43 protein-coding genes are annotated in these 44159 nt (G+C 38.9%); 18 read left to right on the top strand and 25 right to left on the bottom strand.

The window, feature by feature from the left end; genetic code table 11:
• Both KO511_RS05340 and KO511_RS05335 read right to left on the bottom strand, forming a co-directional pair.
• On the bottom strand, positions 1 to 2411 hold a 2411-nt coding region (locus KO511_RS05340; protein WP_215986445.1), incomplete at its 3' end, for a hypothetical protein.
• 198 nt (positions 2412 to 2609) lie between these two features.
• Entirely contained in the window at positions 2610 to 3551 is a 942-nt protein-coding gene (locus tag KO511_RS05335; RefSeq protein WP_215986444.1) for a replication initiation protein, read from the bottom strand.
• Between the two features lie 237 nt (positions 3552 to 3788).
• On the opposite strand from KO511_RS05335, the gene KO511_RS05330 reads away from it, so the two are divergent.
• From KO511_RS05330 to KO511_RS05305, 6 genes are all read left to right on the top strand, one after another.
• Positions 3789 to 4088 (top strand): hypothetical protein, encoded by a 300-nt coding sequence (locus tag KO511_RS05330; RefSeq protein ID WP_215986443.1) that lies wholly within the window; start codon positions 3789 to 3791, stop codon positions 4086 to 4088.
• A gap of 113 nt (positions 4089 to 4201) precedes the next feature.
• Positions 4202 to 4396 carry a hypothetical protein gene (locus tag KO511_RS05325; protein WP_215986442.1) on the top strand — a complete coding sequence of 65 codons (195 nt, stop codon included), beginning with the start codon at positions 4202 to 4204 and terminating at the stop codon, positions 4394 to 4396.
• A 47-nt stretch (positions 4397 to 4443) separates the two neighbouring features.
• Complete coding sequence (locus tag KO511_RS05320) at positions 4444 to 4701, top strand: hypothetical protein (RefSeq protein WP_215986441.1); 258 nt, start codon at positions 4444 to 4446, stop codon at positions 4699 to 4701.
• Between the two features lie 570 nt (positions 4702 to 5271).
• On the top strand, positions 5272 to 5415 hold the full coding sequence (locus KO511_RS05315) for a hypothetical protein (protein WP_215986440.1): 144 nt from the start codon (positions 5272 to 5274) through the stop codon (positions 5413 to 5415).
• 727 nt (positions 5416 to 6142) lie between these two features.
• On the top strand, positions 6143 to 6577 hold the full coding sequence (locus KO511_RS05310) for a hypothetical protein (protein ID WP_215986439.1): 435 nt from the start codon (positions 6143 to 6145) through the stop codon (positions 6575 to 6577).
• Between the two features lie 30 nt (positions 6578 to 6607).
• Positions 6608 to 6865 carry a hypothetical protein gene (locus KO511_RS05305; protein ID WP_215986438.1) on the top strand — a complete coding sequence of 86 codons (258 nt, stop codon included), beginning with the start codon at positions 6608 to 6610 and terminating at the stop codon, positions 6863 to 6865.
• Positions 6866 to 7576: 711 nt separating this feature from the next.
• Here KO511_RS05305 and KO511_RS05300 read toward each other — a convergent pair.
• The 7 genes from KO511_RS05300 to KO511_RS05270 form a co-directional block, all read right to left on the bottom strand.
• The gene (locus KO511_RS05300) at positions 7577 to 8623 is read right to left on the bottom strand and encodes an AAA family ATPase (RefSeq protein WP_215986437.1); all 1047 of its coding nucleotides are present in this window, start codon (positions 8621 to 8623) and stop codon (positions 7577 to 7579) included.
• Positions 8624 to 9784 carry a hypothetical protein gene (locus KO511_RS05295; RefSeq protein ID WP_215986436.1) on the bottom strand — a complete coding sequence of 387 codons (1161 nt, stop codon included), beginning with the start codon at positions 9782 to 9784 and terminating at the stop codon, positions 8624 to 8626.
• A gap of 318 nt (positions 9785 to 10102) precedes the next feature.
• Positions 10103 to 10627, bottom strand: a complete 525-nt coding sequence (locus tag KO511_RS05290) for a DUF1601 domain-containing protein (protein WP_215986435.1) — start codon at positions 10625 to 10627, stop codon at positions 10103 to 10105.
• A 136-nt stretch (positions 10628 to 10763) separates the two neighbouring features.
• A complete protein-coding gene (locus KO511_RS05285) occupies positions 10764 to 12017 on the bottom strand; it encodes a type II toxin-antitoxin system HipA family toxin (protein WP_215986434.1) in 1254 nt (417 codons plus the stop codon).
• Positions 12018 to 12031: 14 nt separating this feature from the next.
• Positions 12032 to 12301, bottom strand: coding sequence for a helix-turn-helix domain-containing protein (locus tag KO511_RS05280; protein ID WP_215986433.1), 270 nt, complete (start codon positions 12299 to 12301; stop codon positions 12032 to 12034).
• 332 nt (positions 12302 to 12633) lie between these two features.
• Positions 12634 to 13161, bottom strand: coding sequence for a hypothetical protein (locus KO511_RS05275; RefSeq protein WP_215986432.1), 528 nt, complete (start codon positions 13159 to 13161; stop codon positions 12634 to 12636).
• A gap of 25 nt (positions 13162 to 13186) precedes the next feature.
• Positions 13187 to 13732 (bottom strand): hypothetical protein, encoded by a 546-nt coding sequence (locus KO511_RS05270; RefSeq protein WP_215986431.1) that lies wholly within the window; start codon positions 13730 to 13732, stop codon positions 13187 to 13189.
• A gap of 133 nt (positions 13733 to 13865) precedes the next feature.
• On the opposite strand from KO511_RS05270, the gene KO511_RS05265 reads away from it, so the two are divergent.
• The gene (locus KO511_RS05265) at positions 13866 to 14057 is read left to right on the top strand and encodes a hypothetical protein (RefSeq protein ID WP_215986430.1); all 192 of its coding nucleotides are present in this window, start codon (positions 13866 to 13868) and stop codon (positions 14055 to 14057) included.
• A 219-nt stretch (positions 14058 to 14276) separates the two neighbouring features.
• On the opposite strand, the gene KO511_RS05260 is transcribed toward KO511_RS05265, so the two are convergent.
• Complete coding sequence (locus KO511_RS05260) at positions 14277 to 14705, bottom strand: hypothetical protein (RefSeq protein WP_215986429.1); 429 nt, start codon at positions 14703 to 14705, stop codon at positions 14277 to 14279.
• A gap of 96 nt (positions 14706 to 14801) precedes the next feature.
• Between KO511_RS05260 and KO511_RS05255 the strand changes: the two genes are divergently transcribed.
• Positions 14802 to 15209, top strand: a complete 408-nt coding sequence (locus KO511_RS05255) for a hypothetical protein (RefSeq protein ID WP_215986428.1) — start codon at positions 14802 to 14804, stop codon at positions 15207 to 15209.
• Between the two features lie 70 nt (positions 15210 to 15279).
• Here the strand turns inward: KO511_RS05255 and KO511_RS05250 are convergent, their stop codons facing one another.
• The 3 genes from KO511_RS05250 to KO511_RS05240 all read right to left on the bottom strand — a co-directional run bounded on the left by KO511_RS05250 (position 15280) and on the right by KO511_RS05240 (position 17301).
• On the bottom strand, positions 15280 to 16512 hold the full coding sequence (locus KO511_RS05250) for a hypothetical protein (RefSeq protein ID WP_215986427.1): 1233 nt from the start codon (positions 16510 to 16512) through the stop codon (positions 15280 to 15282).
• 41 nt (positions 16513 to 16553) lie between these two features.
• Positions 16554 to 16787 (bottom strand): hypothetical protein, encoded by a 234-nt coding sequence (locus KO511_RS05245; RefSeq protein ID WP_215986426.1) that lies wholly within the window; start codon positions 16785 to 16787, stop codon positions 16554 to 16556.
• A 109-nt stretch (positions 16788 to 16896) separates the two neighbouring features.
• Positions 16897 to 17301, bottom strand: a complete 405-nt coding sequence (locus tag KO511_RS05240) for a hypothetical protein (protein WP_215986425.1) — start codon at positions 17299 to 17301, stop codon at positions 16897 to 16899.
• Positions 17302 to 17349: 48 nt separating this feature from the next.
• Here KO511_RS05240 and KO511_RS05235 point away from each other — a divergent pair, with 48 nt between their 5' ends.
• From KO511_RS05235 to ftsZ, 3 genes are all read left to right on the top strand, one after another.
• Entirely contained in the window at positions 17350 to 17901 is a 552-nt protein-coding gene (locus tag KO511_RS05235) for a hypothetical protein (protein ID WP_215986424.1), read from the top strand.
• Positions 17902 to 18006: 105 nt separating this feature from the next.
• Positions 18007 to 18567, top strand: coding sequence for a transglycosylase SLT domain-containing protein (locus KO511_RS05230; protein ID WP_215986423.1), 561 nt, complete (start codon positions 18007 to 18009; stop codon positions 18565 to 18567).
• A 17-nt stretch (positions 18568 to 18584) separates the two neighbouring features.
• A complete protein-coding gene (gene ftsZ, locus KO511_RS05225; RefSeq protein WP_215986422.1) occupies positions 18585 to 19694 on the top strand; it encodes a cell division protein FtsZ in 1110 nt (369 codons plus the stop codon).
• A gap of 369 nt (positions 19695 to 20063) precedes the next feature.
• Here ftsZ and KO511_RS05220 read toward each other — a convergent pair whose 3' ends face one another.
• A complete protein-coding gene (locus KO511_RS05220) occupies positions 20064 to 20753 on the bottom strand; it encodes a hypothetical protein (protein ID WP_215986421.1) in 690 nt (229 codons plus the stop codon).
• Positions 20754 to 20803: 50 nt separating this feature from the next.
• On the opposite strand from KO511_RS05220, the gene KO511_RS05215 reads away from it, so the two are divergent.
• Genes KO511_RS05215 through KO511_RS05205 form a run of 3 tightly spaced genes read left to right on the top strand, consistent with a single transcriptional unit; the run spans position 20804 to position 23109 of the window.
• The gene (locus tag KO511_RS05215; protein ID WP_215986420.1) at positions 20804 to 21511 is read left to right on the top strand and encodes a hypothetical protein; all 708 of its coding nucleotides are present in this window, start codon (positions 20804 to 20806) and stop codon (positions 21509 to 21511) included.
• Positions 21483 to 22163: a DsbA family protein gene (locus KO511_RS05210; protein WP_215986419.1), complete on the top strand. Its 681-nt coding sequence runs from the start codon at positions 21483 to 21485 to the stop codon at positions 22161 to 22163. The genes KO511_RS05215 and KO511_RS05210 overlap by 29 nt, the downstream gene beginning before the upstream one ends.
• A 1-nt stretch (position 22164) precedes the next feature.
• Positions 22165 to 23109 (top strand): S41 family peptidase, encoded by a 945-nt coding sequence (locus tag KO511_RS05205; RefSeq protein WP_215986418.1) that lies wholly within the window; start codon positions 22165 to 22167, stop codon positions 23107 to 23109.
• A gap of 29 nt (positions 23110 to 23138) precedes the next feature.
• Here KO511_RS05205 and KO511_RS05200 read toward each other — a convergent pair whose 3' ends face one another.
• From KO511_RS05200 to KO511_RS05185, 4 genes are all read right to left on the bottom strand, one after another.
• Positions 23139 to 24044, bottom strand: a complete 906-nt coding sequence (locus tag KO511_RS05200; protein WP_215986417.1) for a secretion/conjugation apparatus DotM-related subunit — start codon at positions 24042 to 24044, stop codon at positions 23139 to 23141.
• Positions 24045 to 24627: 583 nt separating this feature from the next.
• Positions 24628 to 25770: a hypothetical protein gene (locus KO511_RS05195; protein ID WP_215986416.1), complete on the bottom strand. Its 1143-nt coding sequence runs from the start codon at positions 25768 to 25770 to the stop codon at positions 24628 to 24630.
• Between the two features lie 70 nt (positions 25771 to 25840).
• A complete protein-coding gene (locus tag KO511_RS05190) occupies positions 25841 to 27397 on the bottom strand; it encodes a hypothetical protein (RefSeq protein WP_215986415.1) in 1557 nt (518 codons plus the stop codon).
• Positions 27398 to 27424: 27 nt separating this feature from the next.
• Positions 27425 to 28114 (bottom strand): hypothetical protein, encoded by a 690-nt coding sequence (locus KO511_RS05185; RefSeq protein WP_215986414.1) that lies wholly within the window; start codon positions 28112 to 28114, stop codon positions 27425 to 27427.
• A gap of 67 nt (positions 28115 to 28181) precedes the next feature.
• Here KO511_RS05185 and KO511_RS05180 point away from each other — a divergent pair, with 67 nt between their 5' ends.
• Genes KO511_RS05180 through KO511_RS05170 form a run of 3 tightly spaced genes read left to right on the top strand, consistent with a single transcriptional unit; the run spans position 28182 to position 30153 of the window.
• Positions 28182 to 28769 (top strand): hypothetical protein, encoded by a 588-nt coding sequence (locus tag KO511_RS05180; RefSeq protein WP_215986413.1) that lies wholly within the window; start codon positions 28182 to 28184, stop codon positions 28767 to 28769.
• 5 nt (positions 28770 to 28774) lie between these two features.
• Positions 28775 to 29113, top strand: coding sequence for a hypothetical protein (locus KO511_RS05175; RefSeq protein WP_215986412.1), 339 nt, complete (start codon positions 28775 to 28777; stop codon positions 29111 to 29113).
• The gene (locus KO511_RS05170) at positions 29113 to 30153 is read left to right on the top strand and encodes a hypothetical protein (RefSeq protein ID WP_215986411.1); all 1041 of its coding nucleotides are present in this window, start codon (positions 29113 to 29115) and stop codon (positions 30151 to 30153) included. The genes KO511_RS05175 and KO511_RS05170 overlap by 1 nt, the downstream gene beginning before the upstream one ends.
• Before the next feature lie 88 nt (positions 30154 to 30241).
• Here the strand turns inward: KO511_RS05170 and KO511_RS05165 are convergent, their stop codons facing one another.
• The 7 genes from KO511_RS05165 to KO511_RS05135 form a co-directional block, all read right to left on the bottom strand.
• Positions 30242 to 33208 carry a hypothetical protein gene (locus KO511_RS05165; protein ID WP_215986410.1) on the bottom strand — a complete coding sequence of 989 codons (2967 nt, stop codon included), beginning with the start codon at positions 33206 to 33208 and terminating at the stop codon, positions 30242 to 30244.
• A 76-nt stretch (positions 33209 to 33284) separates the two neighbouring features.
• Positions 33285 to 33875 carry a hypothetical protein gene (locus KO511_RS05160; RefSeq protein WP_215986409.1) on the bottom strand — a complete coding sequence of 197 codons (591 nt, stop codon included), beginning with the start codon at positions 33873 to 33875 and terminating at the stop codon, positions 33285 to 33287.
• Between the two features lie 72 nt (positions 33876 to 33947).
• Positions 33948 to 34649, bottom strand: coding sequence for a hypothetical protein (locus KO511_RS05155; RefSeq protein WP_215986408.1), 702 nt, complete (start codon positions 34647 to 34649; stop codon positions 33948 to 33950).
• 147 nt (positions 34650 to 34796) lie between these two features.
• Complete coding sequence (locus tag KO511_RS05150) at positions 34797 to 36863, bottom strand: hypothetical protein (protein WP_215986407.1); 2067 nt, start codon at positions 36861 to 36863, stop codon at positions 34797 to 34799.
• 87 nt (positions 36864 to 36950) lie between these two features.
• The gene (locus KO511_RS05145) at positions 36951 to 40601 is read right to left on the bottom strand and encodes a DotG/IcmE/VirB10 family protein (RefSeq protein ID WP_215986406.1); all 3651 of its coding nucleotides are present in this window, start codon (positions 40599 to 40601) and stop codon (positions 36951 to 36953) included.
• A gap of 13 nt (positions 40602 to 40614) precedes the next feature.
• Positions 40615 to 41595: a DotH/IcmK family type IV secretion protein gene (locus tag KO511_RS05140; RefSeq protein WP_215986405.1), complete on the bottom strand. Its 981-nt coding sequence runs from the start codon at positions 41593 to 41595 to the stop codon at positions 40615 to 40617.
• Positions 41592 to 42200, bottom strand: coding sequence for a hypothetical protein (locus KO511_RS05135; RefSeq protein ID WP_215986404.1), 609 nt, complete (start codon positions 42198 to 42200; stop codon positions 41592 to 41594). Before KO511_RS05135 ends, KO511_RS05140 begins: the two co-directional genes overlap by 4 nt.
• Before the next feature lie 89 nt (positions 42201 to 42289).
• On the opposite strand from KO511_RS05135, the gene KO511_RS05130 reads away from it, so the two are divergent.
• Positions 42290 to 43717 (top strand): hypothetical protein, encoded by a 1428-nt coding sequence (locus tag KO511_RS05130; RefSeq protein WP_215986403.1) that lies wholly within the window; start codon positions 42290 to 42292, stop codon positions 43715 to 43717.
• Positions 43718 to 44159 lie beyond the last annotated feature (442 nt).

The following is a 44159-nucleotide window of genomic DNA, read 5'->3' as shown; positions in this document are numbered from 1 at the left end:
ATCAGCGAAAAATAGTATCCGACTGTAAAAAACGCGAGATACAAAATTGACGAAACCAACTCAGCGACCGTTTTTTTGATCATCTGGAGCATTTCCCTCTCGTTTCGTGACAGCGCAGAAACTAGATAGAGACCAAATTTCCCCATGTTAAAAACAAAAGAGCAAAGCCCAATCAAAAACCCTAGAACACCTAGTATGATCCAACCGTAAAGTAAGCCGAACTCCAGCGTAGCTCCTAGAAATATAAAATACACAGCAGGCGAGGTTAACCACGAACCACCATCATTCATAACGTAACCGAAGATGAATGCAGACGAACTAGCTAACGAACTGACCCAAGAGCTTCCAGTATCTATGCTGTAGGGCGACTCTTCTACATCAACACTCTCATTTCCAAGGCTATCAATAAACGCAACAATCCCCGCGCCAAAAATACCAACGCCGTATTTCTTAATCTTGTCTATAAATCCGGTAGACTTGGATTTTTCTTGAGATTTATTATCGGAGTCGATACCACCATCGTTTTCAGACGCCAATTTATCCCCAGTCATTTTACTCGCTGCAATATCTGTCGCTCGGCCTAGATAGTAGTACGTACCGAATGAACGTATACGTGAACCAAAACTGCTTAACTCTGAGATTACTGAACCACAACGGAACTGAAGATCACCTGCATCGTCAAGAACGATAGTGTTCGGCTGACTTAAACAGCGAGTTAATGGCGTTATCCCAAAAATATCCTTGTCATCAACTGATTCAGCTCCCGATCTTTTAGGCAGATACTCGGCGAGGCCACTATATGATGCGTCAGCAGCCGCTAGATAGTTTTGATTTATCTCTCTGTAGTAAACATCATGCTCGCCTTTTGATGTGAGGTTTGAGTGCGCTTCAACTTTGATCGCAGACAGAACTTTTTGAGGAGCCAATGGAGCAGATTTTGCTTCTGAGTGTTTCATTAACACGGTAGGCATAGCCAAAAAACCTAGGTCTGTATATTGGGACAACTTCAATGATTCGATTTTTGAGTCGATAGCAGCCGCACACTCAAACAACCCAGTTCTTTTAGCTGTAGCATCAACCGAACATACCCTAGCGAGACAAGTATCAAGATCTTCAGTGCCACAGGTTTTATGCAACCTAAATCGCCCTACTTCATCGCTAAAACCTTCAGGATATGAAAGCTTTTGAGCCACAACATCAGCCATGCATAGCTCAGCCTGCCTTTGAGTTTCTATGATTTGGCCTGCCGACCAACGTGATGGCTTTTCAATATCGAATAGCTTCGATAAATCACCGTCAGAGGGACACGCAGACCTCCATTCTGCGCTTGGCTCGATTCTCCAACCTGTGAACAGGAAATTGTTTCTGTTGCTAGCGATTACAGCATCATAAAAACCATACTGATAACTCAGAGCCATCCTTAACAACTCGCGAGTCAATGTTTCTACAATATCTTTCTGTGAGTTCTTATATGCTGATGCATATTCAAGTAATTTTGCAGATCCATTGCCTAGGTTTTCCCTCTCTTCTTTAACAGACTCCGCTGGAGAGTTATCGTATGGAGTAGAAAACCGCAGATGACAACCTCCGCCAATGGAACCAACCTCAGCAACCACCTGATCACCCACGACATTAACACGAAGGTCGGAAATCGTTATCTCAATTGCCTGCCTACCATTTTTCTCTGTAGTGCAACGAGCAAACTCAATAAATGAGGACATGATGTTGTAGTTGTAGCCATTGAGAGTATACCCCGTGTCACGCGCAACATATTGAGCATCAGGCACTCGATACTGAGATGTTGAGATGCCCTCAACATTTACAATGTCATTAGTGATGTTTTGAACAGCATTTAAAGTCCCCCCAAAACCTTCAATAGCGGCTGTCTGAGCAGGAGATAAAATATCATCAAGATCTATTGCACTATTACCTCCTTTTCCCTCAATTAGGTAGCTGAGGGCTGACGAGAGAGGTAGAACTAATGATGAGCCTACAGTAAACAGAGCGATACGACTTACCGCAGATCCCCACTTATCTCGATTAAAAAGACCTGTGAAAATCGATCTACCTGTGTTGCTGAAAAGGAACATAGAGAACATCGCAGTCGTGATAATCGCTACAACAGCTAGAATGCTGTATATAACTGAGTCAGACAGGTTGGGAAATGGTTTAACACACCCTGTCAAAACTCCAATAGATGCAGTAGCCAAAGAAGCCTTTTCTGCCTCTGATGCGACTGAGGTAGCGCCTGTGTTGCCAAAAAGTGCAACCGCCACACGCGCATGGAGAGGCTTCAGAGACTCAAACTGACACTCGTTACTTGTGCTAAAACCAAATATCGACGATGCAAAGGAAGGTGTTATTAATGTCAAAGATAAGAACGATATTAATAACAGCTTAAATAATTTCATGCCTTTATTTTAATTTTAATGCATAAAATCAATGTGTACAAAAAATAATTATACCTTAAGGATGTACATCCTTATCATTTGCAAGTTTCAGAAAATAAAATTACTATATTTATATCGTTTTATTTAACGTATTTTATTATTAAATTGTTTGTTTTTTGGTAAAATTAAAGCCTCCCAATGTGGAGGCTTTAATATTTTTTAAAACAGGCTATTGTCATCAAAACCAGCCACTAAATCTGAATCCCGCTTAGGTTTTGGTTCCTCAGTTGTCGAGGCAACCTTATCGTCTACAGTCGGTTCAGCAACTTCTTCAGGCTTAGATTTGATACCACCAGGTTTTGAGTCTACTGGAGGTTTTGTTGTTGTTTTTTTACTAGCTCCTTTTAGGCTCATTAACATAGCCAGATTTTCTTCTTCTTCGAACTCAGATTGTACATAATCATATAAATCATGACGATGCTTACCACGCTTCTTGCCTTTCTTAAACTTACTTAATTCTTTATTAGCTTTTATCTGTTCTTTAATTTCAACATATTTTGATGGATCAAAGGTAATAGAAATTCCAACAATACTCCTTCCTTTAATCTTTACTTTATAAAGACTCCCGTCTGCTTGAGGTACAATCATTGGTGGTTTAAGAGATTCTTCTTCGCCCTTAGAGGTGTCTGGTTTTTGAATAATGGAATTAATGTCTTTTAGAGCTATATCTATAACATGTTTACAAAAGTCATTACCTCTTTTGTGCTTATTAACAACCCCAAGTTCTTCTCTTAGATCTTTAATAGATATATCAATACTTCTAACTGATGTTCCTGTGGAATCAGGATATCGTCGCAAAATAGCCAAACACATTCTTAATGTAAATTCAGATTTAGCTCCTTTAACTAGATTAAGAGGGAGAGCGGTATAACCTAACTTCAAGAGATCACGGCAGAAAAACACTAGAAATGGCATAAATCTAGAGTTTAACTCAACATCAACCACCTCGTTTTCATCAACTAACTGAATTTGACTGAAAATTGGAACAATATCTCTGCATTTTTGATTATTGTGTTCGTACTTGAACTCGAAGGTCAATTTAGCAGATGTTGCCGCTGCTTTGGCTATACCCTCAGCGAATTTACTGGGAAATACATCCAATTTAGTTCCGGGCGACCAATAACCCATAAAGTTTTTTATATTGAATTTAAACCTTAGCCATTTCTGCCGCCGTGAGCGGACTGTAATGGATAATAGAGGTCGTCATCAAGACTTAAAGGCGAGCAGAAATGTTCGCCTTTTTTTCGTTCCTATAGATATATAGTACTTGAATACAAACTAGTGCTATGTATAATAAAAATCATGACAACGACATCATCAAACAAGAAGGATACGAGCATGGAAACCGCCAAGCAGCAGGTTAAATCGTATATAAAGTACAAGAATATCAATGCTGTTAAAGTAGCAATCTATACCGCGATCATCATTTTTATTTTTACAGTAAGCTACGATCACAGCCTAGACTACATCGAGCTGATAAAGGACTCGAATTTCTATAAAAACAATGTAGGTGGTTGGCTATTTCCATACGAATGGTCACTGAATGCGCTTAGTCCCATTATCATGTATTGCCACTTTTGGGGACTTAGGCTGTTTGCTGCAACGGTATTCACTAAATACATGCTCACCAATATGTAGAATTCTTATTCTCTAGAAAGCGACCATAAGGTCGCTTTTTATGCTTCAGTCTAAAAAACGCCCAAACATTGTGGTAACATAGTGACAGCAGACAACACAACAGATAATAACTAATGAGAAAATTCACTTACACGAACTGGGCTTGGGTGTTTGCGGCAATAGTTGCTGCAATTTTTGCAGTTTACATTATCGGCGCAGCTATCAGCTTATTTCTTTGGGTAGCCGTTGCTTTTATCGTGGCTAAAATAACGACATACGTAAGAAAAAAGAAAAAGAATAATGAAACCAGAAAAAATTTAGCCACTTAGGTAAATTAATATGGATGGATAACCAGTGTCATGGGAATATCCAGACGATGAAGACGAAAGACCACCTTACCTTAACCACACAAGCTAAATTGGCACTAAATGAGCAGCAAAATGCTGCACTGAATACCTACGCTGAGCTATTCTGTCGAAGCAAAAGACGGATGACCTCTCTGTTGCAGAAAGGTAAGTTAGAAGGTCTTAAGCGAAAAGAAATTCGTGAATTAGTGTGTGGTTCGGACTTGGCTTATCGCCAGTTTAAAGGTGTAGAGTCTGCCGTTTCTGGCATGATTGATTCCAGAAAATGAAACAACAAGAACTATATAACTAACGCAGAATCCAAGCTAAAGTCTCTGAATCGCCTAAAATCCCCAAGACCAACAGATGATATTGATAAGCTTGCTGCAAGTTATTATCAGCAACAGCGAGGGATCAACCTCCTTGAAGACCGACTAGCCAAACTCAAACAAGGCAATATCTCATTTTGCTTTTTCTACGTTTTTGAGGAACTCGTGGTTTTAACTCTTTGGGTGGGAGGTAAATAGCCCGTTCCATTTCATTAATTTCACACCCTAAATTCTTAAGGTGGTAGAACCTTGATCGTGAGTTAATACCGAAATAATCAATAAAATCATCAATACTCATCTTGGATTTAGAAAAAAATCAGGAAAGGATATACAACATTAATTCATAGACTTAGAGAATCTGATGTCAGAAAATAAATCTGATTTTGCCCGTTTTCTTGTTCTAAAAAAGTTTAATTTTATTCATTATTAGTACTTTCATTTATGTTAGCGCTAGGTATAATGTACATATACATTGAGAGAGCGGAAAGGGATTACCCTCCTGCTAAGAGAAAAAAATGAACGGAGATACCCATGTCAGACGATTACGAGTACATATCAATAAAAGACCGAATGAAAAGCTTTGCGGTTGGTCTAGGCGTCATGATGGTCATTGCCTTCTTACTTCTGAAGGGTGGTGATTTGATCGGATACCTCGCAGAGTACTACGACTTGTAGGAAAAAGAAAAATAACGAGCCTCCATTAATATGGGGGTTTTTTATGGGTGTAAAATTTATAACATTCATAACTTCTTCCTTAACTTGCAAAAAATAAGACAAATCGCCCCAGAAAAGTTCGAATTAATACATTTTCAATACCCATTTATGACACCTCATGTATCATGTATAATGCCCCCCAAGTTTATATAGGAATATCCCCACCTAAGTTCTACAACAGTGACAGACCAAAGTTTTTAGCAATGTTCTACTTTCCTAAAATGGAAGACGTAACAGTTGTTTTACCTAAAGAGTCGATCTCTCTGTTACCGGAGCACCTATGGCAGCCGCGAGCTAACCTAATACTAGCAAATACGATGATCGTGAAAATGTAACAACAAAAGACGGAACCCCAATCATTTATCTATCAACAAAAGTTGAGCTAGAGGAAAAAGTCTACTATCTCCGTGCACCGTTTGGTAATTGAATCCACGGGAAAGTATCAAAATTCATTAAAACATCTGAACTCAAACAATGGCTATCCACCAAAGAAGGAAAAGCTTTTCAGAAAGATCAGTTTATGAAGGTTTTGAAGCGCAATTGTCCTAAATTTCATGCCACCATTTCTCAAGGGCTTACCAGCAAAGAGATTATCACCGAGTCAGCTCAGTAATACAAAGATGCCCACCAGCAATTTGGTGGGCAGTATCTAAAAATAATTATCAAAATATTGTATTATTAAAATAAAATGACTGTTTTCAGCGAAGACTACACCCTACTAGAAGGTGTATCACTTATTTCTGATTCGCGCCGTTACGATTTTGCCCACATGGGTAATTCCAATGATGTGGAATCAACACGTATCATCGATCCTGTTCGCATACCAAATGCTCAAATGAGATTTGATCGATTCTGTGAAAAGCAATCAACTTTACTTCGCCGCGCCGAACCAAATGTATTTAGACGGCCCGATGAAGTTGAAAAGATTGAGAATCAAACAATTAAATGCTTTAGTAATGCAGTCTCTAAAGACTTCCCTGAAGCAATCACACTTGATGAAGCAAAAGAGATTGCCTCAAAGCATGGTGTTAGCAATTACCTTAACGACATTACTTCAGAGCCACTACTCAAGCGTGACTCTCCTGCCGAGAAGTATAGCGGCGGATTTAAAATTAAGTTGTAACAACGGAGCAAGGCGAAAAATGAAGAATCAGTGGCTATTCACACAAACGATCACCCTACTGTCGATCACCGCATCGAAGAGTGGTTCAACTCTGTGAAGAATCAAGAAATTATTCACTCTTCAAACAATACGCAGTTCATTAAGCTTCGCCTTGAGCACGTAAAGGTCAACATCAATATCGATCATTTTCAAATTGATGGTGAGCAATGCAAAATTTTGGAAAGTGGCGATATGGATTACGTTCCTGATGGCTTCTTTTTTTCCAATAAAGCCACCAGCCCCCTATAGCTAGCCTGCTTCTTGTTATCTGATGATTCCCCTATCCCATTTGATGTAAGCGCTTAAGTAGCAAGAGAGACGTTCCTTACTTACGCTTGTCTAATAGTGAATCAGGTTCTATCACTATTAGCTTTTTTGCTAAACATCGATTCTTACGGATCTTCACCCCAACACTTAAAGCATTAGTCACAAAGAACAAATTTAACTACAACGGCGGCATTTCAAAGGAATATGAGGAACCAAGTAACCATAGCTATAATGACAGTTGCCGTTGCGATAAATGCGGAGAACCTGACTCTCTAGAACCAATTTTAGACGGCTCTGTCCACTGCCTAGAGTGCAATGCTGTTTAATTCCCTTGAGGTTAGATTTATAGCGACAGACTAAACAGTAAATTCCATTCAAAAAAAAATAAGCATCCTTATTTTTATTTGAATGGAATTGAAACTCTGAACATCAGTGAAGAGTTTAAAGAGTAAAAGCTATTATATTTATAAACCGTTATTAAAACGGTTATAAACCGTTATTAGAAGGTAGGAAAATAAATGCTAATCTTGATCAATTAATGCAAATACTGATCTGATAAATACTAAACTTGATCTGATTTATACTAATTACGATCCTTTAAATGCCAATCCTGATCTTACTAGGTGAAATCAAGATGCAAATCCCGATCTCACCCCTTAAAAATGATGCAAATCCCGATCTAAACTTCCGGATTCACTTAATCTTCTCAGCCTTAGCTCTTAACCCTCTTACTCGACTATTAACATTGGATTGATTAGTCTTTGCTGGCATGATCTTGTGTACTATTTGTTTAGGTATATCAACTTCAAGTTTCGAGTTTTGGTTCTTCTTAATTTTTGGAGATTTATCCTCCATTTCATTTGGTTCTATTTTATCTTCTGCTGATGGCGGTAAATTACCTGATGTTATAAGCTCGATTATCTCATCCTTTTTCTCTTCCATCACATACAAACTATGCTCACCAAGCTCGAACCAACCTAAATTAATTGGATTCCTTTTGTCTTTTGGTATGTTATTAGCTTTAACCCCAAAAGATAGGCTGACACCATCTCCCTGTCTGGTTAAAGAGTAATGCACTCTGGCTTTAGCATTTGTCTTGGATAAGCCGCTCCCTGATACAGTTGATAACTGCCTAGCTGAAGCCCCTACGTCAGACTTCCTTGGGTGATGCAAATAAATAATTGCGCAACTTGAATCCCTCACAATCTTGGATAAAAGAACTTTCACCTTATTATCTTGCTCGACTTCATCCGCGATTCCCATTGCGTCTCTAAGTGTATCAATAATCAGAACATCAACATCTTTTAGCTGCTCAACAAGATTATCCACAAATGACCTATTTACTTTCAACTCGTCATCAAAAAGGTACTCTTTGTCATTTTCTGGGTTTATATCATCTATTAAGGACACCCGACTCTTGATTACATCCACAACAGAAGGGGAAAAAGCATTCATATGAGCCAAGACCTTTCTTGAAGCCCAATTCAAACTCTCTTCAGAAGCCCATATAGCAACGTTGCGCGGCCTCCTATCACGTTCATTACAAGGAAGTAAACCTACAAAGTCGATATTCGTTGCCAGACTGTAAGCAATAGAAAACATCAGCTTACTTTTTCCGATATCCTGATCACCCATAATCATAGCCCAAGATGATTCTGGCAAAGCCTTAAGAACATACCCATTCTGTTCAGCAGCCAAATCCTCAAGCCGCTTAGTGTCATTTAAGCCTATGAACTTCAATTACTTTTCTCCCAACTCTTGACTTCCATCGACGATATTACCCTCGTACAATATCTGAAAATCAATACCCTTATACCTAGGAAGAAGATTGTCTCTCTCAACCTTAACTAGCCTTAAATTAAAGTGTCTAGTCAACAATCCAGCCTCATTAACAACGTTATTAAATAACTCAAAACTGATATGTACTTGGTTTTGCGAAGTTGCATTTTCTGGGTGGTGATCTAAGTATCTTTTGATCGCCCATGTTAAATATTTCTGGTGGTAGAATTTTCGCTTATTAGAGTCCAACCATTTCAAGAATGGCATTATCTTAGATCGATTTAATGTTGGATAAACTTTATGGAGTCGGTCTCTAGAAAGAAAACCGTTATCCTCATTCTCTTTCCTATAAGAGCTTGTTATACCGACAATTATATCGGTATAAGTGGAGGCACTTCGGTTGCGCTTTGACTTTAATTTATCTTCGTCACACAGATAAATAACACCGTTATCTGCAACAATCCGAAACTGCCTAACATTCGAAAGCTCAACTCCAGATCTATAAAATCTCTGGAGAAAAACCATCTTTGATATCCGTTCCAGTCTACCCCTAATAGTCTGCTTGTTAGGAGTAGAGTTTTCTATCCCGATATGGCGGATTAACTTACTAACCTCCATATGATACCAACTAACCTCATGACTAAGTGTTTGAGTCGGCTCCAAAACATCTTCATCAAAGTTAACATTGAGACCCAATGATGAGGTTACGTCGAGCAATGAAACGCCTGCACCTATTTCTAGCATGCCTCCCATCCCTATAATGGCATCCAATACAGTTTGGTCATCTTCTATAGCAACAGAGCCATAGAGTTCTTGTTGATACTCATCATAAGGAAGTTTTTTATTTGTTTCCCACGAAACTTTTTGCCTCTTAACCAGTAAAGGCAGCTCCCCATGAAACAACTTTTCTATTTCTTCATCAGAAAATGAACGGATTCTATCTATATAACGTTTTGGAACACGCTTGGAAGGTAGGAAAAACGGACTGATTGTTCTAGGACTTACAGTTTCATCAGGAAGGTTTTCCAGCAACAACTTATCGTTATAGTAGTAGATTTCTCCATCTTTTATTCCAAGATCGATATCTAAATCTTGACCATCTATTATGTCGCCATTACTCATCTATCTTCACCACTGAAATGCTAACTTTAGATCAATCCTAATCTTGAATCACAACTTTATCAATTTTTAATGCAAATCCCAGTCTGCCAAAGAATGCAAATCCCAGATCTATCACAAAATTTGCATATAAAACCCGAATTTTATCGAAGATATATGCAAATCTTAAGTCCATCTAATGCAAATCCCAGTCAATGAGTTACATCAAATACAAATCCCAGTTTAAGTAAGCCCCCCTTTCTCCTTAAATGCACAACCTTTGAGCATGCTTAAGTTTAGAATGCACCTTCAGGCTCGGCGACTCTACAATTAACACTAAGTCTAAATACTAATTCCAACGTAGTTTATGCAAATCCCGATCTGCTCAATACTAATTCTGGCACCAAGACTCTTTAGGTAATACAAATCCCGATCTGTTAAGGTGTTTATATGCAAATCCTGACCTGTAGCATCTTTTCGTTTATGCAAATCCCGATCTGTTAAGGAACCTATATGCAAACCCTGATCTGTAGCACCTTTTTGTTTATACAAATCCCGATCTGTTAAGGAACCTATATGCAAACCCTGATCTGTAGCACCTTTTTGTTTATACAAATCCCGATCTGTTAAGGTGTTTTTATGCAAATCCTGATCTGTAGCACCTTTTCGTTTATGCAAATCCCGATTTATTAGGAAACTTATATGCAAACCCTGATCTGTAGCACCTTTTCGCTTATGCAAATTCCGATCTATTAGGAAACTTATATGCAACCCCTGATCTGTAGCACCTTTTCGCTTATGCAAATCCCGATCTTTTAAGGAACCTATATGCAAACCCTGATCTGTAGCACCTTTTCGTTTATGCAAATCCCGATCTTTTAAGGAACCTATATGCAAGTTCTGCTCTGATAATTCGCAATCAATCCACAGGATTAACCATAAAATACTCGCATAGATATTATCGCAAGTGTATAGTGAGCATCATCATAGAGAATCGGGAAACCTAAAAATCGAACTTTCTTTTCTTGTCGTGTCTGTAACTTTTACTTGAGTACTGGCTTCCATGAACCTTTGTTACATGGGAATCAATTGACTCTTTTAATCCTTTTAGCAAAGTAGCTTCTTGGGATCTAGATACAGACTCATGTATTCCTTCCGCAACTGAATCTATGATCTCTCTAGGGTCTTTAACAGAGTAATCCTTTCCTTCTGCCAACTTCATGAGAGTGTTCCTGTCAGGCCAAGACTTACTCTTGTCCATTTTTAATGCCATTTCGCTAGGTATCAGCGGATACACTTTAGTATGAGTAACATCAAATATAGGCGATACATGAACATCCTTTATATCGGGAGAATACTGAAGTGCAAAATTTTTTAAGTGGGCATCTCCGTTGCCGATCATTGCATTAAAAACTATGTACTTATAAACCTTATCGACTTGCTCTTGGGAGCCAGTATACATTTTGGTCGCTTTTAAAACATTTTCATAACTACCTATATACTTGGCGTCATCTGAATTTGGGAGCTTCATTAGTGTAACAAAGTCTTCCAGCCCATATCTAACATCACCTACCCTATCAAACCGCTCTACTACAAAGTTTTCTAAATTTTCGGACAAGTATGTCTTTGGGGTTGATATTCCGCAGTGTCTTGCCGCTTCCATGCAGACGAACTCATTTACCGTAAGCAAATCGTGTTCATCGAACGTTTTTACAATAAAGTCTTTTTGTTGGATAGTTCTTCCAAACATAAGATCTTGACCATCGTCGGCATCTTTATTCTTAACCTCGGAATTGATTAAGCTGATTTTTGGCTGCATTCCTGAAAGTGAATTTCTTAGGTAATAACGCTCAAGTAGCTCAGGGAATATCGGCTTAGAACCAGAATAACTAAGAATATCATCTAATGGTATGGACTCTACTTGTGGCAGATCTAGTTCCTTAGTTGAGTATCCTAACATACCTATACCGTTATCCCCCTGAAGAGCTAACAGGTACATGTCATTAACTTTCGCATATCTAGCTAATTTTTGTTGAATGAATCGCCTGTTTGAACCTTCAGGGAGATTTTGGGCAAAGACTGGGTGCAATGTCCCTAACGTAAACCCGTCTGGTTTATAATCCGTCATTGTTAGCGATACTGGGCGACTCGTCGCGAACTCAGGAAGATACAAGAAATGAGATCCGTGCCTTAAATCTCCATAGCGCACACCATTCACATGTATATTTAGCTGCTTAATAGATTGTGGTAGTTTCATATCATTAATTTTAATTAGTCGTCATCTTTAAATAGGTCATCTAGGTCATCCCAACTTGGAAACCTATGCTCTTTTACTGTCAGGGTGAATTCAAACCCTAAGAATTCAGCATATCTCTCTAAAATCCTGAATGATCCTGTAAATCTACCGTTCTCAATCTTAGATATTGTGGTTGCGACTATGCCTGTTTTTTCTGCCGCCTCAGCCTGAGTCATATTTTTTGTTTTTCGAGCTGCTGCTAGTTGCTCACCGATACGCTCTCTGCTCACTTCAATCTCAACCATTATGCTGTTTATATTTTAAACTATACACCTAAGTACTCAATTTGTCTAAATAGCTAAGTTTCTACTCTTAGACTCTGGTTATAGCTATATAGGAATCTTGAAAATAAATCATACTAAAATCTATTTCCTATATAGCTATATTTTATTGCATCTCGCATAAATTTAGCTATTTAGATAAGTTTTTAATAATTAAAACATAAAATACATGCATTAATGTTATCGATGGGTGTAATGGTTGTCATAGAGAGGTAAGGCATACCGCCCCACACCAAACAGAGAGAGCAGAAAAATGGAACTCTCATTGAGCGCCCTTTCCTGTATCAATAAATCCATTAATTGAATACACACCAATTAAGTACCATGTATGGCATTCTGTTCTCATGGTATCCCCCGCCTCCTTCACCGTCAGCCTGAACAACCTTCACGGGTTTTCTTGGGCCAGTCCTTACCGAGCCACTACCGCCAGTACCATCAGGTTCACTCTTTAATCCATGGTTATGCTTAGGAAACTCACTCAAAGTAAGCTGGTGGCGCTGATAGCCTCCTTTCTCACCCATTCTATAGGTATGATCTAGGGTGCCGTCATCCAACCTACCAGATCCTATAATTGTTCTCCCTGCCATATCTAAAGGAAGACTCCCAACAGGACAAGCCCCTTCAAAGGCAAATATGCTGCCAGAGGGCACACCGCCGAGTTTCACAAATGGCTGTTTAACCGAATCAACACTCATTTGAAAACCACCTCTAGCGAACATGGTTCCTAGATCGTGATCATTGACCCCTGACGCCCCTTGGTTGGCAACGGCTCCAGAAGCTAAAGCCACCACTAAACCAACCGTCATAATTTTAAATTTTTTCATTCTATCTATTTACGATTTTGATGGATTAGTCGAACTTGCACCAGTTCATTGCCATGTATGGCATTCTGTTCTCGTGGTATCCGTCACCACCAGCAGGCTCAGTCGGCCAATTTTTTACAGGCTTACGAGGCCCAGTAGCTACAGAGCCGCTTCCGCCGCTCCCGTCAGGCTCAGTTTGAACACCGTGACTATGTTTAGGCATTTCTTCAATTGTGAGCTTATGAAGCTGTGTGCCGCCATTTTCACCTAACTTATACCTATGCCTTAAAGTCCCGTCATCAAGCTCCCCAGCGCCAACAACGACCCTTCCTGCGAGTTCTTTAAACACACGACTCCCTTTGGGGCAGTTTCCTAAAAAAGGCACTATCGCACCAGAAGGGATTCCAGTTTGAATTTCAATTGTTTTTGTAGGGATTGACGCTCTGCTCCCTGAGTACTCTTGTGTCGTTGTCATCACTCCGTTGCCGTAATCCATACCGTCCATTGAGTAAAAATCAGCATTCGCAGCGGGACTTAATATTGCGGATAAGGCTAGCGCCAAGGTCGCTACCTTTCGAGATTTAAATACCATATACCTTATTAATTAGAGTTTTATCTAAGTGTAGTAAAAAAAAATTCATTGCTCACTTTCATATAAAAATCAGAAACTAAGTCGGTAAATGGTACACCTCGCACTTAAAGCCACCAGCACTGGATAAGAAAAGATGAGCTTAGACGTCAATCAACTTAAGTTACTCGTTAACCAAGTCCCTATTTTTGACTGCGAAGATATTCAGGACGGGCTTTCCGTTGTCTGGGTATCTCCTAACACACTGTTTATTTACTGGGAACAAGATAATTGGTATCAGCGTAGCAAAAACGTATCAAGCTACAATCACGAACTTCAGCTTAGTTGAAGCCATTAACAAGGGCACTGAGTTATCCTTAACAGCAGTAGCTCAAAACCCGTTTAACCCGCAAATTGATGCTACCCAAACCGATTTAAATTAGGTGATTAGGTTTGATCACCTAGTTTAAATCGGTTGGTGTCTCTCTTCGTCGCTATCAGCTAATCAGAGTTCTTGATGCAATTTGAGACAGAAGCAGAGCGGGATTTTCCCGCTCTTACAATTCTCCTAGTTGGATACCTTCATACAGATGGCGTAAACCGTTGCTCTTGCCATTTGCCCTTCTGGTGTGTCGCACGCAACAACCCACGAATTTCCTCTAGGTCGGTTAATCGGCATAAACATCCACCCCCTATAAGATGAGCAATGTCCACCACCACCCGTTAACACCTCATTTCCAGCACAACTTACAGAAACTGAAGGAAAACGATAAGCAGTTTTTGACTTTGTTCTTGTTGTGAACACTGACCTAGCTGATGCGGTAGATAGTCCTGAGTTCGTAATAATTTCGAAGCCACCCACCTTACTAGCTGTGCCGTTTTTAATGTTATTTACATCCAATGAGTAGAAAGAATCTTTGTTAATTGTGTAGTTTGCCGTTGCATAGAATGGCATTGACGCCGCAACTACCAGTGCAGCCAAAGTTAATTTATTCATATTTTTTAATGGTTTAATTAATTGTACAAAATATAAATAAAACAAACAAAGTATCATTCTTGAATAAATAAAGGTTAATTCTTTGGCGTTGTGGGCTTGGGTGAGGCCACTTGTCTTTATCTTACTATCTCTGGTGGTGATGTATGGGTTCCGATTAATTTCACCCATCCTACTATTTTTATTGAAAATACAGAAAAAGTTATTGCATTAGGGTTAGCGCAATGGCATGATAATGACATAAAGAAACGGCAGCACACTTACCGAATAGAGAGATATAAAATGACAACAAACACTAACAAGAAGCACCCAATTGCAAAACTTATTAATGTAGTTGTTATACTGATTGTTGTAGCTGGCATGACGTATGCGACTGTTGATTTTTTTGCAAGCGGCTGGTGCCAAGCAGCTTTCGGACTTAGTGTTGATGAAAATTCAAGCTGGGAAGTGAAATCTTGCGCTAAGTACTATTGGAATTTAGACGTAGAAAACCCAACTGGTTGGTAAAAAGATAAGGGCTAACAAATTAATGTTAGCCCTTAAAATTAAACAATCAGTAAATCGCTGGTGGCTGTTATTAATTTTGTAATGAAGGTTCTCCCAACACAACTACACCCTCCTCAAACTTACCCGCTACCTCATTGAATTCATAATCCCAATCAGGGTTAGTAAGCATAGATAAGTTTACAATAACTGAGTACCTAAACTTATCCGAAAGAACCTCATGAACCTGATGCGCAAAACGTATGTTTGAATTGTTGATGTGAACAATTAACCCATGAGATGGATTAAAAACCGCCTCGCAAGTGTCCTTTTCCATGGAACCACTTACAGGGTTCGGCAAAACAGTATTTAAACTAACTTGTCCACCATCACAATCCAAAAACTCATCATCACTTAAATAGATCATGCTAATTATAGGTGATCCGTCTGAGCAGTCGGCATGTAAATCCATATAATGACTCCTCGGAGCAAAAAACACAGAGAGATTATCCCCCTTTGGGTTCGGGTATGAGTCAAGTGTTTGCTTAAACGATTCCTTAAGGGTTCGCACTAACTTAATGTATGAGTCTTTTATTTTGGTCGGTCTATACATTGAATGTTTGCTAATAAACCTCTTGGAGTACCCTTTATAGGAATCAAGCTCAGATTGTTCAACACCCAAAAAGTGCTCACCCTTAACCAGTGACAACAAACTGTCGACAATCTCACTACTTACTCTCGACTCCGAATACCCCTTTAAGCAAAACTTTTCGAAGTCAAACTCACCCAACCCACTATTTTTGCTGGTGGATGAACAATATCTATTTGTGACCTTAAGCGGTCGATTGTTGTTTTCAAAAAATGACAAACCATCCAGCTCGGAGTGTATTACACCTTGAAGTAAACCATTTGAGTCATTATTGGTGAAATCTACATTTAATCCAATTAAACCAATATTCACAAACAGGACTTTACCACAAGGTACATAAATATCTTTGCCGACCAAAGATAGGGCATTAACCTCAATGGTGGATGTGTTAAATAGGAAGTAAATTGCGCCCACACTTACCTTATCACCTAGTGGTGACGTAATGGAGAAATCTGTTTTAGCAGGGTTATCTTCGTTGAAGTAGTACTTGGCGTATTCTGAGACTGGAGAATATTCTGGGATGAATGCCCCACTATAAATTTGTGAGGCAGTCTGGCTAGGTAAATCACCTACAGCGTCTATCAACTCACTTAGGCACAGCGAGTCAAAGCTAGTAATAGCAACCCCATCCTTGATTAAGTCGCTAGTTACGCTTGTGTTAGAGGAAAACTGAATCATTTTCCATTAAAAGTAACCAGTTCTAATCGGTTCATCAAGCATTAAGAAGAAAGCTTCATAATCTTCTCGTGACCAATCATCGTTGTAAAAATTGAAAGGAGAAAAAAAACTAGCGAGGAGATAACTGCAATCTCACCATTAAGGAATGAACGTGACCAGATTCCGTACTCGGGGTTAAAAACACCGTTAATCGAGATATCGAAAAGAATCATTAGAGGAGTAGCCAGAAATAGCGCAATAGTTCCAGCAAGGATATTTTTAAATACATTTTTCATACAAGAAATCTCTATCAAACTTATGGAGTAGTGATCCCTATCTCTCGAAGAAAAATCTACCACTACCCCACCTTTAAGTCAATGATTACTTTTACTTTTACTTTTACTTTTACTTTTCGTAATTAATTTCACTCACAACAATATTGTTAAAAATATTGCTTCTAACTTTTATCTTTAAACCCATGGAAAACCCTTCTCTTTCAACTTCAACCCAATCGCCACCACCCAAAGAGTACTCCCATTTTTTTGACTGAAGATCAACCTCTCTAAGGTTTAAACCAAGTGATGGGTTCTTCTCGCAGTTAGCTAAACCAACGCCTGACTCTGAAGAAATCTTACAAGTTATTCCTGACTCCAAATCAACATGGTTTAAAAGCAAAGAATCATCTATAAAAAACTGTTTAACAGATGAGGCTGATATACCCAAAACAACTAAAGCTACAACTACCCTTACGTGAACAGAATACTTCTTAGGCAATATTCTTTTTTTACTTATCTTTTTAAATAATCTCATGAATGTTATTAATGGTTTAATGTTCTATAATTTAATAAAAATACAAAAATGATTCCCAATAACAACTCTAATCAAAATCTCGGATTTACTCCAATCGACCATGAAGAGGTTTTTAACCTTAGCCCTAAACTAAAAGATCTATTTGAAAAATTAGGTGAGTTTGATGTCCAATTTAAGCAACCAGATCATGTGAAGGTATCAATTGAAAATAATCAAAGGTTAATTCAAGGTAGTATGACTATGCCTCACTCTCCTGAAATCGTCGATTTTGAACTTTCAACTGACTACCTTATGACTAATGCCAACCTCATCACCATGACAAGAATCGATGGTAGTGAAATTTGGGGTGACAATATATCCGTTTCAAATGAAATGAAGATCACCCACCCTAATGATCTTAAGGCAGAGTTAACTAATGCAATGTTATACTCTGCATCAGAAACTTCAATGAAAAACACAAAGTCTTTGGATGATGCAAGTAACTCATTAGATAAACAAATAAAAATGAAAAACCAACATTTACAAAAACACCAAAACAAACCAGAAAGCCTTGATCCCAAATACGCTGAACAAGTTAATCCCAGAAGATTAATGCACTAATTAAGCAACAAGCCCTCCTAGCGAGGGTTTTTTAAAACTTTTATCACCAAACCCCCTTCCATTGCAGGTTTTTTTTTACTACTTTTTTCGAAAAAGATTTGCTCAATGATTCGTAAAAAGCTAAAAGCAGCATCAGCTCTACTTTTATTGTCTCTTACAGGGTGCTCATCTTTAGAAAGTATTAACACTAATCATTCTGATGATGCATGCAAAATGTTAACTGAAAACAAAGACTGGATGAAGGCCAGCTATAGGGCTTGGAAAAAATGGGGAGTTCCCATTTCTGTACAGCTTTCTGTTATTAAACACGAATCATCTTTTAATGGAGATGCATCAGCCAAAACAAGTACAGCTTATGGCTATGCCCAAGCACTTACTGGAACCTTTAATGACTACAAAAAAGACACAAAAAACCACGGAGCAAATAGAGGTTCATTTTACGACTCAACAGACTTTATTGGTTGGTATTTCAGTAACTCCATCAAATCAATTGGTCACAATCCATACGACGCTGGAAGCTTTTACTTAGCTTACCATGACGGTATAGGCGGATATAAAAAGAAAACGTACTTGAAAAAAAAGTGGCTAATGGATAAATCAAAAGGTGTTCATAAATTGGCAAACAAGTACAGAGTCCAGATAAACAAATGCAGAATTAAAATTTAAAAAAATTGGAATAAAAAATGGAACATAACATTATAGAAAATCCAGTGATCAAAGTTTTCGGTGTAGGCGGCGGCGGAACCAACGCTATTGGTCATATAATTAAACGTGAGTTTGAAGATGCAGAGCTTTACTGCGTTAACACAGACGCTCAATCCTTAAGAAGCGTATCTGGTTGCTTACCAGATCACGTAATCCATATTGGTAAAGAATTAACCCAAGGCCTTGGCGCAGGCTCAAAACCTGAAGTAGGTCGTGAAGCTGCTGAAGAAAGTATTGTGGAGATTTCAGAGGTAGTAAAAGGAGCTGACATAATATTTGTAGCGGCTGGGCTTGGAGGAGGCACTGGCACTGGGGCTGCGCCTGTTATTGCACGCGCAGCAAAAGAACAAGGAATTCTTACAGTAGCTGTCGTTACTAAGCCATTTAGCTTCGAAGGAAATCAAAGGATGTCTTATGCACTTCAAGGCATCGATGAACTAAAACAATTCGTTGACTCAATCGTAGTAATTCCGAATCAAAAGCTTTTAGAAAAACTAGATAATTCGATAAGCCTTCTTCATGCATTCGATGCCGTAAATGAGGTTCTTTATACGGCAGTAAGTGGCATAAGTGATCTTATCTTAAAGGACGGAATGATTAACGTCGATTTTGCCGACGTAAAAACCGTTATGGGTTCTAAGGGACTTGCCATCATGGGTCAAGGTCAAGGTATAGGTGAGGCCGAAGATGACCGAGCTATACAAGCTGTTCTTCAGGCAACGACTTGCCCACTTCTTGACGATATCGATATAAGCAACGCTGAAGGATTGATAGTATCTATTGTTAGCGGAATGGATCTTCAGCTAGAAGAACTAAACATTATTGGCGCTGAACTTCGAAAAATCACATCAGAAAACGCAACCATCAAGGTTGGTAATTCATTTGATCTTGATATGCAGAAAAAGATTGAGGTAACAGTAATCGCAACTGGACTAAAAAGTAAATCTGATAAAGTGAAATCAAAACCTGAGTCACCATTTAGAGTTGAGTCACGTAAAGCGCAACAAAATGAGTTCACACCTAAGAACCAACCCAAGCAAGAAAACGCAAGTTCTGTTCCTGCATTTTTGACCAAGGAGAGTGCTTAAGTGGATAGTTATGGGGAGCGTTGCTCCCCATGTTACTGATCGGTCAAGTTAGGCACCCTAACAACAACAACCCTGTAACCTTAAGAAAAATTCATTCCCCCATAAAAGTCTCTGTAGCAAAATCATGAGAAAAAATTGAATCCAGCTTCGGACAAGGTCTTAAGCTTAGTACTATTTTGGGTTGAGAACTTTTAACAGGAAGTGGGGGTAGTGTTAATAGAAATTTTGGCGAATCATCTTTGATTAATCCTGCCTTAACCTTAGTTTTTGTTGGCTTTTTAGCTCCAGGTTTTTGTTCTTTTAAACCGCCTTTCTCTGAACTTATTCCAAGTTTTTTTTAAGTATTATTATTAAGCTTTATACTCAAAATCAATCTACCTCCACAACGGCTGGAACGCCATCAAACCCTAACTCTTTAACTAACCCATAGTACGGCTTTAAATCCAACCAATAGTAACACTTCGCAGCCTTAAGCTCTGACTTATTTACGGAAGCTTTTCCTTTACTCATCCAATCAAGAAACCTAGACACTTTAGCGTCTGGTGTACTATCACTACAAGTAAGTGCGCTATAGTTTAAAATACCTTCAGTTGTTGCATCTCTACTCATTGGCATTAACCAAACTTCTTTTCCACTATTTTTTAATTTTTCCAGCTCACCTCTATTGACGAATGCGCGGCTAAACTGACATGAGTAATCAAGGAAAACGTAAGCTGTACCGTTGTCTCCGTCTGAATATTTATGACCATACCTTTTTGCAAAATAGGGGACTACGTTTTCCTTAAACCCACCCTCTCTGTTGTCTATTTTTTTTACAAATTTTCCATCATTAAATATATACTTTGACTCTCCAATTTTAAGCGCATTTTCTTGAATTTTTAACGAGAAATACCCACCTATAGATTCTCCTTTTTCTACAGCGTAACCGAACACCTTTGCTGAATCCTCGTGATATATCCTGACACCATCAAAAGTGCCACTTAACGCATCTTTATAACCTGCGAATGCTGTGGTTGATGTAGCCAAAAGCACACCAATAATTAGTTTTTTTACCTTCATTGTAAAATTGTTTTGTTTTTAATATTATTTACATTAAAAAAGTATACAATATGACGCCACTTAGTCTACTAAGATTATCAAAAGTTGATATAGCTATACCGAGATTCTTCACAGAATCTGATAAAGAAATACCCGCAGACATTCTATCTGTAAACGAAAGTAAATCTGAAGTAATAATTCAATCAACCAAGTCCATCGAAAGTAATGTTTTATACGCCAAAATATACGCATTTAACAGAGCAAAATTACTAAGACTCAAGGTTATTAAAGAGCTAAGCTCGATTAACCAATACGTATTAAAAGTAGACAACGAGATGGAGTCCATTGATTCAGATGACGCAACAAACACCTATATGGGTATATCTATAGAAACACCAATACCTTCGCTGCACCTTTCAGTGGATGAAGGGTCTGAATCTGAGCCAACCATGAATTACTCATGCCATGTAATTTCTAGCGATTTTCTAATCGTTGAAGTAAGTGAGGATTGTTTGTTTAGCAATATAAAAGACTGCATAAAGTCAGACAAAGAAATAACCTTGCCAAAAAGTAGAGATGACGAAACTATAGAGGTAAAAATACTACCGACCAAGGCGATAAAATTGGGAGAAAACAAAGCGCTTATTAAGATTGCTGACAATGATGAATGCAAAAACATTGGCTCTATATTTGATAACGAAATTAAAGAGTCATTCGATAAAATAATTGCAAAAAACACAGTGTATATAAATGATACTTTCAACAAAGATAACCAATAAAATTCTAAAAGTTATCACTATTGTGATACTAGCATCATCATCAATGTTCTCAAATGCCAACGAGAGAGATGATAAATATTTTGAAGCCATACCTATGGGCTCTTCCGTTAGCAAAAATGAAGAAATTAGAGTGTATTACTTCTTTAACTCCAACTGCCCGAGCTGTAAAAAGTTTTCACCAGAACTTGAAAAATGGCAGAGCAAAATGAAGGGTAAGGTTGAAATGATTTCTGTACCATTTGCACCTTATGCTAACTGGGAATGGTCATCAAAAGCATACTTAGGTGGACTAGAACTTAAACCTGAGTTAACACGAAAAGAACTGGAAAAATCTCAGGATAAGCTAGGTATAGAGCAAGTAACAGATCTACTAAAAGCTGCTGATGTTCTTAGCGTTGCAATAGGTGAAAATCGTGGTAAGATAATGACGGCGCTTACTGTGGAAAAGATGAACCAGACCTTTAAAAAAACACAAGAAAGTGCGTCGTCTTTTGGTGTTTTAGGGACACCTAGCATCGTAGTAGTCGGTAGCAACGTGGCATATAGGGTAAGCCCTGAATTTGGGTTAACCCACAAAGGAATGCTGAACATAACTGAAGCACTTGTCGAATACCAAAACTCATTAAAAAAAGTCAACAAAACTAGAGAGTAAAATGGCAAACTCATTCAACAAAATAAAGAGCGCACTTGGGATAGTGTGCTTTTTTTTAACATCACAAACGCTAGCCGATTACGGTGACATATCACCGAGTTTTTCTGCTAATACAGATACCCAGGTAATGACTGGGAAACCGATTGAATTCGAAACATTCATAGTTAGATACGCTACACACTTCCCTACAGGAAGCTTTGAGCAAACTGCCAATATCGTCTCTTCATCTATAACGAGGTTCTGTAACGAGTTTAAGCTTGCTGGCAACTCATGCTTGACTGACTTACAACAGAACAGTATTGAGGGTCTAATTCAGCTCACAACACACCTTAAAGATGGCTTATCTGAAGAGTCTGGACTGACGCTTGAGAGTATTGATAAGGCTCTGCTGAAGGTTGCTATAGACAACGTTAATGACCCTTATACAATAATGCTTAAACCAGATCAGCCCCAACTAAAAACCAAAAAATCGCCAACACAAGGTGAGAGAATAAACTCTATATCGAAGGACGGCAAATTATTAACAATTGTCGACTTTGATAGCGACAAGGGGTGTCAGGCATCTGATTTAATCAGTAAACCTGAGAATGTAATGAAAATGGATCTCAGGGATAATATTGGAGGCGACTTAGAGTGCACCCTGAAGGTTCTTTCTGAGTTTTTACCTATAGGTAAGCATCACATTGCTACATTATTCACTATAAATGGCGAAGAAGAGATCTGGGTTGAAGGAACCCTTCCTCCTAACCAGAGAAAAATAAGTAAAAACCTTATCGTTAACAAAAACACAGCCAGTTCAGCAGAAATATTTGCAAAAAACCTTATCAGTAGCGGATGGGGGGTAAGTGGTTTACCAATGAGAGGAAAGAGAAGCATACAAGCTAAATTTGACAGCCCATATGGTAGCTACTTACTAACAATTGGAAGGTTTGAAATTAATGAATAAAAATGGAGGCTAAAAGCCTCCATAAACACTTAACCTCTCTCTTCTAAAGGCACATAGTTATAGAATGATGAATAAAGAGCGTCATCAACACCCTCTACTCCATTATCCACCTTAGGGTATGGAAATGGTGCTCCAACCTTTTTCTCATTGATGTAGTGTGACCAGAAACCAACAACTTCAATCCAAGAAACATGTCTACCCAAGTTATTGAAAACGTAGAATAAATTCCTGTCTTCCTTTTTAAGCCACAAACTACTACACGAAGGGAGAACCCCACCCAACCTAGCTGATTCTATCAATGCAGATATAACTGTGCTTTTGTAGGCGTGCTTTTTAAGTATTTCCTTCACTTTTGGGATATCTTCAAAATCTTTAATGTGACGTTCAATCATCTTATCTGATACCCTCCTGTACTTCCTCTGCCTAAAGGTTTCTTTCCAACCTATAATGATTCCATTCAAATCTGAGAAAAACTTTTTCCTAAGCTTTTTCCCCTTTGTTGTACCAAAAGCGTACAAATTTAAATTGAAAATACTGAACAAAAAGGTTTTTATCCCTTTCTTCAAGTATGGAATAAATGTTGGCTTAACGCTATATGCGTAACCTAAAGCCTCAATTAGAGTATAAGTAGCCTCTTTCCCTTTAGCAGGTGAGTTAACCATCGGTAATGCTATAGCAGCTATGGTTCTATAGTTTTTATCGAGTCCATCAAACCCATCCCACTTTTCACCTAACTGATCAACAAGAAGATTCGAAAGTGTTTCTTCGTTTAGTCTGAATAACTCTTTCCCATCATCTATAAACTCAGTTATACAATCATTATCCCTTAAGTATTTGTATATCTTTGGGGACATTCTCCAATGCCCCTCATCCAAGTCATACTTTAAAGGGTTGTCATACACCACAGGAAGTAACTCTGGGAACCCTTCAGCCATCGTCTGAGCGAACTCATCAAGAGTAAATACATTGTCGTAGTACTTAACGGTAAGGAGCTTGTAAGTTAACCTGATTGAGAAATAAAGATATAAAGGAAAATATGTTGCAATAGCAAACCGACTCACGCTTGTGAATTTTGAGGTGAAATCACCATCTGTTGTCGCAAACGTCTCTCGAATCGATATAAGGCTAGTAGTATCCGTGTCCAACAGAGTCTTATACGCATCATTTACTAGAGGATACAACCTCCCATCAGGTATCTGAGAGTCTAATAAAAACCAATCGACCCAAAAAAGTATAGAGTCCAAGTGTTCGCTAACAAAAGATAATGCAGTGATTTTATATAATACCCACATCTTTGCATAAACCAACCAATACCAAGCCCCAATATAGTATTTAATAAGGTACTGATTAATGAGCCAAGGGATAATTAAACACCCTGCAAAAATTGCAATCAAAAGGGCATTTGAGGTTTGCGATGAGTTATTGTTTTCGTTCATCCTTTTTATTTAAAGTTACTAACTTTTAGAGAAAAAGGAAGAAAAAAACCCACCGAAGTGGGTTTGTGCTGAGGCCGTGACCTTAACCTCTTTTGTTATTTAACTCTGCGACCAACTCTTGAGTGTTATTCTTTTCGGCAAGTAAGGCAGCCAACAAATCGTTATTCAATTTTTCAAGCTCTGCTATTTCCTGATCTAACATGTTCTCCAGCGCCATCTGGTTGAGAAGAAATATCATTTTACCCTTAGCGTTAGCATTCGTGACCGCATCAACATCTGTTGTCGATGCCTTAGTTAAAAGAACCCTCATCTGATCAAGTCTACTTAACCTAAGGTCTTTGGTTTCAACAACAGGTACTCTGTCATTGTACGCCTTAGTGTAGACATATCTTGACATATTGATCATGGATTGTAACTGCTTGTACCTTGCGGTATATCGAACCATGTTTGGCTCTAACTCTGAACCAATAGGAGGTTTCTTTATGTTTATACTTGGCACAGAATGCTCAATGTATGACTTAGCAGCACTCATCTCATAATCACTATATGTATACTCAGTTTTCATTACGATATCTTTAACCACCCCTTTTCCTTCTTCATTTACTGGGTTTAAGAAAACGAATGAAAGAAGATCAGCATTTGGTATTTTTGCAACCTCATCACATAAGCCCTGAGACTTATCTGCTTCAGTACAGAATTTTTCGTAATGCTTCTTGACTATATTACCTCCTGAGAATGTTAATAAAGCACCCCTTGCAGAAAACTCAAACTCTCCCACAGAGGTTCTAGCCATATTAAGCGAAGCATTCCTACCAGATGCACTAAATGCAGAATCCGAAGTCTTTTTCAAGGCACAAAGTTTAGCGAAGTACTCCTTATTAACAGACTTACCGACATCACCTCCACCAGTAGTAAGTAAGGCCGCAGCCTCTCGCTTACCTGTTTGCTCTAGATAAGCTTCATGGTTCATTTTAAGCTCCGATGTTAACCTCTGAACCTCAACTTGGTTTTTAGTAATTAGTTCTGCTGCCTGCATCGTTGTTTGTGCTAGTTGCATGTTTTGATCTACAACTGCGTTCTGGATGTTTGCAAATGCAATCTTTAACTGCATCGACATTGCAGAGTCATATGCATCGAACGCTTTACCCGGACTCTGAAGCACTAGTTTTAATGCAGGGTTAGCAAGCGTTTGAACTGTACCAATGGGAGGGCACGTAGCTGCCATTGCTCCTCCTGAAAAAAGGAGAGCAACAGCCATAGGTAATTTCTTTAATTTAAAATTAATCATTGTCATATTACTCACCTACTCTTTTCATGTACTCAATATTTTTGGGGTCGTTAGCTTGCGCAGCTAAAAGTGAAGCCAGAAGAAGCGATTGTCTTTCCAGACGCATTCTTCTATCAAATTGAGCCTCATTCTTTTTAACCAGAGTAGTGTACATTTCAAGCCAAATCTGGTTATCTGACATCGCCGTAAGCTTATCGATGTTCGCAGGAGAAACCTTATCCATATCCTCTTGTATTTGATGCCATTTCAAATCTAATGGCCCAGCACCATCCTCAACTTCCTTGATTAATGTTCCGGTTTTAATTGAAGACATAGGTATTCCTGATAACTTCTGACCTCTCCTTTCTGCAACAGACTGATTTAGGGTATTCTTTGCCAAATCTAGTCGTGCAGCTCTGCTCATAAACATTGATTGAAACGCAACCGAGGATTCCTTTTTCCTCTCTGATACTGGTTGGTTGCCTATAGCATCAAGGTTAACAATATTTTCCACAAATGACTCGGCAGCTTTTAATTGCGCTGAGTTTCTGTAGGTCTGAACAATTTTAGGCAAATCTTTCTTACCACCACCAGTCTTCTCCAAAGAATCGAACTCGACCAATTGAGCCATTTTCTTCAGTTCAGGTGATTCAAGATTAACGATCCCTGCTCCCCCAACAGCCGAAGGCGCATACAAGTTCGCAGCAGACTGTCCGCCGTTAGGTATTATCTCGTTCTTTAGTACTTTCTCGATGTAATCGCCCTTGGTCAGAGTACCACACAAACCTTTATCTACGGCATCAGGAGTACAAGTGTTATTTTGCTGTTCTTTGATGCGAGCTGATTGAGCTTCTCTGGAATTTGTTTTATTGAGTGTTTCTTGTGACTTTTTAGCTGAATCAATATTGGTTCTATTTTTTGCAGACGTTTCAGCGGACTTAATTGCTTTTTGTTTTTTTCCAACTGCACACATTTCTGCGTAAGTCTCTAAATGAGAACTAGGAGTGAACTTACGCTCAAATCCTACATTCTTCATTTTTTCTTTCTTTTCAAGGCAAGCCTTATCTACTGTATTACATGAAGGAGCCAAAGCAGGAGGCTCAACTACAACAGCTTTGGAGTCTAGCTGAGTTTTGGTGTAGTCAATTACCTCAGAAATATTTAGATGTTTTATATCATCTCTCCTCAAGAAAGATTCAATAAACTTCACAGAGGCATCTGTTTCATCTGAAATCAATTTTGCCCTATCTTTTTGCCTTTGTGCCTCTATTTGTGCCTTATAGTCCATTTCAAGCTTCATCTGGATTTGGGCAGCGGTTAGATTATCAGTTGAAGTCTTAGAGGCTGCCGATAGCGTAGCCTTTGATGCTTCAGTACCACTAGAGTGAACGGCAGCTATCACATTCTGAGTGGCTTGCATTATTGTTGTCGTCGTTGTTCCTGTAGCCGCAGTTATACGAGCAACATCCTCTGCGATAGGTTGCGTCACTGCTGGCCCAAACCCTGTAGCTATCAATGATTGACTTTGAGCACTATAGGGAATTGCTGCAAGAGCACATGCGACAAATATTTTATTAAGCTTCATTCTTAATATTTTTTGTGAATTATAGCATTATTTTGCAGCAACTTTAATTAGTGCATCAGATAAGTAAACAGCATTCTTTACTTTTTCAGCCACATGAGCCGATATTGGAACAAGCAATTGCCTTGGTTCCATTATAAAGTGTTGTCGAAGTTTAGAGTCTTTAGAAATACTCTCCAATACTGGTGTTATAGACGTATTGATAGCATCTTCTAATATAGAAGCAAACAAAACCTCAGAAACTGTTCCTCCTGCTATTTTTTCAAATATAGTTAAGCTGGAAGAGATAGCTTTTTTAATCTCCTCGTCACCAGCCTTAAGTAGATCATTATAGCTTTCATAACTGAGTGACTCTGTAAGCATAAGTAGAAATGCGAAATCTATATATTTATTTATAGCTCTTGCACAAAGAGTAAGAGCAACCTCTCTAGGAAATGTTTTATTATGACCTATTAAAACGTCATTAACCTTAAGGGAGTCTGTAATCTTACTAGAGAACTCCTCGGTTCTAAACTCTTCACTAGATATAAATAGTCGAGTGAGCATTGTTCTTAGAATTATGGATTGAGAATCACTAAAGCTATTTACATCCAAGGAGTCAAATACTTTCTCCATATAGAAATTAGACTCAGTTAAAATTTTAGCTGCGTCATCATGAGTTACGCCTTGTCGAATTAATTCGGTTAAGGCAAAGGTTAAGTTTAAGGTGATATTCGACATTTTTTATAAAGGATAGTTTTATTCAGCATGATTTTTAAAGTATCTTTCGATAATAAAAGACCTAAAAATGAATAATATTGAATTAAGAATAATGCCTAGCAAGGTTGTGTTCACTGTCTGGATACAACACCTCCTTCACTTGAAGAGAGCAAGCTTTTCCAAGAAATATGAGCATGTTATAGAACTTAACTCTGGTGTTTGTAGTATGTTTGGCTTTGGAAGGCATATTGAAACTAATCACCCAATCATTGCAGCTCCAAGACCTTTAATACCGTGGTTATTTATGGGTAAGATTAATAGAGTGATTATTGCTGGAATGAAATCTGTATATATAGAGTTCGGAGAACCCGAGACTCCATTTTACATGTGCATTAAGTGCTCCAGAAAGCGCATAGCTTGCCTACTCCCAAAGTATGAAGAAACTCAAGACTTAGTTAAAACAATAGATTTTCATGGTTACGTCATAACTGGAGAGAGCGGAGTTGAAATCACAAAGGCTTTAAATAGAGCACCAATTCAAATTGTAAAATCCTTTGACGAGATATCTCCGCCTAAGACTATCGATGCAGAAGACTGGAATGATAACTTAGAGCAAGGCTTTGATATTTATGACACAAGTAATTTTGAAAATTTAAAAGACCCACTGGTTTACTAACTACTATGTACACTACTGAAGACAACAAGTTTATAATTTTTCCTGCTGCTGGCGGAAAATTGAACGAAGAAAGACTGTTCTCGCCCTCAACAAGCATGAGAGAAAAGGATGCTGACCTATTCGCAAAAATGATGATTGAATGCTCTTATTTTTCTGAAGTGTCAAGATTTGCGAACATCACAAATGATGACGAAATGGCTAAAAATTATCTCAAGGAATACTTTAGTGAACTTAAAGCGTGCAACAAAGATAAGGATGTTTACAAATCTAGGATGCCTTTAAACATACCTCTTATAAATAGCGTCCATATACAGTTAACGAAAGCAATGGCTATTAAAAAATAATGCAAAATTCGATAACAAAAACCAAAGGAACAAAAAATGATTACATAAGAAGGGCTATCCTGCTTCAAAGGAAAGCCCTTAATGATTTCTGCCTACTTTTCGAAAAGCCACCAGCCCACAATATTAAAAGTGTAAAATTTGAAGGTAAGTCGGTTGACACTCTTGATATAAAAGAGACAGTGGAGTTCGCATGCGAGTTTTGGGCTAACACGGTATCAAAGCACACATGGAGGTATTATAGAGCATCACTTAGACACTACGCAGAAACCTTACATGAAAGCAGAAAGTTATCTTCTACAGACTTAAGCTTAATCATAAAACTACTAAAGGAAACAAATGGTTCTGACCTTAAGTACAACAGAACATCTGCACAAAAGAAAAAGTACATAAATGATGACGAACTTGTAGTTCTCACAGAAGCACTCGACTCATCCAAATCTAAATACGCAAAGACCTTAAAAGGATGGCTTCATGCTAATTGCCTTGTAGGCTTAAGACCTTGTGAGTGGCAAAACGCTGAAGTGGTAAGCAAGGATGGTAAGATAGCTCTCATGGTAATTAACGCGAAAGCAACAAACGGAAGGAGTCATGGCAAAACTAGGATTATATACCTTAACCACCTACCAGAAAGACTTAGAACATTAGTTGTAAACTTCTCTAAACACATGAGGAGACTATCTGATGACGGAAAGTACAATGATGTATACAGTGGGTGCAGAAGGCTTCTGCAAGAGCTTAATAAGAGGCTATGGAAGCAAAGAAAGAAGAACATCACCCTATATAGCTCTAGACACCAGTTCAGTGCAGATCTAAAGAAGTCTGGAGCTAGTCTGACAGATATCGCTTATCTTATGGGTCACTACAGCACAGAGACAGCTACATCACATTACGGTAAGCGAAGGTACGGAAAGAGCATTGTAAAGCTTCAAGTAGATCAGGAGCTAACAACTGGCGTACAGAAGAAGTTTAAGCCATTCAAGCTCGGATCAAACCCTAAAGTTAAGACACCTACACAGCCACCATCTGTAACTCCAGACTAGATCTTAACTGTATTTTTCAAACTTTACACTCATAGAAAGGGAGCCGCTGTTGGCTCCCTAGTCTTTTTTTTAAAAAATATTCTTACTATTATGCAATCATAGTGCGAAATGAGTTCACAAGGGAGTCCCCCATGAACTGAATAGGATCTTTCTTCACTTCAGGGTCTGGATGTGTTTCCCCTATATTCTCATACACCTTTCTAGCGCCAAAGCCATAAGTAGATGATAAAGCCTTAATGGCTTCCCCTACAGGTAGTTTAGACATTACATTTTGCTTAAGAGCGTTATCTATTGCATCAGATGTGGTCATCCAATACATGTACGGGTACAAAACAAACCTTAAACGCTGAATCAATGTGGCTTTCTTAAATTTAAACAAAGCAACCATTGAGGCACCTCTTGCGCCCTTTGGCCCCGTTAGCTCACTCATTACGAAATCCATAGTGTCTTTATTTAAACCAAAAGTATTCTTGATCTCTTCTGGTGATCCAGCATCATTAGACATAAGGAACGTAGCTGAAAGTAGATTCTGCATATCCTCATCAAAGTCTTTAAGTAATTGAGAAGCAAAGAGATTTACCAAGCTCCATTTACGACCTTCGCGCATTTCCCTTTTAATCTGCGCAATAACTGTTGGTGATTTCAATCTATGATACTCATCATAAACAAGAAGTTTAGGAATAGACTTAACTAACTCTATTCGCCTTTTATGGTAACTAGAGTATTTATCAGGAACCACCTCATAAAGGGTTGAAGAGATAAACATGTTGTTTGACACAATAAACCTAGCCAATGAGTAAAATACAGATGAATCTTTATCCATCTCTGCATTACCTGATTTAGCAACCTTATCAAGGTCAAGAACAATGAATCTAGCCATGCTTACATCAAGGGCAGTTACTCCTGAGAAAACAGGGTATTTCTCAATAGCCTCCATAAGCGCCCTTCTGACGTATGGAACCAACTCCTCGTTGTTATATGCCACTATCCCCTTGTAAGAGTTGTTTACGGTATCACTTATAGTTAGTTGCTGAATCACATCCTGAATGGTCGGTACAGCGAATCTTTGGGCGTACTCTGCCATTACGAGCTTCTTCTTATCGAATAAGTCGTCAACAATTTCCCAATATGTCTTACCTGTAGGGTCGTATCCTATCTTTTTAAGAGCTGAATCCAGCTTAGGCGCTCTTCCCTCTCGATAGTTTCTTGGCTTCTCTTTATCGCTTAGCGTGAAGTAAGCCTCAGCGACTACCTTCCTTAAAAGGTTAGCTGCATCACCATGAACTTTTTCTTCACCTGCTGGAGTGATTATTCCCACAAGAGTTGAGATAATCTGATTCATCTGATCAGAATCAGCACTTCTACAACCTAACTGGGTATCAAAGATGTTGTAGGCGAACTTTTTATTATTCTCGTAAGTGATGTGTTTAAATAAATGCTTCTTATCTTTTGGAGCCATAGCTATCAATGTCTCCACCATCGTCTTCGCAGAGAAACCGTTATCTAAGTATCCAACCATAGGCATCTCACCAGCAATGGTGTCACCAAACAAGTGAGAGAAGGCAATATTTTGCAATAGAACTGATTTACCAGAACCCATCGTTGCACAAACACCGATATTCCAATATTTCTGTTCCGATGATTGAACAGAGTAAGGGTAAAGAACATCACCATTACCAACAAAGTTTAGAGCTGACCTTCTCCAAAATCTTAATCTTCTTCCTAGCGGAAGTTGAGCTACAACGCCTGACAGAGGAGCGTATACAGTACTACCAAAAGTACGAGAGTTTATCCCCTGTATTGAGGTTGCTAAGGCATCAAACGGACAGCCTCTATAGTTTCTAACGACAGAGTTACCCCAACTAGATAACTCACCCTTTAAGTAATCCCTATTCTCAAGCAGTTCTTCAGAATCCTTTGACCATGTGGTTACTGACATTTTGTATTCAACATCAGGTTCACCCAGCTCCTTTAACAGAGAAACAGCATGAATAGATTTTTTAATACGCTTGTTTGAAGCTGGTATCGGCAGAGTTGATAAAAGCTTCTTCCAGAAAAAGGTAAAACTGGATGCTGAAGAAACAGAGAAAGATATCATGCAAGGCACATCAGCCTTTATTGTGTCACCTAAAGAATTGAACAACACAAGGTTTCGTGGAGGATTTTTCACCTCAAACGTACTAAAGTACCTATCACCTACTCTTGCTACACCCTCCGTAAGATCAACATCAACATCGTCCTCCCTAATAAGCTGAGAACTTAATGAATCCCATAACATATGGCTGGCATCATCTTCGAGACCACCAGCATGCTCTTTTGATTTAGGGAAGGTATCTCTATCTGGGAAGATAAACTCGAAGTTCGCACTAAGGAATGGGTAGATAATCTGCGCCATAGATAGCATAGACTTGTCTCTGTTTAAGACCTCAGCGTCTACACCAGATGCGGAAAGACCATCAATTACAGCATCAACATAGTTTTCATGCTTAATCTTGATGTGTGTGTATGTATCTATGAGTCCATGTGCGTCGTCAGCAATAGGTAACTCTTTCCTCGCTTCCTCAATTTCATCTTTTTCCTGATCAATCTGTCGTGGCCTTAGAAATGATGTATTTGTCCATACAGCCATATACACATCTTCGTCGATAATCTGCTTAGAGATGAAATTGACTTGGTCATCAAAGAGATCATCAATCCCTTCAAACTGATAGTTGTTTGCCTTTTCTCTTGCTCCTGCAATTGACTTAGCCACTAACTCTTTCTCTTTACCAACCTCTTTTACGTAAGTTGCATGAATAGAGTGAACACCCTCCTTGATCCCTGCGGAAATCTTAGAAATTAGTGGTTTTAGAGACTCATTGTAGGAGTGGTAATGGTTGTTTTCAGATTGTCGCCCATTAACTTTGATTATTGACATTAAGAAACCATCCTTTGAAACAAAGGTGTTTTTGCCAATCGCTGCGTCAATATCGACTACCTGATCAGGGTCTGTTTTTGTGCCGTTAATGTAGAGTCTGATTAGGTTCTCAACAGCTCCGGCTAAACTTAAATTCATTAGACTTTTTTAAAAAGTATATAAAAAAGCGACTTCATCACAAAGTCGCTATACTGCTATTTTTCTAAGCTAAAAATTATTTCTTAATTTCTTTATCCATAGCCTGAACCAATCCAACCCATTTATCTGGGTGATATTTTTTCAAAACATTTGTACTAAGGTAGGCTAGCTGCCTACTAGCAAGCTTTTCTGAAGGAAACAATCTGACAGAAGAAAATAATTTATTTCTATCCTTGTAGTCAGACTCATCCATCATATACAAAAACTGACATACGATGGCTGGAGTGGAAGCTCCATGACAAATACCAGTATTCAGAACTTCAGACCTCCGCAGAATCAAATCTTCAATATCTGAGACCAAATCCATCATATCCTGATTATCAGAAGCCTGACCCTTAGTGTAGTAAATGTTTAATGCTAAAGCTGAAACCTGCTCTTGGGTTAAATCAGGAGCAAAAATAAGTGTACCTGAGTCTGAAAACCGCACCATATCTAAATTTCGTGGATAATAACAAAGACCACACAAAATCTTGGCACCGCCATTATCCTCAACTTGACCAATAAATGCATCGTCTTCGAATACAGGTAGGTTACAACACTGACAGAACATAACCTCCATAGTCCCCCCTCCACCTAAAGATACTTCTTTTGTTGCGGACTTAACCAAGGATGTTGTTTCCTTGTTAGATAGTTTTTTTAAAGTTTTATACTTTGATATTCCTAACATAATTTTTACTTGTTATATAATTCCAATACTTGATACCCATGCATATATTTGCTCCATTGCCGCAGGAAGGTTGAGGAATAAAGTTGAGAATATGAGAACAATAATTTGTTTTCCATAAGTTGTCTGCCTCTCTTTTCCTTCTGATATTGCGTAAATCTTGAACCATGCAGATAGATAGAAATACATAGCTATTACTTGGAATACACCAATAACAACCTTAAATTTACCCTGCAAGAATTTCTGAAGCTCTGATTCATCAAGCTGTGTGTACTTTTCTTTTAAAGCTTTCTGTAGGTTTGTTGCGGCGGACTCATAGCACTGCCTAGTTGAACCATCAGTTACTACCCCTCCCTCTGTTGAGTTTGGCTTCAAATTGTAAGCAAAACAAAACTGGTTATCTTTGCTTACACTGAAACCTAACGTCTCAGACATAACCATAACACTTGTTGATGGATTCATGAGTATCCCTGCAATAACAAACCTAATTGCTAATTGTCTAGCTGGATTCTCAGCCCTTTGCTTAAACTTATCAAAGTCTGCAAGAGTAGAAACTATAGAAAGAAGAATTGTTGCACCAACAATAAACGAAGCTACATAAAACAAGCCTATAAAAGACTGTATACTTATTGCTGCCTCAAAAAATGATTGTTCACCTTCAGCTTGCGCAAATGCTAGTGAAGGAAATACAACCAATAGTGTTATTAAATATTTCACCCTTATTAAATTTATTTACTTAAATTTAAGCAATTAAGAATGAACCTTCAATCTTACTTACTGAGTAACGACATTAATTATACAGAAATAGTTATTTTAATTAGGCAAAAAAAGAGAGGGTATACCCTCTCTAGTTTGCTTTATCGATTAATTTTGATTTCTGAAAATCACTCTACCGCTCTCGGTCATTACCTCCTTAGTCTCTTTTGTGACTGAGGTAACCTTACCGTAACCATCAATATAATCTCCTACGTTATAGTATTGTATTTTCTGCTTTTTAGGGTCGTCATCCATATCAATAAACACCCGACCATTCACAATACCGCTAAGGTTGTATACTGGCCTTGATGAGCCTTTTGCAACATCAATACCTAGAGCATTAGCAATTGTTCTCTCTTTTCTATCGGGAAGAGAGTTAGAATCAATGCTTTTCGATAGTTCATTGTATTTTGTGTAGAGATCTTCGTTCATTCTTCTTGCTTTATCAGCTTGAGAATAAACTTCATCAATTTCCTTTAACAGCTCCACCTTTAATTCATTGATCTTAACAGAGATGTCTCCACTATCAGCCTTGTTTTCACTGAGTATATTGTTGATTCTATCTTCAAACTTACCCTCAAGAGACTCTAGCCTCTTCAGGGCGACAACAATACCGTTTCTGGCTGTATTATCCTCAACTGAACGAGTAGAAATATCTTTAATTGCACTATGCATATCACTACGAAGAACCAAATCTTGGTTTTCTAGGGAGTCAAGTCTCTTGGTGGCTGTAGCCATCAAGCCTTTAACCTCCCTTAAACTATTCGCAATATCCGTGGCCTTTTCGCCACTAATAGACTCAACGTCATCAATTACAGAACGCAACTCCCCAATGATAGATTCAAACTTCTCAACAGACACATATTCGTCCTGCATAGATTGAATTTCTTTCTTGGTAGACTTATTCATCGATGACTGAAGTCTGTTCACCTCATAGTTCAAATCGTCTTTTGTAGCCAAGCTATCCTTAAGTGCTAGATCATACGCAAAATAACCACCGCCAATAGTTATCGCCGATGTGACGAATGAAGATATTAACGAAACCTTAAGTACACCTGTGGAGCCTTTAGTGGCTTCTGCTTGCTTAGTCGGCTTGCCTTTTGTTTCTTTACTATTTTTCACGTTATCTTGTTTGTCTTTTAATTTAGCTTGTTCAGCCTCCTCGTTTTTATTACTTCGAGCCCCCATTCCTGCCGCTGCACCTAAAGCCGCCACAGCTAATGCATCACTCGCCTCAAACACATCCTCCTGTGCATTTTTCGCATCCCTATCCGTTTCGCTATCTTCCGAACCAAAGTCACCTTCTGAGTCATTGAACTCATCATTATGGTGGTTTCCGTTATAAAGCGAATCTTCATCAGAGTTCAGAACAATATCACTACTCTCAGACAGGAAGTAGTCGTTATATGGGAACTCATCATCAGAACTTACGCTCGAATCAAGACTACTAGAGTCAGCAATAGGTTCTAGACCTTTTTCAGGATTAAGAAAAACCTCTTCCTTTCCATCGCGGTCAAACACGAGCCCTTCATCACTACCCAACTCCAAATCAATATCAGAGTCTTCAAAAGTATCTGAAGGTGCACCATACTCGTCATCAGATGTCACTTCAAAGCTATCATCGTGGATATCGACTTCGGCAGTAATCGCATCATCAAGCTCAGAATCAACATTAACCTCTAATTCCAACTCAGAATCTTCATCAAAAGTTTCAGTCAAATCACTAGGGTCTATATTGAAACCTGTTTCTACCTCAAGCCCTAATTCTACGTCCTCAAAATCTAGTTCCGAATCAGAACTAGAAAGATCAAGGCTTTCATCACTATCACTTTCAACAGAACCAATAGCATCAATAGTGAATTCTAGGTCAACTGATTCTAGACCTTCGTCTCCATTCTCAAAATTTGATTTATCTCCAGTGTCAATATCAGTAGATATTGGAGATTCATTATCTAGTTCTATATCAGGAATACTTAATTCAGTCTCTGTATTTGTTTCAGAGCTTTCAGTATCTAATTCAATGTCTTCGAACTCTAGAGAATCATCAAACTCTAAACCATTGTTATCATCAGATATTGAGTTTGCAGTTATTACCCCTTGATTGTCTTTAGAAATAACTTCTTGGTTTTCACCATCCTTACCCTTTCTCTTGAACTCAAAAATTTCAGAATTCATTATTTTTATTTCTTTTAATTCATAATAGAGTTTTAATCTCAATAAAAAAAGCACCCGAGGGTGCCTTTTGGTTATTTTAATTCTAATTTATCTATCTGAGAACACGAAAGGCACTCTTTCATCAACAACTTGCTCATTAAACATTATACCAATTTGCTCATCAATGAACATTGTGACTGTTGGTGGCCTATCCATTCGACCTCTATATGTATCAGACATTTCTTTTAGTGGCTCACTTGCTGCCATTTGAATTGCCATAGCGGTTCCAGCAGACTCTGCATCAGAATTCGCTGCGCCTGAAGCAGCGCTACCAATAATGTACCCTTGTGTTAAATCGATAGCAGTTGCCATCGCTAAACCTCCCCATCTGTAAGCTCTGTGATAATTCACATCTGAACTCATAAACTCACTGAAAGTGTCCATATTGATTGCTACAGCCTGAATATCAATTTGCTGTCTTCTCCAAATCAATCTATCAAATGTAATTTTGATTTTATCCCTTGGCATATCAACACGGTCGATATATGGAACATCATAAGTACCTCTCAGCATTGCTCCGGCAAGAGGGCCATCCATGATTTCCGCACAAGTATCGCCTTTGTAGTCAGTATTGATCTCACACGCAATACGCGCCTTCATTGTGGTCAATGAAGGTATCCTAACAGGAAGTTCTGTGCTTGATGACTCATTTACCTCAGTAGCACTCACTGAACCCGCACCAGCAATCGGCGTCGTAGGTAGTCCTGCAATTCCTTCTAACCCACCTCTAGAAGGTTGGCCTTGAGCTTGCTGCTGAGTAGCGTCAGGAATGCTCTCAACGCGCTTTATCCCTTTACCAAATGATGGAACTGCAACTAAATTGTTCTCAGCCTCGATAGCCTGCGCCATCGCTACTTGATAGCGAACATAGTTGTTCAGCAATGCTTCTTCGCCGAGATTAAGGTGAAAATTCACTTCATTAGAGCAAGGCTCTCCGTTTTCGTCATTGCCTTCTCGATCACACCCATACCGATCTATATTTGAGTCGTTGAAACCATCTTCATAAAAACCTTCTGAATCTCGACCTAAACGATCTCTACCTGTTTTAGGATTTACCCCATTTGCATTGAATCCATCCTTATCTAAACCTAGGGCATTTAAACCAGTAATACAGTCATAACCGAGTGCATCTTTACCATGACGATTACACCCTAATCTATCGAATCCTCTGTTTGTAAATCCGTTTTGATTATATCCATCTTTCAATCCATCTTTACTAAAACCGAATTTATTGAGTCCAGTGATTTTATGAAAGCCATTATCGTCCCAAGGTTTTTCATGCTTAAGCGGTATACAGTTCTCTCCGTCCCTGTTCTTTGAATAAACATTACAGCCTGACCTGTCGAACCCATCTCTGTCTAGACCTGTTGCACAGCTAAACCCATCCTTGTCGTAACCAAGTCTATCACAACCGAATCGATCATAGCCAAGAGCGTTATATCCGTCCTTTCCATATCCGGCAGAGTCTAGATCGAGATTATTGAACCCCAGCTTATCCTTGCCATCAATTCCAAAACCTGATGAATTCCATTTTGCGTTAGGGTTACATGGCTTACCTGACTTGTCTACGCCCTCGCGACTGCACCCAAATCTATTGAAACCGTCTTTATCGAACCCTTGCTTGTCGTATCCTTCTGAATCTCTACCATACTGGTCGAAGCCATCTTCGCCATACACAGGCTTACCACAAGGGTTGCCAGACTTATCAAGTCCTTCTCTATTACACCCTTGTTTATTGAAACCGTCCCTACCGTAGCCTTCAGAATCAAAACCGTACTGTTCGAAACCATCTTCTCTAAATACAGACTTACCGCATGGCTTGCCAGATTTGTCCAAGCCTGACTTAGAGCACCCCTTAGAGTTGAATCCGTATTGATCGTATCCGTCAGTTCCTAAAACTGGCTTCCCGCATGGATTACCTGACTTATCATATCCGTCACGACCACATCCGCTCTTATCGTGCCCGTATTGATCAAATCCATCCTTGCCTATCTTAGACTCACCGCATGGGTTCCCTGACTTATCAAAACCTGAACGATTACATCCTTCAGCACTGAAGCCCCATCTGTCATACCCTTCTTTATCATAACCTGCAATGTCGAAACCAAACTCATCGTATCCGTCATCACCATATACAGGCTTTTTACACAACTGGTTATTTCGATTTAAACCTTGCCTGTTACAGCCTTCCTTATTGTATCCGTCCTCACCGAAACCTTCAGAATCGTAACCTTGTGAGTTGAACTTAGAACAAGGCTTACCAGATCTATCTATACCTGAGCGATTACAGCCCTCTTTATTAAATCCGTCCTTTCCATAACCTTCTGCGTCGAACTCGTATTGGTCGTATCCATCTTCTCCAATAACAGGCTGACCACATGGTTTTCCAAATTTGTCGTAACCCTCCCTATTGCATCCTTCCTTATTATAACCGAACTGATCGAATCCGTCCGAGCCAAAGATACGTTCTACTTCCTCACATGGATTTCCGTCTCGGTCTAGATTTTCTCTATTGCAACCTCTCTTATCGAAGCCTTCCCTGTCGTACCCGAATTGATCGAATCCATCTTCGCCGTATCGTACTGGATCGCAGGGGTTGCCCTCTCTATCAATGCCTTCTCTGCTACATCCATTGATATCGAAACCGTATCTATCGAATCCGTCCTTATCATACCCTCTTTCATCGAATCCGAACTGATCATATCCATCGGAGCCATATTTAGGTTCTTCGCAAAGCTCTCCTTGCTTATTTAGACCCTGCCTATTACAGCCGTTCTTATCGAACCCCCATCTATCGTATCCGTCCTTGTCGAAACCTAGTTTATTAAAACCGAATTGGTCTAAGCCATCTTTTCCGAACTTAATACTAGAACAAGGCTTGCCAGCTTTATTTAATCCCTTTCGATTACAGCCTTGCTTATTATAACCGTCTCTTCCAAATCCGTCTCTATCGTATCCGTATTGATCATATCCGTCAGATCCATAAACTGGCTTTTCACATACTCTTCCAAGCGCGTCGAGACCTTCACGATTACAGCCGTTCTTATCAAACCCTTGCTTATTATAACCGTCTTTATCGAAACCGTCCCTATCGTAACCTTCGGAGTTAAAGCCTTGCCTATTGTAACCTTCAGCATCTATTCCAAACTGGTCAAATCCATCTTTGCCGAATACTCGCTCTACACACAGATCGTCAGAACTGGTTGAATTTGCTTTACCATTTTCGCACTGTTCGCCATTAACGTCGAGGTTATCTTTGGTGCACCCATCAGCATTTAAGCCTGTTATGCAATTATATCCTTGTTCATCGTATTCAGCGCCTTCCAAGCATGCAGAAGACATGGAAAATAGGCTCTCACTTGTTAAGGAAAGTCCGTCAATAATTGCGCCAGCAGTTGGGTCTATGTCTGTAAACACCGACTTTCCGCTATCAACTGCGTCATTATATTGCTTATCTTCAAGCTCCTTGTTGGCCTTCTTTACATCATCAGAAAGAGAGATCTGCCCTCCATCGTAACCTTTGATGTCCGAACCATCATAAGCACCGCTGTAGATCTCATCTGACTCTGGCTGCAAAGATAGATAAGCAAAGGCACCAGCAACCAAAGCAACCGAAGCGCCAAGTAGGTATTTAAGCCCTTTCTTCTTATCGAAATCTCCTTTCTCAGAGCTATTATTCTTATTTTGATTTAACTTCATTTTTGTCTATTGGTTATTTTCTGGGTTTCTGTAATATTCCTGTTATTAATATTCCATCTTTCTCTATAAACAGAGAACTTATCCTAGGTATTTTGAAAAGCTGTATTCCGTCGACGTTAGGGTGGCTAGCTGGTTCAGGCTCAGGACTCATAACCTTACCCCTTAACCTGATATAATATGAATCTTCATATTCCCAAGCCTGAATATCACTTGATTCTCGACCTTGAATTAACACATTAAGCTTATTTGCTTGGGCTGGAGTAATACCATCAGACATGCTCATTACCGCATCGTCTTTTGTTAAGTTGTTATTGGTTATTTCTGCTTGGAGCGGGTAATAACTAAATTCATTAACTTCGGTATTTGCTCCAGCTTTAAGAACTTTAGCTTGAATTGTATAGTCAACTTTTTCAGGACTTTCCTCTAGATTAAATGATATTGGAGTCAAAAGACCTTTTAATAGAATTGAAAGGTTTGACTTCTTATATTTTTTTTTAGGGAATAACCAAACTGTATATGGATTTACTGTTTTGTAATCAAAAAAAGAACCAGCACCAATACCTATATCCTCGACATCCCAAGGATTTCCAAACTTATCAACAAACACAATTGTTGTTATATAGTTTACGCTAGAATAGATGGTCGGCTTCCCACTTACCATTGATGGATTTATGGTTAATGTTCGGTTTTGCTCTTCAGGCTCCCGAACTGACGAATTAACCATTTTGTCACGTTGCTCAAAGCCTTTTTTGAGAGCAATTGCATTGCTTTCATTCATAGGCATGAAACGACGTTTTAACTGATACGCAGCCAAATCTCTCAACTCCGTATCCCTTGATTCCTTCAGCATAAGAGGTGGTGGCGTTTTCTGCTCTTCATTTGCAAAACCAGTTGAAGCAACCCCAACCAAGATAGAAGAAACTATAAATTTTCGGAGCATTTTTATCTTGAAAGTTAATAAATAAATGACTTGATGACAAATAACCGCACTCATATTCGGGCGTCGTAATTTACTATCTCTATGCCTGCCGGATTGCCATTCTGACCAACAGACTCCCGAACAGAGACCCATATAGTTTTCTCGCCAAAAGTTGAACTATCTGTTCTTTTTGAGAATACCCCGTCTCTCATATAATTTCCTTTTACATGAAACAACCAAACAGGATATTTTTTTGAAATATCCACACCAACGAAGATAGGGGTTTCTGTTACAACAAAGCTTGTTACCCTCACATCACTATTTAGAAGAAATTGCGACTCAACCTCTTTATCTAACTTGAATTTAGAAAAGAATGTAGGCTCAAAAAAAGGCTCAACTTTATCAAAATATGAATCTGCGTCTGACAAAATCAGTGTCTCTATTTTTGCAACTGTCTTCTTTAAGTTAGTGGAAATTGTTGTTGCGGTTAGAATTGCCTTATCAAGAGTCTCGGTTTTACTCACCTTACCCTCACCCCTTAAATCGACTGAATATATCTCTCGCTTAAAGTCTCCAGCAATATCACCTTGCAAATAAACATAAAATGATGAACCAGCCGCGATGGTAAAAATTGAACTTAATAAGGTCGCGTATTTGTTCTTAATTATTCTAGAATTCACGTTTTTCTAAAAATATTAGCAAAAAATAATCTTCATCTATTAATTTTTATATCCAGATTTATAATACTTCTTTAAAACGACTAGGATATATGTCAAATAAAATCCAAAGAGGATTATTAAGTAAAGGCTTTTCTACTCGGGCTGACACCCGTGGAGGATTTGAAAAGTTTCTTGATGGATTCTCTAATGCAAAAGCCGCTGCTATACCGATAGGAGCAGCAGCGATGTCGTTGATTCCTGATATGCAGCCTCATGCTGCCGCTATCTTTGCATGTAGCTTACCTTTAGCTGGACTAGCTTTAGGTAGGAAAATAGATACTCCTCTAAGGAAACCCTATTACGCAAACAGAGATAGCAAGGAATTTGACGGCTTTTTCTTTTTTGGTAATGAAATAGGAACCAACAAGGAAATTTGGCTCGATGACTCTGAAGCAAGACGCCACTGCTTAATATTTGGTACTACCGGAAGTGGAAAATCGGAGTCCTTAATAGGGCTAATTGGCAATTCTATAGCGCAAAATTCTGCATTCACCTATATTGATGGAAAGGCAGACACTGGGCTGTTCTCAAAGATCTTTGCTATGTGCAGGAGATTTGGGAGAGAAGACGATTTACTCGTTATTAACTACATGGTTGGGACTCTTCGCGCAGACCTTAAACGAGATAAAAAGCTAAGCAATACCCTAAATCCTTTTGCTACAGCAACCGCTGAAGCATTATCCGAGCTGCTTACATCTTTACTTCCATCTGGGGGGAGTTCGGACGGGATCTGGAAAGACCGAGCATCTAGCTATATATCAGCTCTTATTAAAGCTCTTGTTGCTTTAAGGGACGACGGAAAGCTTCTGTTAGATGTAAGCGTAATCAGAAGTTTCTTCCAATTAGAAAAAACCATTGAACTATCAAAAAGAACTGATATCAGTGCAGATCACCTTGCAGGTCTGGATGCGTATGTATGCAACCTACCCGGATACAAAGAAGGGTCAGATAACATAGAATCAACTGTATACGAACAGCACGGCTACATAACTATGCAATTCTCCCCTTGCTTCGGCATGCTTTCGGACACCTATTCTCATATCATGAGAACTCAATTGGCTGATTGTAGCTTTGAGGATATTGTGTTGCAAAGAAGGCCGTTGCTTGTGTTATTGCCTGCTTTGGAGAAATCTCCAGCCAATTTGGCAAACCTAGGAAAAATCGTAATTAGCAGCATCAAAGGAATGATGGCAGGCGCTCTTGGAGCTGAGCTAGAAGGAAGAACAGAATACATATTAGATAGCAAACCCACGAACGGAAGAACCTATCAATGCGTGTTCGATGAATATGGTTTCAACTCACTATTCAAGTCTAGTGAGAAAGTAGCCCCTCTTTTTCGAAAGTTTAAGAGTGCACTTTGTGAATTGCTGGGAAACACCTTAAGCCAAAAACACTACAACGGAATTGGAAACAATAAACGTGAAAGTTTGAAAAGTTCTTGGATTGGAAAATCAGCAGCGAAGCCCCTAATCGCATAAGCGCACGGGGAACGTTCAACGACTATCGAAACGACAGACAATGTCTGGAACGAAGTAGAGTACAGGAGCAAGCTAAGGCTCTTGGAAGCGCAAAGCACCTAAGTCTTAATAGATATGGTGAAGATATAGTCTCGACATCTAGCTAACAGCTAGAGCAGCCGTAAGGCGGCACTCTCAATGCGAGAGAGTGTGAAGGTAACGTACTACTCAGTTGAAGGTGCGGCAGTAATGCCAGCACAGGCCCGTAAAAGTCTAAATAGATACTGCGGCCTTATGTGGAAACACATAAGTGAAAACTTTGTGAATTGCTGGGACTGACCTTAGAGCCTGATTCACCACAACGCAACCAGAAACGGTAAACGTGAGGGTTTGAAAAGAATCAGGATTGGAAAATCAGCAGCGAAGCCCCTAACCGCTTATGCATATGGGGAACGTTCAACGA

Origin of the sequence: Vibrio hepatarius, assembly GCF_018860525.1 — a bacterium.
In the GTDB taxonomy this organism is placed as follows: domain Bacteria; phylum Pseudomonadota; class Gammaproteobacteria; order Enterobacterales; family Vibrionaceae; genus Vibrio; species Vibrio hepatarius_B.
This window is presented reverse-complemented; position numbering and strand designations above follow the sequence as displayed.

What these genes read in the sequence shown, in the direction of transcription:
- KO511_RS05145 (WP_215986406.1), bottom strand. Translation starts at nt 40,601, where the DNA reads ATGAAGTTAAATCAAAATAAGAATAATAGCTCTGAGAAAGGAGATTTC.
- KO511_RS05150 (WP_215986407.1), bottom strand. Translation starts at nt 36,863, where the DNA reads ATGAATTCTGAAATTTTTGAGTTCAAGAGAAAGGGTAAGGATGGTGAA.
- KO511_RS05140 (WP_215986405.1), bottom strand. Translation starts at nt 41,595, where the DNA reads ATGAGTGCGGTTATTTGTCATCAAGTCATTTATTTATTAACTTTCAAG.
- KO511_RS05220 (WP_215986421.1), bottom strand. Translation starts at nt 20,753, where the DNA reads ATGAAGGTAAAAAAACTAATTATTGGTGTGCTTTTGGCTACATCAACC.
- KO511_RS05165 (WP_215986410.1), bottom strand. Translation starts at nt 33,208, where the DNA reads ATGAATTTAAGTTTAGCCGGAGCTGTTGAGAACCTAATCAGACTCTAC.
- KO511_RS05190 (WP_215986415.1), bottom strand. Translation starts at nt 27,397, where the DNA reads ATGAAGCTTAATAAAATATTTGTCGCATGTGCTCTTGCAGCAATTCCC.
- KO511_RS05240 (WP_215986425.1), bottom strand. Translation starts at nt 17,301, where the DNA reads ATGAGATTATTTAAAAAGATAAGTAAAAAAAGAATATTGCCTAAGAAG.
- KO511_RS05215 (WP_215986420.1), top strand. Translation starts at nt 20,804, where the DNA reads ATGACGCCACTTAGTCTACTAAGATTATCAAAAGTTGATATAGCTATA.
- KO511_RS05295 (WP_215986436.1), bottom strand. Translation starts at nt 9,784, where the DNA reads ATGAGTAATGGCGACATAATAGATGGTCAAGATTTAGATATCGATCTT.
- KO511_RS05310 (WP_215986439.1), top strand. Translation starts at nt 6,143, where the DNA reads ATGACTGTTTTCAGCGAAGACTACACCCTACTAGAAGGTGTATCACTT.
- KO511_RS05170 (WP_215986411.1), top strand. Translation starts at nt 29,113, where the DNA reads ATGCAAAATTCGATAACAAAAACCAAAGGAACAAAAAATGATTACATA.
- KO511_RS05200 (WP_215986417.1), bottom strand. Translation starts at nt 24,044, where the DNA reads ATGGCTGAAGGGTTCCCAGAGTTACTTCCTGTGGTGTATGACAACCCT.
- KO511_RS05275 (WP_215986432.1), bottom strand. Translation starts at nt 13,161, where the DNA reads ATGAAAAAATTTAAAATTATGACGGTTGGTTTAGTGGTGGCTTTAGCT.
- KO511_RS05230 (WP_215986423.1), top strand. Translation starts at nt 18,007, where the DNA reads ATGATTCGTAAAAAGCTAAAAGCAGCATCAGCTCTACTTTTATTGTCT.
- KO511_RS05280 (WP_215986433.1), bottom strand. Translation starts at nt 12,301, where the DNA reads ATGGTTGAGATTGAAGTGAGCAGAGAGCGTATCGGTGAGCAACTAGCA.
- KO511_RS05235 (WP_215986424.1), top strand. Translation starts at nt 17,350, where the DNA reads ATGATTCCCAATAACAACTCTAATCAAAATCTCGGATTTACTCCAATC.
- KO511_RS05250 (WP_215986427.1), bottom strand. Translation starts at nt 16,512, where the DNA reads ATGATTCAGTTTTCCTCTAACACAAGCGTAACTAGCGACTTAATCAAG.
- KO511_RS05285 (WP_215986434.1), bottom strand. Translation starts at nt 12,017, where the DNA reads ATGAAACTACCACAATCTATTAAGCAGCTAAATATACATGTGAATGGT.
- KO511_RS05195 (WP_215986416.1), bottom strand. Translation starts at nt 25,770, where the DNA reads ATGGCAGCTACGTGCCCTCCCATTGGTACAGTTCAAACGCTTGCTAAC.
- ftsZ (WP_215986422.1), top strand. Translation starts at nt 18,585, where the DNA reads ATGGAACATAACATTATAGAAAATCCAGTGATCAAAGTTTTCGGTGTA.
- KO511_RS05260 (WP_215986429.1), bottom strand. Translation starts at nt 14,705, where the DNA reads ATGAATAAATTAACTTTGGCTGCACTGGTAGTTGCGGCGTCAATGCCA.
- KO511_RS05265 (WP_215986430.1), top strand. Translation starts at nt 13,866, where the DNA reads ATGAGCTTAGACGTCAATCAACTTAAGTTACTCGTTAACCAAGTCCCT.
- KO511_RS05175 (WP_215986412.1), top strand. Translation starts at nt 28,775, where the DNA reads ATGTACACTACTGAAGACAACAAGTTTATAATTTTTCCTGCTGCTGGC.
- KO511_RS05185 (WP_215986414.1), bottom strand. Translation starts at nt 28,114, where the DNA reads ATGTCGAATATCACCTTAAACTTAACCTTTGCCTTAACCGAATTAATT.
- KO511_RS05210 (WP_215986419.1), top strand. Translation starts at nt 21,483, where the DNA reads ATGATACTTTCAACAAAGATAACCAATAAAATTCTAAAAGTTATCACT.
- KO511_RS05330 (WP_215986443.1), top strand. Translation starts at nt 3,789, where the DNA reads ATGGAAACCGCCAAGCAGCAGGTTAAATCGTATATAAAGTACAAGAAT.
- KO511_RS05180 (WP_215986413.1), top strand. Translation starts at nt 28,182, where the DNA reads ATGAATAATATTGAATTAAGAATAATGCCTAGCAAGGTTGTGTTCACT.
- KO511_RS05130 (WP_215986403.1), top strand. Translation starts at nt 42,290, where the DNA reads ATGTCAAATAAAATCCAAAGAGGATTATTAAGTAAAGGCTTTTCTACT.
- KO511_RS05245 (WP_215986426.1), bottom strand. Translation starts at nt 16,787, where the DNA reads ATGAAAAATGTATTTAAAAATATCCTTGCTGGAACTATTGCGCTATTT.
- KO511_RS05205 (WP_215986418.1), top strand. Translation starts at nt 22,165, where the DNA reads ATGGCAAACTCATTCAACAAAATAAAGAGCGCACTTGGGATAGTGTGC.
- KO511_RS05315 (WP_215986440.1), top strand. Translation starts at nt 5,272, where the DNA reads ATGTCAGACGATTACGAGTACATATCAATAAAAGACCGAATGAAAAGC.
- KO511_RS05320 (WP_215986441.1), top strand. Translation starts at nt 4,444, where the DNA reads ATGAAGACGAAAGACCACCTTACCTTAACCACACAAGCTAAATTGGCA.
- KO511_RS05325 (WP_215986442.1), top strand. Translation starts at nt 4,202, where the DNA reads ATGAGAAAATTCACTTACACGAACTGGGCTTGGGTGTTTGCGGCAATA.
- KO511_RS05270 (WP_215986431.1), bottom strand. Translation starts at nt 13,732, where the DNA reads ATGGTATTTAAATCTCGAAAGGTAGCGACCTTGGCGCTAGCCTTATCC.